The following is a 55886-nucleotide window of genomic DNA, read 5'->3' as shown; positions in this document are numbered from 1 at the left end:
AAGTATGTTCCTTGGGGTATACCGACGACCCCATAGTTTTTGGTCGTCATCTGCCCCAGTTTGCTCATCTCGAAGGCTCTTCGGCTCGAGGCTGCGACGATGATTTTGTGAGTCGCGACGCCTTTAGCCTCAGGTACCAAGGTTCGCACTGGCAAATAGTTCGTAGAGCAGGCAGCTCCCGTTTGCGTATTGATGGTTGCGAGCTTCGGAACGTCGCGGCTCTCACAGCTGAGCAGCTTCAGGGTGGTGTGGTTCTGACTGTCGCCGAGCGGATCGTCCTTCATTTAAGGCATCGAAGCTCCAAGGCTAGCGCCAGTACCATCCCTGAGCTCGCCGCGCTGCGTGGCGTAAGTCCAGCGATGCAACAATTGCGTGAAAGCACCGAAGCTGCAGCGAAAAGTAATGGCGATGTGTTGCTCATTGGTCCTACGGGTACCGGTAAAGAGCGCATCGCTGGCGCAATCCATACATTGAGTCGTCGATCAGGGCAGCCCTGGGTGGCTGTAAATATGGCGGCTATGCCCGTGGATTTGGCCAGTGCCAATCTTTTTGGGGCGGCAAAAGGCGCTTACACGGGGGCTGATGCGAACCGCCAAGGCTTCTTTCAGCAGGCCAACGGCGGCACTTTGTTCCTTGATGAGGTAGGAGATACGCCTCCGGTATTGCAGCCAATGTTACTAAGAGCACTTCAGGAGCGAGAGATTCAGGTGGTGGGCGGTAAGAGTGAGAGCGTTGCGCTGCGTGTGATTGCAGCGATGGAGCAAGATCCTGACCAGCTACGCGAAACTTTTCGCCCAGCGCTTCGCTATCGGCTCGGTGCCTATGAAGTGCATCTGCCTTGTCTTAAAGAGCGATCTGAGGATGTTGCATTGCTGGCTGCAGATTTTTTTAATGATCAAGCGGGCGAAGCAGGACTTAGCTGGGATGTTCAAAGTAGTGTCGCCGGTGTTACGGCCTGGGCCCGCTTGTTCGAACAGTTTTTACTTTACAGCTGGCCCGGGAATATCCGCGAGCTGCAACATGCAGTCGCTCAGATTAGTAGTGTATCGAGGGGTGAGCTGCGGGTTCCCAGCACTATTCGCGAGCGCTTGGGTCGCCCCCTAAGTCAGCTATCTGCACCTAAACCCGCACCTAAACCCGCAGCTCAAGTCGATCTTTCCGAGCCCGAGCCGACCCAGATAAGAGAGTCAGTCGCCCGTCGCTTGGACGAGGTGTCGGATGAGGAGTTTATGGAGGCTTGGCGCGGCGCTAAATATGAAGTCGCGGCTGTCGCGAAATACTTGGGTGTTTCCCGGCCCGCGGTTTATCGGCGCCTCAAGAGCTTGCGCGAATGTCGTCTGGCTGCTGATGTGCCTCTGGGTGAATTGCTCTCAGCTCTGGATGCCTGTCGTGGGGATCTCAGCTCAACCGCTGAGCGCCTGGCTGTGTCACGACGAGGTCTACAAACCCGTCTGCGCGCAAGCGGAGTAGCTGCCGCGAACCTATCAGGTGTTTTTGAGGGTTCGGATAGGGGCTGATCGGTGATCCGAGGCCTATCGCAGTATCGCGTACTGGGACGCTTAGGCCATGGTGGGCAGGGTGAGGTCTTTTTGGCTCTGGATACCCGACTCAAGCGCCGTGTCTGTATCAAGCTTTATCACCTGTCAGGGTCTATAGCCGCCCGCCGCCGAGCGGTTCTTGAAGCCAGACATTTGATGCTCGTAGAGAGCCCTCAAACTGTCACCATTTATGATGTCGTCAGCGCGGGAGACCGCCTCGCCCTCGTCTTTCAGTACGTTCCCGGATGTACTTTAGAAAGGCTGTTGGCGTCAGAGGGACGCCTTAGCCCGGCAAATGCGATGGTTGTACTCACAGATCTTGCCGCTGCGTTGGCCGCTTTGCGTCGATCAGGCCTTGTTCACGGCGATATCAAGCCCGCAAACGTGCTCATTGATACTCAGGGACGAACTGTTCTGGCGGATTTAGGCTCCTCACTCCTCGCGGGGGAGCAATGGTCGTCGTATAGCCACGAGTCACTTTCCCCGGAGCAGTCTAGAGGCGAGCCGGCGGTTTTGCTGAGCGATTTTTATGCCCTCGGATTACTTCTGTATCGCATGCTTTACGGAGAGCACCCGTTTTATGATGGGGGAGTTTTAGATTTACGACGTATGCGTGCGGGATTAGGGGCGGCTCCCGTGTTGACGGGACTGTCGCCTCGGGCAATGCAGTCAATTGAAACACTATTACGGTCTCTATTGTCGTCGCGCTTGGATGCTCGTCCTCAAAGCACGTTTGATCTTCGAGAGCAGTTGCGTGAAGTTAGGAGTCGGCTACCTGCGCCGAGCCTTGCAGAAATAGCGGAGCAAACGAAGTTACAAGAGCCGGTCATGGGTGTCGTAAATGTTCGGCTTCCCAGAAAACTGGTGCGTCTTCCTATCCTGCAGCAAGGCCAGGCCTGGATTTTATCGTATTGGTCCCGGGGTAGTTTAGGAGCACGCGGACTTATTGTTGCTGCAGGTTTGGCGCCGATAGCGCTTGCCACTCTTGCCTGGTTAGCCCCGGGACCTTGTCTCGCCCTCCCCATGCCCCAGATTAATATTGGGGCCAATGCGCGTATGACAGCAATGAATGAGCAGGATTTGCGTGTCCTGCTCAGCACTCTCGTCAAAGAGGCCTCTGAAGATATCGTGGTTCTTGGTGCTGGACCTGCCGATGATAGCTACTACACAGCAACGCCGGCTGGGCTGCATAACAGCTGCATAGCCCAGCAAAGCTTATCGCTGCGGGTTGATTGCGAGGCCGGCCGTTGCCTGCTCCAACTGCGAAGTGAAAAAGGAGCTTTGTCTCAAGAAGGGCAGCTGTCGGTCTCTCAAACGGCGTCAGCTTTACAGCTCAAGCAGTCGATTTCTCAGTTACTTCGCGAGCAGATGGGTTTTTTGCGGGGCTAGCGAGGGGCTAGCGAAGAGAGTGCAGGAGTGCGCGGTTGAGGGGCAGGTCTATACCCAGAGATTCAGCTCGTCGAAGTAGTTCACCGTTTAGAAACTCTACTTCGGTCAGGCGACCTGCCATCTTGTCTTGCAACATTGAGGAGTTGTTCTGCGCCGTGCTCTGGCAGACAGATACCACGGTGGCGAGCAAATCCTCTTCCTCGCTCCACAAACCCAGGGCGATAAGTGCGGGCTGCGTTTCTTCGCACAGTGCTTTCAGTTCAGGTTTGGCCACGCCACGGTCAAGGAGTTCGCCGTTGCGGCAAGTAAGTTCTGCGGTGAGCGGATTAATGATGCAGTTGATAGAAAACTTTACGGCGATTGCCTGTTCGATGTTTGACTCCCAGTGCCACGCCGAAAGATGTTGAAGGCTGTCGTTGAACCATTGGGGCGATGGGAGGCTCGACCCCGGTAGGCCCATGCGTGTTGTGCCGTTTGAAACAACCCGCACCCTGTCTGCCGAAACCCTGAAAGCCCCTGCAGTGCTAATCGCGCGGTGAATTGTATGGTTCGGAATACTGTTCTGCGCAGCTTTCTCGAAGCCCATTCCATTGGCCGTGCTGGCAACAATTGCGTTTTTAGTCAGATAGGGGAGCGCTAGTGCTAACGCGCTTTGCACTTGCCCCGCTTTCGTGGTGAGCAACAGCCGTTCGATACTGCCGTGAGCAAGCGTCTGCAGGGGCAGGGCCTCGAGATGCGTCTCAACATGCCCATCGATGATTATTTTCTCAACGGGCTCTTTATGGTGATGCAGCAATGTCGAGGGGAGTTCACATTGCTGCATGCGATGCGCAATAAGGCAGCCCATGGCACCCGCTCCGAAAATATGCCACTGACTCAAGATGAACTCCCTGCAGGCAGTAACTTAGCAAGGCGCTGCTTGGACGCTGTCGACTCTTGTGTGTTGCTTTTATGAGCGCTAAACCAGCAAGCCTCGATGCAGGCGTAGAGCAGGCTCTGAGCTTTAAAACGTCGTTCCTCTTCGGCGAAGGGTGGGCGCCCAAAGTACTGGACGAGAAGCTCTTCGGCGCTTTGATTGTCGAGTTCCGAGGCACAAACCGCCAGATCAAAGAGAGGGTCCCCTGGTGCAGCGTATTCCCAATCAAGAGCGTAAAGCCGACCTTTGCTGGAGATGCGGTTTGCTCTTAAGAGGTCGTTATGGCAGAACACAGGGGGTAGTGAAGACGCTTCCTCGATGCAATCCATAGCGTTATTGATCCTCGATTCACCGCGTTCTAACAGTCGTGCCAACTCGCTATCAGCGGAGGCAATGACGCGGTGCTGCCGCAGGGCCTCGGGCGAGGAGAGTCGTTCACCCTGAGTGGGAAGGGCGTGAATCCGGGTAAACAGCAAAGCCAGTTCGCCAGCAGTGCTGTGATGATCCTTAGCCCCGTCAATGTATTCCATGACAGTAATACCGCGCAGTGGATCGCTAAGGGACAGCTTTGGGCCAATGCCCGCGTCAGCAGCAAGCATTTGCGCTGTAACTTCTGTTTTTCTCTGGGTGGTATCGCGGATCCCGGTGATCGCTATACGCACGACCCATTGCCGCTCGGGACTCTCGATGAGTTGTAGAAAATGGTTGTGACCGCCCTTAAGTACAGCGCCCGGTGATGGCGGGCCCGACAGCTCAGGCGCCCAGCGAGCATAATCCTCGCAAACTTCGAGTACTAGCTGCTGGTTGCTTGCAGACGCACGCTCTGTCGCCACTGCTTCCATCCGATAATCGCCAGCACTGTGTAAACCACGTAGAGACCCGATGATGCCAGTAATCCCGCGTTCAGATATAGCCCTGCAGTTAAAAGATCAATTGCGATCCAGTATATCCAGGACTCGAGTTTCTTTTGGGCGACCATCCAGGTGGCGAGAACGCCAGCCCAGCTGCTTCCCGTATCCACGATGGCCTGCAAGTCGGTCATTGTGTTTCGCGCCAGTAGAGTGACGCCGCTCAGAAGAACAAGACTGGCGAGAATGGTCGCGTGGTATCGCCAGCCAACTTTGCTGACGGCGCGAGCGGTCTCTGAGCTGTCCCTGCCCCAGCGCCACCATCCCAGAGCTGCCATAAACAGATAAAAGACCTGAAGCAGCCCCTGCATCGGTAGGCCCGCATCCCAGAAAATCCCCATGAAGAGAGCGGAAGCCAAGCCGCCTGCTATCCAGCAACTGCGTTTTTCCCAAATGGCCAAAACAAGGTAGGCGAGTCCTAAAACGACCGCGATTCCTTCCAGGACTGTGCTCAAAGCTGCAGTTCCAGGCTAAGGCCCAGTTGCCTCGGATCGCCAAACTGTCGGTAGGCTTCGGTGACATAGCCCTTGCGTGGGTCGTTGCCAAAGCTGCCAAAGCCGCGAGTGAAGTAATCTTCGTTTGTGAGGTTGCGTCCCCAAAGGGCCACTTCCCAGTTTTCGCCTTGGTAGGCGACGCGTAGATGAATGAGACCGTAGGCTTCGGATTTGACATCGTGGCGGTCCGAAAAGAAGAAGCTGTCGCGACCTTCCCACTGCAGGTCGGTCTTCCAGTGCTCGCCTGGGCTCCACTGAAGGCCCGCAGCGAATTGGTAGCTTGGCGCGTGCGCTTGCTCCCGGTCTTCAAGATCGCGACCGTCGGCATTGATGTATTCATCGAAGCGCGCTCTTAGCAGGCCCGTGTTCAGATACATTTCGAAGTCATTGCTCAGCGCGGCACGCAGCTCCCACTCCAGTCCCAGGTTGTACCCGGCCGCCGCGTTATCCGTAAAATCGATGAAAGCTGTGCTGCCATCAGCACGGGGTATGACCACGGAGCCGCGTACCTGCTGATCACTGCGATCCATGTAGAAAATGGTGGCTGCGCTTTGCAGTCGGCCTTCGAAGAATTGACCTTTGTGACCGATCTCGAAATTGTACAGAAGCTCTTCGTCAAAGAAGCGTAGGTCAGAGAGGGATTCCGAGGTTCCCGCTTCGTCGGCGGGGAACGCGAGAATGCCTGCGTTCACGCCGCCCGCGCGATAGCCGCGGGAAACCGCAGCGTAGAACATGCCAAGACCCTCGCTTTCGTACTGAAGCGATAGCTTGCCTCCCCACAGGCTATTGTCCGGTTCGCTGCTCACTGCATTGGAATCGTCATATTGCATGGACCGATTCGCCAGTCGCAGCCCTCCACTGAGGGTCCAGTTCTGAGTCAATTCCAGATCTAGCTGGCCATAGGCGGCTTGAGTCTCTGCTTTGAAGCGACTGCGGAAATCTTCAGCAAGGTATGTGTACTCGCGACGCAGCGATTCATCATCGTTTAGCGCATAGATTCCGGCCGTCCAGTTTAGGTCCCCGATAGCCGTGGAGAGGGCTTCGGCGGAAGAGAGCCGAAGTTGAGCGCTGTAACTCTCTCGTTCTCTGAGATAACGATCAAAGGACGAATACTCCAGGTCAGGAGCGATTCCGACAAAACTCCAGTCTTCGTCATAGCTGTAGTCAGTATCAGAGATCGCGGCGCTGGCCATGACTTCCGTGAGAACGCGGTCCCCTGACCAGCGGTAATGGATGCCGAGGGCGTCGCTTTCCTGTCGATCGTTGCCAGGCATATCAGACAGTGTCGTGCGCGTATTATCGAGGGAGAAGGCGTCGTAGCCGTTATCAATTTCCACGTGCGATAGCGTGAGGTCAAACGTTTGCCGCTCGCTTGCTATCCACTGCAAACGTCCGCGATACACCGCTTCGTCTCGCTGATTGGTATCGCTTCTACCGAGAAAGCTATTGTCTATGAATCCATCGCTTCGATGCTCGAACGCAGCGATTCTAAAAAGCAGCGTGTCGTCTATGAGCGGCCCCGTGGCGCTTATACCGAGCTCCCGGCGTCCATAATCTCCCACCGTCGACTGCAGGCGAGCGGAGAATTCGGATTCTGGTGCCGCGCTGCGCATGTTGATCAAGCCCGCCAGCGCATTGGCGCCATGAAGGGTCCCCTGGGGTCCGCGAAGTACTTCTACCTGCTCGATATCAAAAAGGGTTGCTGCGCTTCCCAGCCCGCTAAAATCAATGCCATCAATCAAGAGCCCTACCGACGGATTAAGGGGGTCTACGAACTGACTTCGCTCACCGACTCCCCGTATCTGGTAGAAACGGGCTCGAGAGCTGCCCCCGGCTAGATTCACATTGGGAGCCAGTATCAAGAGGTTCTCGAGATGGATCGCATTGCGCTCCTGAATCTGCGCGGCGCCCACAATGCTGCTGCTCGTTGGTTGTAAGAGCCAGGGTGTGTTGCGAAGCTCTGCCGTTACGACAATCTCCTCAAGAGGAGGCGCCGACGGCGGTGCGTTCTCAGAAGATATACTTTGTGCGATAGCTGACCAAGGCACCGCCAGCATAATGCTTGAGAGTAAGATCCCCGTGATCGTCGAAGTGCCAAAACCATCGCGCCGATGCGTAAAATCCGCGCCGCAATCAGAAGCGCTGGGGCTCGATGGATACTCAATGCGTTGGGTGTGTGACGTTCGCTTTGATGTATGTGTCGCGTACGCCGCGTTTGACGTGCTTGGAGTGCTTGCTTGGCTCACGAATATTCCCTCGGGCGAGGGAACGGGCGGCTTTCGTCAGACTTGGACGGGTAAAAGCTGCAACCATCCCTACGCCGGTATTGCCCGGATCAGGTTCTAAGGGTTCGCTTTGGCACTCCACCGCGCCTATTTTTGGTCTACGGTGAAGGGCAGGCGTCTCAGGTCTTAACCACCCCTCGGTTTGTTTGATGGAGTATAGTGTGATTACTGTGGCTGGGCAAAGCTGCCACAGTTTTCAGTGACATGTAGGAGAGTGTTTTGGTCGACAATAAGAATAAGCAAAAGTGAGCGAAGTGAGCGAAGTGGGCGAAGAGAGCGGCAAACAGCCTGAGGTCACTGACATTGAAATGACCGAGCTACCGGTTGAGCCCGAGGATAGCAGCGATCTTGTTCAACTGTTGCATGTACATGTATTGCGACAGCTTAGACAGGCTCAGCGTAACCTGTTGGGTGTGAAAAGCCTTTCTTCCCTGGTGAAGTATCTCTTGGAGGATTTCCCCCAGGGGTTTGGCTCCGCTCAGGCCGAGTTGCGGCTCCATGACCCGGAGGAGCAGATAGCTCGGCTCCTGCCCATTAGCAAAATGTTCGGGTCATCTCTGTCACTTAAGTCAGACAACTATGCGCTCTACCAGCTATACCCCGATCTCCCAGACACATCGCTTATAGATCTTGACGATCGCAGAATGTTTAACATTTTGTCCGGTGCATCAAACGCGGCGGGCGCTATCATGATGCCGCTCTTTGATGGCGATCGCCTGGTGGGGAGCTACCATATTGCCCTCACCGAGACGATGACCGCCTATGGCGACCAGGAACGCGAGCTTTTTGCCATGCTAGGACAGCTGGTAGCGGCTGCGCTGCTGCGGGTTGTGGAGTACCAACGAGTTGATCAATTGACGCTGCTCAACCCGGTGACCGAGGTCGGCAACCTTCGCGCGTTTCGTCGAGATATGTTGCGAGAGATTTACTGGGCGCGGCGTGTAAACCATCCCATGACGCTTTTATATATTTCCCTCGATGAATTGGCAGATATCTGCAAGAGCTACGGAGAGGTGGCCTGCCATTTTGTGCAGCGTCGTGTTTCTCAGCGCCTGTGTTCTGAGTTGCGTGCGACCGACTACATCGCACACATATCAGCGACGCACTTTGCCGTGCTGCTGCCCGCCTGTAATGAGCCCCACGCCCATGATATTGGCGAGCGTATGCGACAGGATATCGACGATTTTGCGATCGATGACGGTCGGGGGGCAGTGCTTCACGTGTCTCTAAGCGTCGGGCTGGTCTGTTGGGAGCCGTCGAGGCATCCCGTGGAATCTAGTGAGCGCCTCGCTACCCAAATGGAATCCGAGGCTGAAGCGGCTATGCAGAAAGCTGAGCGCTCGGGTGGCAACCGAATTTCTGTAGCCCGCCTCGGTTTGTTGATGCTCTAGCCTATTGAGGGGCCGAACCGCGTCTTCAATGTTGAGACGTGCATCATTTTTTTGGTCCTGCCCGCCGCCGCACTGCATGGTAAGCTTGCGGGCTCAAAAATCACGTCTATCGAGAGGAAATCATGGCTGAACAGAAAGCCACTAATGTGCACTGGCACGAAGGCGACATCACACGCGATCATCGCGCAAAAATCCTGGGGCATCGAGGCGCAACTATCTGGTTTACGGGGCTTTCGGGTAGTGGCAAGAGCACCGTAGCGGTAGAGCTTGAGGGCGTGCTTCATGAGCATGGCGTGCTTGCTTATCGCTTGGATGGTGACAACGTTCGCATGGGAATCAACAAGAATTTAGGGTTCTCGGCGGAAGACCGCACGGAGAACATTCGCCGCATCGGCGAAGTCGCCAAGCTGTTTGCGGACAGCGGTATCATCGCGCTATCCAGTTTCATCAGCCCTTATGTAGCGGACCGTGATGCGGTTCGGGAGCTACATGCGGCAGCCGGGATCGACTTTATTGAAGTGTTCGTGGACTGCTCCCTTGAGGCTGCTGAGGGTCGTGATCCAAAGGGTCTTTACAAAAAGGCTCGCGCAGGCGAAATCAAAAACTTCACAGGGATTGATGACCCTTACGAAGCGCCCCCGTCTGCAGAAATCCACTTGCATTCGGATCAGCAAAGCCTTGACGAAGAAGTCGCCCAAATTTTGGGAGAGCTGCGAGAGCGCGGCATTATTGCTGCCTGAATCGACGCCATTAAAGCCGCACACAAAGGGATACACAGATGATTAAGCCCCACGGTTCAAAGGAACTGCGCCCCCTCTACGTTTACGACGAGAAAGCCCGCGCTGCGCTGGCTAGCGAAGCCGAGTCGCTGCCATCAATGCTTTTGAATTCCGCCGCCGCCGCCAATGCGGTCATGCTTGGAGCGGGGTACTTTAATCCGCTTACTGGTTACATGAGTCTGGGTGACGCGGTGTCCGTAGCCGACAATTTACAAACTGAGTCGGGGCTGTTTTGGCCTGTGCCCATTCTGAATGTCACGGACGATCCAAATGTCCAGGCGGGAATGCGCTTAGCCCTACGTGACCCCAATGTCGAAGGTAATCCTGTCCTGGCCGTCATGGATGTTGCGGCCGTGGAAGAAGCGAGCGACGATCAGCTCTCGCAGATAGCCCAAAAAGTTTTTCGGACGCTGGACCCTGAGCACCCTGGCGTTGCAACCTTCTTGAGCCTGGGCAAGCGCGTAGTGTCTGGGCCTATTCAGGTGCTGAACTATTCTTACTTCGCGTCGGAGTTTCCAGATACGTTCCGAACTGCGGTGGATATCCGTGCGGAGATAGCAGAACGCGGATGGGAGAAGGTCGTCGCTTTCCAGACTCGAAATCCAATGCATCGGGCGCACGAAGAGCTGTGCCGTATGGCAATGGAAGACCTTGAGGCGGATGGTATTTTAATCCACATGCTTCTCGGCAAGCTTAAGCCTGGTGACATTCCTGCCGAAGTAAGGGACGCCTCCATACGCAAGATGGTTGAGGTGTACTTCCCACCCAACACTGTGATGGTTACGGGCTATGGCTTCGACATGCTTTACGCAGGCCCTCGCGAGGCGGTACTGCATGCGGTATTCCGCCAGAACTGCGGTTGCACACACCTCATCGTGGGTCGCGATCATGCTGGCGTAGGTGATTACTACGGTGGCTTTGACGCACAAACAGTTTTTGATGAGGAAGTCCCGGACGGATCTCTGGAAATTGATATCTACCGAGCAGATCACACGGCTTACAGCCGCAAACTCGACAAGGTTGTGATGATGCGAGATGCCCCCGATCACAGTAAAGACGATTTTGTCCTGTTGTCAGGTACTGCAGTGCGGGAAATGCTGGGGCAGGGCATTGCGCCTCCTCCGGAATTTTCGCGACCTGAAGTGGCGAAAATTCTTATGGATTACTACCACAGCCAGCAGTAAGGCGGACCCAATATCTCTGGCGAGCCTGTAATATTAGTGTCACAATTTTGCCATTCAATGGCGCCTTTCTCGAGAGCGCTTCATGAGAGACCGCCATTGAGATCACACAACTGGTAAAGCTGGGAGCAGCAGTGACAACGCTTTGGCAGACACGGTTGGCAAGCTTCTCTTCCCAGGTGATTAATGGGGGAGCGGGTACGTTCCGCTATTTTTCCCAGCCGGCGGCATTTCTTCGTTTAAAGCAAGTTCTTGGCGTGCTCCTGTGCCTCTGGATATTCGGTTCCCTATGGATGGGGCTTTGGAGCTTTCTACCGGAGGCTCAGCCCCTCCCGGAGATCGAAGTCATAAATCCAGTATCCAGCGGTTCAGCTGTTCAAGCGCGTAGCTCTGTCGATATTGAGGCTCTTGTAGCTGCGCGCCTCTTCGGTGAGCCCGGTTCAACGGTAAGCGCGGAGACGCTCGCTGCTGCTACCGGTCGTGCGCCGGCCATGAACGAAGCAGAGGCGAGCACCGCTCTGGCGGGGATAGAGGATGGAGCCCCAGACACCCGACTTCCTTTACTGCTGCGGGGTGTGCTGGCTGCGTCCGAGGCCGGCCTTGGTCATGCTGTCTTAGAGCATCGGAAGTTGCAGGACCTTTATCAGGTGGGTGATGAATTACCCGTGAGTGGTGAAGTAGTTCTGGCAAAAGTGTTGTCCAATCTGGTGGTTTTAGATAACGGCGGTCGCTACGAGGTCTTACGTTTGTTTGAAGAGGTTGAGTTAATGGCATCTTTGCCTGATTCGACGACCGGTTCCGAAGTTGCTGAGCGCTCTCGGGCGACAGATGCGCCCCTGCGGAACGTAGAAGTGGATGCGTCAGCATCGGAGATCGCCACGGAGTATCGGGAGCGCCTCTATCAAGATCCCCAGTCCCTCGCTGAGGTGGTGCGCGTTGTTGCCGTTCGCGACGGCGATCAACTTCAGGGTTATCGGGTGAGCCCCGGGAGTGCTGCGGCCGAGTTTGCGGCTTTAGGATTTGAAACCGGAGATTTGGTGACGGCGGTAAATGGAATGTCACTGACCGACCCGGCAAACACAGTGAGACTTTATCAAGCCATGCGATCAGCAAGTGAAGCTAGCTTCGAACTACAGCGCAAAGGAGAGTCTGTGACGCTTAATGTCAGTCTTGGGACATCTGCCGGGAAGGGCGAGTCGTGATTCCTTCGTTGGTTTCCTGGTGGCGTAACGGATTCGGTGCTCTCGCTACGTTCCCCTTTCTTTGTGCCTTGATGGTAACGCCGGTCGTTGCGCAGGACTTTACTGTCAACCTGAAAGAGACCGATATACAAGAGCTCATAAAGTTCGTCTCCGAGGCTACCGACACGACAATAGTTGTTGATCCGTCGGTCAAGGGGAAAGTAAAGGTTGTTTCGTCCCGGCCAGTGAATGCCAGCGAGCTTTATGACCTCTTTCTGGCGATTCTTGACGTCCACGGTTACACGGCTGTGCGCTCTGGTGGCGTTGTCAGGGTGATTCAAAACAAGGATGCGCGATCGGCATCGGTGCCCGTTGCTGACGAGGCGGGGGTAGTTGGCTCCGTCAACGATGAATACGTAACGCAAGTTCTGCGCCTCGACAATATTTCTGCAGCAAAGCTGATCCCGGTGCTGCGTCCCCTTGTGCCCCAGCAGGCACACATGGCGGCTTATGCTCCCAGTAACGCAATCATCATTTCGGACTCGGCATCTAATATCAGTCGTATCCGCGGAATCATTGAGCGCATGGATCAATCGGCGGTGCAGGAAACCGATGTCATCGCGATGCGCTATGCGGTTGCTGAAGACGTAGTACGAATGCTCGAGAAGCTCAATGCCTCGGAAGCGAAGAACAATGGCGGGGAAGTTGATGTCTTGTTGGTTCCAGATAAACGCACCAACAGTGTTCTTGTAACGGGTGACGAATTGCAGCGGGCGCGAATTCGTAGCCTCATAGCCTATGTGGATACGCCGCTGGAGCAGACTGGTAACGTCAAGGTGATTTACCTTGAGTACGCACAAGCTTCGGCGATCGCTGAAGTTCTGACACGGGTAATGCAGAACATCAACAAACTCGATACGGGGGATGCAAAAGCGGCGCGCTCGTCCAGTAATACCGCGACTATTGAGGCCGACGAGGGCACAAACTCTCTGATTATTACCGCAGATGCCGATGAGATGCTCGCGCTGGAATCGGTGATCACGCGGCTGGATATCCGTCGGGCGCAGGTCTTGGTGGAAGCCATCATTGTCGAGCTAGAGGTTACTGATGGTCAGGATCTTGGCCTGCAATGGCTGTTTGCTAACGACAGTGGGTTCTATGGCAGCAATATCAATGCATCGGATAGCCGAGCGCGCAACATTGCCGGCGCGATTTTACCCTCTGATGGTGATAGTAGCAGTGGATCAACAACGGGCGATTTCGATGTAGGGAATCTCGCCGCGGCGTTAGCCGGGTCCGCTGGCCTCTCTCTTGGCTGGGGCGTGGTGGGTGAAGATCTGAGTATGACGGTTATCCTGAACGCCCTTGAAGAGCAGAGCAATGCAAATATCCTCTCCACTCCCAGTCTATTGACCCTGGATAACGAGGAAGCGTTTATAACCGTCGGACAGCAGGTGCCTTTTATCACCGGTTCCTTTACGAATACCGGCGGTAACAACGGCGCGCAGAACCCTTTTCAAACGATTGAGCGCGAGAATGTCGGCATTACCCTGACCGTTACCCCGCAGGTGAATGAGGGTGACTCCGTTGTGTTGGAGATAGAGCAGGAAGTGAACTCTCTCACGGGGGCCACTCTTGTGGCATCGGCAGCTGCGGCTGATTTAATTACCAACGAGCGAAAAATCCGTACCAAGGTTATGGCTGAGGACGGTCGGGTTGTGGTTCTCGGTGGGCTTATTAAAGACGACGTGCAAAGCACCGAGCAGCGGGTCCCGATTTTGGGTGATATACCCTATCTAGGCAGACTGTTTCGTAATGACGCGGTGTCCGTCAGTAAAACAAATCTGATGATCTTTATCAGGCCAACCATAATCCGGGATGATGCAGACATAGCCGGTGCAACGGCAATCAAGTATCGGCACATACGCGACCAGCAACGGGCGCAGCGAGAGCAGGGTTTGATGTTCTTCGGAGAGAGTGAAGTACCCGTGCTTCCTGACTGGGAGCAGCAGATTCTTCAGCTCGAGAAGATTCGCGAGGATCTACGGGCACCCGAGACTGGTCTGGAGCCTGCTATGGAGCCAGAGTCGCCGTGACCGAGGCGCAGCCGGCTTTGCTTGCTCTGGACCCTGCGGAAGTCTTGCCTGGCAAGCTGCCGTTTAGTTTTGCAAAGGCACATCGCGTCGTTATTGACCCCCAAGCTAGCCACCGTGTTTTACATACAGGGGCACTGAGCGCAGACGTACTGTTGGAACTTCGACGCCGTATCGGCGAAGCCCTAGAGCTTCAGATGCTCTCGCCTGCAGATTTTCAAAGCCAGCTTTCCAGAGCCTATCAGCGTGATAATAGCGAAGCCGTGCAGATGGCCGCAGACATCAGTTCTGATGTTGATCTCAGTCGGTTGGCAGAGGAAATCCCCGACGCCGGGGATCTCATGGATGCCGAAGACGATGCGCCGATCATTCGGCTGATCAACGCTATTCTCTCGGAGGCTGTCCGCGAGAAAGCGTCCGACGTTCACATCGAAACCTTCGAAGAAAAGCTCAGTATTCGCTATCGCATAGACGGAGTATTGTCCGAAGTGCTGTCGCCCAAACGGATGCTTGGGCCCTTGCTGGTTTCTCGGCTCAAGGTCATGGCACGGTTAGATATCGCGGAGCGGCGTATTCCTCAGGATGGGCGCATATCGGTGCGCATCGCTGGCCACGCAGTAGACATTCGCATGTCTACGATTCCCTCCGCCTACGGAGAGCGTGTCGTACTGCGGTTACTCGACAAGCAATCGGGACAATTGCACCTGAGCCAGTTGACGATGCCAGAGGCCGTCTATGCAGGCTTTAGAGGTGCGTTAAAAAGCCCTCACGGGATCATTCTTGTTACCGGCCCCACGGGATCGGGTAAGACGACGACTTTGTATGCGGGTCTGTCCGAAATTAACGATGCTGCCCGTAACATCATGACGATTGAAGATCCGGTGGAATACATGCTCCCGGGTATCGGCCAAACGCAGGTCAATACGAAGGTGGATATGACCTTCGCCCGCGGATTGCGCGCTATTCTCCGTCAGGATCCAGATGTGGTCATGGTGGGGGAGATTCGTGATCTGGAAACCGCAGAGATCGCGGTGCAAGCGTCTTTAACCGGGCACTTGGTGCTCTCTACCTTACACACGAATACCGCCATAGGTGCGGTGACACGTCTCCAGGACATGGGCGTTGAGTCATTTCTCTTGTCTTCCAGCCTGATAGCAGTGATGGCGCAGCGCCTGGTTCGTTTGCTCTGCCCCGACTGCCGACGGGGCGCTACCCCGACGCAAGGGGAGGCTCAGCTCCTGGGGATCGATCTTGATAAGGACCCCGATACTCAAATCTATCAGGCGGTGGGATGCCCTAGCTGCAATCACAGTGGCTACAAAAGGCGCAGTGCGATTTACGAGCTGATTGAGATAGACGAGCAGTTGCGCGCTCTTATTCACGATGGCGCCTCAGAGCAGGCGATCAGCGAGCAGGCCAGGTTGCACTCGGCGAGCATTCAGGAGGACGGCCGGCGACGAATTCTGGCAGGGGATACCAGTCTGCAGGAAGTGTTGCGTGTCACCTCTGTGGCTTGAGCTAGTTAGACGGTGACCGCATACCGTTATCGTGCTCTGGACCCCGCAGGAAAACTCATACGCGGGGTGCTCGAGGCAGATTCAGAGCGCCAGGTTCGAGTGCAGTTGCGCACCAAGGATCTTCGTCCTGTGGAAGTTCAAAGCGCTGCACGCGCAGATGCGGCGAACGGTAGTCTCAGGCAGCGCTTGCTCCCGACGCGAATCAAGGGCGCAGATCTTGCGCTCTTAACGCGGCAGCTCGCTACCCTGGTGCAGTCCAACTTGCCTCTTGCCGATTGCTTGCAAGCCGCCGCAGAGCAAACACGGCGCCCCCGTATCAAGGCCATGCTACTGCAGATTCGCTCTCGAGTAAGTGAGGGGCACACCTTGGCCTACGCTATGGCTGAGTTTCCCCTCGCATTTAATGAGATGTATCGCGCCATGGTAACAGCGGGTGAGCATGCGGGTTTTCTGGGGCCTGTGCTGGAACAGCTGGCAGATTATGCCGAGCGACGTCAGCACAGTGGCCAACAGTTGCGCATGGCGATGATCTATCCGTTTATCCTCCTGGGCGTGGCCGTTGCGGTGATTGTCGCACTCATGGTGTTTGTGGTGCCGGAGCTCATAGGTATTTTTTCCCAAAGCAATCGAGAGCTGCCGGGACTTACTGTGGCATTGATTGCCGCGAGTGACTTTTTTCGGTCCTACAGCCTTTGGTTATTTATTGGTCTGATCGCGGCGGTCATTGCTGTGCGACGCTTGCTGCGAGAGCCGAAGCGCCGTTTGCTCTGGCATAGATTTCTTTTGCGTGTGCCGGGTATTTCAGGATTGCTGATTGCACTGGATACCGCACGGTTTGCCTCTACATTGAGCATTCTTATGGCTAGTGGAGTTCCTTTACTGGAGGCCCTGCGTATCGCGGGTCAGGTGCTCGTCAATCTAGTGCTGCGCGCAGAGAGCGAGGATGTTGCGTTGCGAGTGCAGGAGGGCAGTAGTCTGAGTCGGGCTCTGGGGGAAGCGGGGCATTTTCCTCCGATGATGGTGCACATGGTCGCGAGCGGTGAAAGTAGTGGTTCATTGGAGGATATGCTCGAGCGATCGGCGAGCAACCAGGAGCGCGAACTGGAAATGACTTTGGGTACCGTGATGGGACTGTTTGAGCCGCTCATGGTGGTTTTTATGGGAGGCATGGTGTTGCTTATTGTTTTGGCGATCCTCCTTCCGATTTTTGATTTGAATACGATGGTGAGGTAAGTAATGCAGCGCAGAGTTGGTACGCGGGCACAAGCAGGGTTTTCCCTGGTGGAGATTCTTGTCGTTCTGGTGATCATGGGATTGTTGATTAGTATTGTTGCGCCCACGGTTCTCAACCGCGCTGATGATGCGCGGATTCAAAAGGCTCAGGCTGACTTTAAGGCCATCGAGACGGCGTTGAAGATTTATCGTCTCGACAATTACGTGTATCCGAGCACGGAGCAGGGGCTTGAGGCATTGGTTAGCGCCAGCGCCATAGACCCTGCCCCGCGCAACTTTAAAGACGGTGGATACCTCGCAGAGTTACCCCTCGATCCTTGGGGTAGGCCCTACCTCTATTTGAGTCCGGGAGAAAACGGAGAGGTTGATATCTATACGCTCGGCGCCGATGGTCTCTCCGGTGGTGAAGATCAGAATGCAGACATCGGTAACTGGAAGTCGGAGCAGAACTAATCCTATGAGTTTCGGCAGGGGGTTTAGCCTGATCGAAATGCTGGTGGTGCTGTTTGTAATAGTACTGATGACCAGTCTTGTGACTCTAAACGTGAATTCTGGTGCGAGTGATCGCGTTGTTCAAGAACGCTTGGACGCTCTCGTTTCAGTTGCCGAATACGCGCTCGATGAAGCGCAGTTTAGCGGTAGTGATTTTGGTGTCCTGTTTGCGAGCAGTGTGAGCGATCAGGGTGAGTCTATGATCACCGCGCATTGGCGTCAGCGCGTTCCTCAAGGTTGGCGAGAACCCCGGCTGTCTCAGGAGGTGTTTAGCGCCGTGGAGTTTCCTCCAGAGGCACGCTTACAGATTATTCTCGATGATGTGGAGCTCGTACCTGTGGCTTCAGATGCGGTGGACCCGCGCGCCGGCACAGCGCCACAGTGGCTCATGTCGGCCAGTGGCGAAACCCAGGTGGGCGAGTTGCTGGTGAGGAGTCGAGATGATGACGCTTTGCTCTGGCGTCTCGAGTGGGACTCCCTGGGCCAGTTCGAACAGTTTCGTGGCGAGGACGATGAGCCAATAAGTGGTTACGCCCTTGTCCCTTAGATTCGCAGATAGATCATCCGGTTTTACTTTGATCGAGGTCATGGTGGCTTTGGCTGTGGTGGCGCTGGCGGTGCCTGCGCTACTGTTTACTATGGATCAGCAAATCGACGGGACGGCCTACCTTAGAGATCGGTCTATCGCACAAGTTGTGGCGAGTAATCGGCTGGCTGAGTTGCGTTTGGCCCTTCGAGGAGGGCAGCAATCTCTGCGCGGCAGCAGCAGCGGAACTGAAGAGATGGCGGGGCGGGAATGGTATTGGCGAGTGCAAAGTCAGGGTACTGAGGTTCCTGATTTTTCCCGCGTTGAGGTCCAGGTGAGAGTGATAGAGGATAACGAGTCGCCAAGTCTCTATACCCTCGTCGCTTTTATTGCAGCTAGAAGCGACGCCGCCGCTAATGGATAGTAGCAAGCAGCGCGGGTTTACCCTTGTTGAAGTACTGATTGCTTTGGCGATCACGGCTTTCGTCGCGGCTGCGTCTTACAGCGGAATATCGTCGACCCTCACGGGAGCAGAACAGCTTCGAGCTGCCAGTGAGCGGACGCGGGATTTGAACCGCGCCCTTTCTTTGTTGAACCGAGACCTCAGGCAGTTTAGTAACCGCTCGGTCCGAGATGAATTTGGGGGGACTCAACCGGCGCTGTCTGGAGGACCCTTGGCGTTTTATCCTTTATCGCTGACGCGAGACGGTTGGTCGAACAGCCTCCAGCAGCGTCGAAGCGAGCTTCAGCGCGTGTTTTACTACATTGAAGATGACTCCCTTTGGCGCGCGTATTACACGGTGCTTGATCGTGCCGTTGACGCCGAGCCCCAGCGCTCTGAACTGCTGAAAGGCGTTAACGCTCTGGAACTGCGGTTCCTGGATTCGCTGGAAAACCTGCAGCTGGATCGAAATATGGTGGTAGATACTCGCTCTTGGCCTGAGAGTTGGGTCGCTGATCCCGGTGCAGCTTCGGCTGTACTGCAACCACCTGTGGCGTTGGAGCTGCGCCTCGATCTTGCAGACCTTGGGGAGGTGAGGCGTCTCTATGAACTGCCACCGCGCTGAGCCTCCGCAGTTAGGTTCCCAGGATGGCGTCGCGCTAGTCGTTGCTCTGCTTGTGTTCGCGATTTGCGCAAGCGTGCTGGTGGCACTGCAGAGGGACTTTGATCTCAGCTACCGGCGGGGATTGAACAGTTTTGTTACCGAGCAGAGTTTTTCGTATCTGCGCGGTGGTGAAGAACTGGCTGCTTTGGCGCTTACCCTAGATTACGATGCCGACTTGGCGGGCGAGAGTCCCCGTGACGACCTCAACGAGATATGGGCGCAGCAGGCGACGCCCTATGCGCTTGACGAAGGGGGCTGGATGTTTGGAAGCCTCGAAGACCTTCAGGGCCGATTTAACCTGAATAGTCTCGGTGCGCCGCCATCGTCTGCGGCTGTGGTTTATTCACCCGCGCAGCAAGTGTTTATTCGATTGCTTCAGGCTCTGGGTTCTCCTGAAGTCGATGAGTTCACCGCCGCGGCTATTGCGGATGCTGTTGCTGATTGGATCGATGCCGATGACGAACCTCGACTCAACGGCGCCGAAAGTGCTTTCTATGTATCCCTTGAGCCATCTTACCGGCCGGCAAATCGACCGATGGTCAGTGTGAGCGAGTTGCAAGCTATCCAAGGAATGACTCCTGAGCTCTATCGAGCCCTGCGGCCTTTGGTGACGGTATGGCCTCAGGTGCCCTCGGGTATCAACATACACACGGCACCATTACCCGTGCTTCGCGCGTTGAATACGAATGGTAATCTGCGGCCGTTGTCACTCAGCGATGGGGAGTCCATTGTGCAGATCCGTGAGGATGCGGGTTTCGCGAACCTGGATTCGTTTTTGCAGCAGGAGGTTTTTTCCGGAGGAGAAGCTTCATCTTTCGCGACGCTTTTGACCGAATCCTCGTCTTACTTTCTTCTCGCTTCGCGCGTAGAGATTGCCGACCGTGAACAGCGTATGTACAGTGTCTTACGTCGCCAAGCCCGTGAAGTTGACGTGCTGCAAAGAATTAACGCAAGTCTTTACGATATGCCTAACCCTCCCGCTGAGAGCCTTCCGTGAGCGAAAATTTGAGCGTAATTTATCTTCGTGACGGAGACCTTCATTGGTTGGACGCCGGTGTGACGTACGCTTTAGCCAATGAAGTTTCAGGCGCTTTCGAGCGGCTCTGTCAGAGCCTGGGAGAGCGTGATCACGGGATTGTTTTCGCGGCTCCGGGATCTGAGGTAAGGCTGCTGGAGTTGACGGTAACGCCAGAAGAAAAAAAGCATCTGAATGCTTCCTTGCCGTTTATGCTCGAGGAATCCCTGACCGACAATATCGAAGATGTGCACTTTGCCCGCAAGGCTATCGATAAAGAACAGTATGCGATTGCGATGGTTGATAAATCGTCTATGCAACTGTGGGAGGGGCAGCTCGAAGCACTCCTCGCGCCGCTACCCTGGATACCGGAGCCCTTGCTATTGCCCTGGACCAACTCCGAATGGACGATGGTGATCGAAGCGGAGACCACTGTGCTCCGCTACGGTCGCAATGCGGGAACACGGATTGAGAACACTTTGCTGCCGACGTTAGTCAGTGCGCTGCTGCAAGAGGCCTCTCCTGATCGTGTCATTGTTTATGGTGATCAGGAATCTGTAGATTCAGTGCTGTTAGCACCTTTGCAAGCGGTGGAGGTGCAATGGCGAACAGGCGGTCTCCCTCAGGCGCTAATGCTTAGCGATCGCAGTGAATCGGCTTTGAATCTTCTCCAGGGAGAGTTCGCGCCGCAGTTACCTTATGCTCGCTGGTGGGGACAATGGCGGAAGATCGCGGCTTTGTTCTTTGTGGCACTAGGTATCCACCTGATTTCGGGGTGGTTGGACCTGCAAAGGATGGAGCGTGAGAACCTGGTCCTTCGCACAGAGATTGAATCGATTTATCGAGGTGTTAATCCGCGAGGGGCTATTGTTGATGCTGAGAAACAGCTACGACGCCAGCTTGATGGCTTACGTGGTGGGACTGCTGGTGGAAGTTTTACAGGTTTGCTTGCTCCGGTTGGAGCTTCACTGTCGAGCCAGGACGAGACGCTGCTCGCCAGTCTCAGTTACAGCCAGCGAAATGCGGAGTTGCGCCTAAATCTATTGGCTGCAGACTTTGCTGATGTTGAGTCTTTGCGTGGATCCTTGGAGCAGGCAGGCTACAGTGCGACTCTGGAGAGCTCCTCCCGCAGTGGCGATCGCGTACGGGCTCGCTTGCGTGTAGGAGAGCGGCCATGAAGGCTTGGTTTGAGCGTTACACCCTTCGCGAGCAGATTGCGCTTCTGGTGATGGCGTTTTCAGTCACAGCCTACCTCTTGGCGGTCTTTGTTGTTTTGCCCCTTGGGCAAGCTCGGGCGGATTTGTCGGCAAGAAACACCGCTACTGCAGAAGCGCTTCTTCGTGTGGATGCGATGGCGACAGAAATTCGCGCCTTGAAGAACTCTCAGGGTAGTAAGAGCGGATCTCGATCAACTAATCTCAGCGCCTCAGTGAATCAAAGTGCCAGTCGTTATGCCTTGCGGGTGAGTCGCCTTCAACCGAACAGTCAGGGCTCAGTTCAGCTACGCTTCGAATCAGCGAATCTGGAAGCGCTACTGCGCTGGATTTATGAACTGGAGACAGTTCAGGGCTTGAGAATCGATGACCTCTCTCTGAGCCAAACAAGTAGCGCTGGTGTCGTGAGTGCAACGTTGCGTGTAGCGACCGCCGCATGAGGCTTTATTTCTGGTTGCCTCTGTTCGTCGTTATGGCAGTCCTGCTTATTACCGCGAGTTTGCGGATGCCTGCACGGTTACTACCACTCTTTTTGAACGAGCAGCAAGTGCAGCTTTCTGGGATTAGCGGGACCATCGGTCACGGCACTGCGGTTCGAGCTCGCGTACAAACCCCGGGAGGGTATCTGCACCTAGGGAAGCTCAACTGGACCCTGGATCCCCTGAGCGTATTGAGCTTGTCTCCCAAAGTAAATCTTCGAAGTGTCTGGGGCGATCAACGGGGAACCTTGGATCTGCGTATAGAGGGAGAAGCCCTTGCTATTCAAAACCTTGATGTGAGAGTTGATGCTGCGCTTCTGAAGCGGGTGTTGCCAATAGAGCTGAGTGGCCGTTTGGAGCTACTTTTTGAGGAGCTTTTAGTGACTCGCAGAGATGTGCTGGCAGCCGACGGTCGTTTGGTCTGGCAAAGCGCTGCCTGGCTATCTCCTCAAGGCGTTCGTGTTTTGGGGAGTTATGTCGCGACGATTGCCAGCCCCGCGCCGCGGCAGCTTGTTGCAGACATTGTTACTTTGAGCGGGCCGGTTGTAGCTGCCGGAGAGGTTGATCTCGATCGGGAGCGCTTTAACATCGACTTGTTTATCGAAAGCTCGGCACAAGCTCTTGATGCAGACCTGGCTCAGGCACTTTCTCTCATTGCCAGTCCGGAAGAAAATGGCTACCGTCTGCGCCTTGATGGAGAGGTCGCACGAGGCTCCTAAAGCCTGACCTTTGATTTTGAATACGAACCCTTTTACCCGGAGACACAAGCACCATGAGTGAACAGTCCTTTCGTAAGTTTGAATGCATCGTCTGTGGCTTGATATACGATGAAGCTGAGGGCTGGCCCGATGACGGTATTCCCGCGGGCACCCTCTGGGAAGATGTTCCCGAAGATTGGTTGTGCCCCGACTGCGGTGTCGGCAAAGAAGACTTCGAGCAAATCTGAACGATGAATATGGCGGCGGCAGAGCAAGCGACGAACCTCGCTTGCTTGCGTGAGGAACTTGCGGCTCGTGGCGTTGATGCGTTCTGTGTCCCGCGTGCCGATGAATATCTCGGCGAGTACATACCGGCACATAACGAGCGGTTACAGTGGTTAACGGGCTTTACGGGGTCCGCTGGTATGGCTGTAGTGATGGCTACAGATGCGGCAATTTTTACTGATGGGCGCTACACGGTACAGGTGAGGCGTCAGGTCGACGGTGAGCAATACCAGTACCGCCGCTTGATCGAAGAGCCTCCTTTGTTGTGGCTGAAAGAGACTTTGGCCTCGGGCAGCAAAGTTCTTATTGATCCACGTCTGTGTACGCTCGACTGGTACCAACAAGCGCAGCAAATTCTGGGTGAGGCCGATATTGAGATAGTGCTTAGCACTGACAATCCCATCGACCACTGCTGGACGACGCGTCCCGAACCCCTTATTGCAGAGGCTTTGCTCCTTGCGGAGTCATTTACCGGGGAGCACAGTTTCCAAAAGCGAGAGCGCCTGGGGAAGTCGATTGCGGAGCGGGGCGCTAACGCGGCTCTGATATTTGCTCCGGATTCAGTAAGCTGGCTTTTGAATGTTAGGGGGAGAGACGTACCGCGCTTGCCGGTGCTGCTCAGCTGCGCCGTGCTTGAAGCGAATGGCGATGTTCATCTTCTGGTCGACGAGAAACGGGTTCCCGAGGGTTTTCACGAACATACGGGCCCTGGCGTATCAGTGGTCTCCGAGGCTGACGCGGCGGGACTCTTGGAGAGCTTTGCTGGCAAAGTGGTGTTGGCTGACCCGTTGACCGCAAACGCCTGGTCCCAGCTGAGTCTTGAGCGAGGGGGAGCGACGCTGTTAGCGGGAGAAGATCCCGTGCTCCTGCCAAAAGCTTGCAAGAATGATGTGGAAATTGCGGGAGCTCTGGAGGCGCACCGTCGGGATGCTGTGGCAGAGATTCGTTTTCTGGCGTGGCTGGATAGTGAGCTTGCGCAAGGGCGTTACCACGACGAAGCCATGGTTTCAGATCGTTTGGGGGCGTTTCGCGCAGAAGGCGAGTATTTTCACGAGCTGTCTTTTGACTCTATTTCTGCATCTGCTGCGAATGGCGCTATGTGTCACTACAACCATTTGGACAATACACCGGCGCAACTGATCCCTGACAGCCTGTACCTGGTCGATAGTGGCGGTCAGTATTCCGATGGCACGACCGATATCACCCGAACTATCGCCACGGGAACGCCTACCCAGGAAATGCGTGAGTTGTTCACGTTGGTGCTTAAGGGGCATATCGCGCTGGATAGCGCGCGCTTTCCTGCAGGCACAACCGGAACGCATCTCGATGCTCTTGCGAGACAGTTTTTGTGGCAGACAGGAAGAGACTACGATCATGGCACCGGCCATGGCGTGGGTGCTTTCCTTAGTGTTCACGAAGGGCCCCAGAGGATCGCCAAGGCCTGGAACGCAACGGCTCTCGCGCCGGGCATGATCGTAAGTAATGAACCAGGATATTACCGCGATGGTGCTTTTGGGATTCGTTGTGAGAACCTCTGCGTTGTCCGCGAGGCGAACACCAGCGCGGGTGAGGTGCCCATGCTGGAGTTTCTTGCGCTGACTCTCGTGCCTTTTGATCAGCGTTTGATCGATAGCGCGTTATTGAACGCTTCAGAACGATCCTGGATAGATGCTTATCACTCCAGGGTTCGGGAAGAGATTCTTGAGCGGTTGGAGCATTCTGAGGACCGCGAGTGGTTGATTGCCGCCACACGCCCACTTTCCTAATCCCTTCCAGCACCTTCGGCTGAAGCGCATGACGCTTTTGTGTAGACTGCGGAACTGATCCTAGTTCGGAGTTTGATTATGGCGGCTGCCGGCGGTGCACACTCGCACTGGACCTCTCGCTTTGCATTTCTTATGGCCTCAGTGGGATTCGCTGTTGGTCTTGGCAACATTTGGCGTTTTCCCTATGTGACTGGAGAAAACGGTGGTGCCGCATTTGTTCTTATCTATCTCGGATGTGCGTTCCTGATTGGCGTACCTATCCTTATGGCTGAGCTAATGATTGGTCGTAGGGGCGATGCTGCTCCTCCCATTGCTATGGCTAACGTTGCCAGGGAGAGCGAACGCAGCACTCAATGGCGTTGGGTAGGGGGCATGGGACTGCTCGCGGCTTTCACTATCGAGATTGTGTATTCCGTCGTTGTGGGCTGGGTTCTGTGGTATCTGTTTAAAGCTATTACTACGGGGTTTGCTGATGTGGATGCGGTAAATGCCGAGGCTCAGTTTACCGCCGTTCTGGCGGACAACGCAGGCATGCTGTTTTGGACCCTGGCGGGACTGGCGATTACCGGATTCATTATTTTCGCCGGTGTCAAAAATGGCATTGAACGCGCTGTAACGATCATGATGCCGTTGATGTTTGCGCTTCTTGTAGTGCTTGCCGGATACAACTTTTTCGCCGGAGGGTTCGGGGAGGCGGTGGCCTGGTTGTTTACACCGGACTTCAGCAAAGTGACCTTTGCCACGGTACTGGCTGCTATAGGTCAGGCGTTTTTCTCCATTGGAGTAGCAATGGGGGGCATGATGACTTACGGCTCCTATTTGCCGCGCAGCATCTCCATCAGTCAGTCGGTCTTCATTATTGTGATTGCCGACACTGCAGTAGCCTTGCTCGCGGGTTTGGTGATTTTTCCCGCGGTATTCAATTATGGATTGGATCCTGCGGCGGGCGCTGGCCTGATCTTTCAGACGCTACCAGTGGCTTTTGCGCAAATGCCCGGGGGTTATATCTTTGCGGTGCTTTTCTTCCTCATGCTCTCAGTAGCGGGGATCACCTCAATGGTAGGGCTCGTCGAGTCGGTCAACGCCTGGATCGAAGAGCACTACGGTGTGTCCAGACATAAGAGCGCGATGATCGTAGTGGGCTCTGTGGCGGTTTTAAGCATATTGAGCATTTTGTCCTACAACATGCTCGACGAGCTGCGTATAGGCGAGAGAAATTTCAATAGTGTGATGGATTACTTCTCCAACCAGATTCTGCTGCCGCTCGGAGGTTTGCTCATCGCAATTTTTGCGGGCTGGTTTATGCGCAGAGAACACTCTCAAGAAGAATTTGTGACTCTGAGCGCAACAGGATACGCGATATGGCATTTTCTGATCCGCTACCTGGTGCCGCCGGCGCTACTGGTTATTTTTGTTTTAGGCGTTACTGAGTAAACGCGAGGACTTACGATGTTAGCGATGCTGAGTGATCTGCTTTGGAGCAAGGTGCTTGTGGTAATGCTGGTGGGCATCGGCTTGTACTTCACGGTTGCATCGCGTTTTGTGCAGTTCCGCTACTTTGGAAAAATGTTCTCGGTTTTGGGCTCCGCCCTGCACCACGAAAAGGGGCATGTCAGTTCTTTTCAGGCATTGGTGGTGAGTGTTGCCGGCCGAGTCGGTGGCGGTAACATTGCCGGTGTGGCCGTAGCAATTACTCTCGGAGGGCCCGGCGCGGTCTTCTGGATGTGGGTTATTGGACTCATGGGTATGGCTACGAGCTTCTTCGAATGCTCTCTGGCTCAGCTTTACAAACGCTATGAACCCGACGGCACGTTTCGCGGCGGGCCTGCGTACTACCTCACTCGAGGTATCAACCAGCGCGGCTTGGCGATTGTCTATTCGCTGCTTTTGTTGATTACCTTCGGTTTTGGATTTAATGCAGTGCAGTCCTATGTGGTAGCTACCTCACTGGATGTGTCCTTCGGTGTGCCAACCTGGGTTAGCGGTTTGGCGCTGGTGGTGTTTCTTGGATTCGTTTTTATTGGAGGGATTCAGCGAATCGCCGCAGTTTCCGAGATTGTTGTGCCCGTGATGGCGGTCAGCTACTTCGCATGCGCAGTGCTTGTTATCGGATTGAATATTCAGGAGGTGCCTGCTGCCTTCGCGAATATCATAAGCAGTGCCTTTGGTTTGGATTCGGCGCTTGGTGGCGGTATTGGTGTTGCGATTATGCAGGGTGTTAAACGAGGGCTCTTCAGCAACGAGGCGGGTTTGGGTAGTGCGCCAAATGTCGCTGCCGTCGCCTTTGTTCCTCATCCTGCGAACCAGGGCATTGTGCAGGCCTTCAGTGTTTTTATCGATACCTTGGTCATGTGTAGCTGCACCGCGTTAATCATCTTGCTGTCGGATGTCTACCAGCCGGGTGCTGTGGGTGTGTCCGGTGTGGCCCTGACTCAGAATGCGCTCGCTGAGCATCTGGGACCTTGGGGCGGTAGTTTTGTGAGTATCGCTCTGGTGATGTTTGCTTTCAGCTCGATTATGTACAACTACTATCTCGGTGAAAACGCGCTGAATTATTTCAGTGAAGACAATCGCACGCTGTTCACAGTGTTTCGGGTGATGGTACTGGGATTGGTTTTCTGGGGCGCGGCACAAGACCTTGGCACCGTGTTCGGATTTGCGGACCTCACTATGGGACTGCTTGGCGTCGTAAACCTTATCGGATTGCTGTGGATGTCTAAGCTGGCACTGCGCTTGTTAAAGGACTACGACGATCAGCTCGCCCAGGGTAAGTCCCCGCGCCTCCATGCGGATGACTTCGCCGATCTGGATATCGATCGAAGAGCCTGGCCAGATTAAATACGTTTAGAGCACGGGCGACATGAGTCGCGCAGCCGCCGTCGCCAGAGGGAACCAAATTGGTTTTCGTGTGAGTTCTTCGGCGGTTACAAGCCTGGAGTGATCGAAGTCTTTTAGCAGCATATGTTCAACTTCGTCGCAGAAGATTTCGTCGTGAACAAGCGCGGTGATTTCAAAATTCAAACGAAAAGAGCGATTGTCGAAATTCGCTGTACCTACCCCCGCCAACTCTCTGTCCAACAGTAAAACTTTTTGATGCATGAATGCTGGTTCGTAACGGTAAACGGCCACGCCGGCGGGAAGCAGCTCCCGCGTGAAAGACCAGTTAGCAAGGCCCACTACGGGCCCATCAGCGTTGTCGGGAATCATCACCCGCACGTCCACACCGCGCAGCGCGGCAAGCTGGAGTGCCGCGATAATGCCCCGGTCCGGGACGAAGTAAGGGCTGGCTATCCAGATACGATCCCGAGCCTGGGTTATGACCTGATGAAACATCAGACCCGCCTCATCGAACTCGCTTGCTGGGTCCGAGGGGAACAAAAGAACTGAGCTGTTTCCCGGTGCCTCGCGATCGGTCTCCCAGTTCAAATCCAGCTGTTCTCGTCGGGCCCATAACCAGTCTGTAGCAAAAGTGAGCTCGGCTCCGATTACCGCCGGACCATGGATTTTCAGGTGCGTGTCCCGCCAGGGGCCTCGCTCGCTATCTTCGCCCAGGTACTCAATGCCGACATTGTGCCCACCTATCCACGCACGGATACCATCAACGACAACCACTTTTCGGTGATTGCGAAAGTTGAGTTGAAACCGATTTCGTCGTCCCTGGGTGGTATTGAACGCGGCGAGTTGTACTCCTGCATCCTGTAATTGCTGATAGAGGGGACTTTTAGCGAAACTACGAGAGCCGACCTCGTCATAGAGTAAGTGCACCGCCAGGCCTTCCCGCGCCTTCTTAGCGAGGACTTTACCCAGTCGTCTTCCGAGAGCGTCGTCGCGCAGTATGTAGAATTGAAAGAGAATGTAGCGCCTTGCGCGCTGAAGGCCGGCTTCTATGCTGTCGAAGGTGGCGTAGCCGTCCACCAGCAGCTCTACCGCGTTTCCGCGAACCGTAGGGAGTCTGGCTAGGCGGTGAAGGCTACGGTAAAAGGCAGCCGAAGCATCACTCGCCTGAAAGTCGAACAATTCGTTCCGCGGCACTTTTAAGCGTGCCTCGGCTTGAGATTCAATCTGGGCACGCTCCTCGAGGTAGCCGTCAAATTTGTTTCGGCCAAACACCAGGTAAAGAGGCACGCTGAGGTAGGGGAGTGTCAATAGTGACACGACCCAGGCGATGGAACCTTGCGCGGTGCGTGCCTGCAGAATTGCATCAATAGCACTGGCGATGGCCAGCAGGTACACCGCGGCGAGAACAACAGCGATTATTTCGGGACTGTATTGAAGCTCCATTGCAGCCAATTACGTCTCTGGCATATCTTCATCCGACAAGGATTCTGTGATGGCCGTATCGGCGTCATTCGAAGGGAGGGGCGACTCGCCGGGAATAAACTGGATCACCGCTATTACTAACAGGAAAACACCCAGTAGTAGCCATTTCAATCCGCTGTGCAAACTTTGGCCCTCTCGTCTAGATTCCCTGACACACCTAGGTTATCACGCACAGGGCGCGAGTCTAGTTAAGCCCTGAGGTATAATTTCTACCTCTTCGATATTCGGTTTTAACGGTATGTTTACACCCACTTATGCTCGAATAACCGAGCGACTTGCTGCCGAAGGCAGTGACGTTTGGGCCGTGCACGATCGTGCTCTGGAGATGCAGCGTAATGGCGAAGACGTCATTCTACTCTCGGTTGGCGATCCCGACTTTCGTACGCCAGAACCGATCATTGATAATGCCGTCAGCCACTTACGCGTGGGGCGCACGCACTATTCACCGTCTCTTGGTGAAATCAAACTTCGTCGGGCGGTTGCTGATCTTGAAACGCAAACCTCGCCTTATCCTTGCAGTGCGGAGGAGGTCGCTATTTTTCCGGGAGCAACATCGGCAATTTACGCGGTGCTGTCTTGCCTGTTGAATCCCGGCGACGAAATTGTTGTGCCAGAGCCAATGTACGTTGGCTACACCCCTATTTTTCAGGGGCTGGATTTGCAACTGCGTACGGTCCCTCTAGATGTACAGAATGAGTTCGCATTGGATGTGGAGGCTGTTAAGTCGACGCTGACTGAGCGTACGCGAGTACTGTTTCTCAACACTCCGGGTAACCCCACGGGCGCCATCATTCCCGCAGCTGATATTCGAGAGTTGGCCAATCATTGTAGAGAGCGCAATATTTGGCTGGTTTGTGACGAGGTTTACTCGATGTTTTGCTACGAGGGGAAACACGTTTCAGCCAGGGCCAGTGCGGAGTCCCTAGATAACATCGTCATGATTGATGGATTGTCCAAGTCCCATGCTATGAGTGGCTGGCGCATCGGCTGGGTTGTCGCGCCCCCGACACTTGTGCAGCGTCTTGGTGAGTATGCGGGAGCCACGCTTTTTGGTAGCCCACAGTTTATTCAGGACGCGAGTGCCTTCGCCCTGGAGAACGATCAGCAATACGTTCGCGAGATGCGCGATGAATATCTGCGGAGACGGGACTACGTTCTCGAAAAATTGAAGAAAGTAAAAAATATTCGCTGCAGTAGACCCCATGCGGGCATGTTCATAATGGCCGATGTTTCTGCCACGGGTTTGGACGGTAAGCAGTTCGCAGAGCAGTTACTAACGGAGCAGGGCGTGTCGGTTATCCCTGGAGACGCCTTCGGTCCCTCCGCAGCTAACTTCGTCCGCATGGGCCTTGCGCAAAATCATTCGGTACTTAAGCGAGCCTGTAAACGCATCAAGCTGTTTTGCGCGGCTTGTTGATTCGTCGACGCCTTGGTGATCCGGCTACTGCGACTCCGTGAGCACGACATCGAGATTAACTTCGTCGTCTCCCCGGCGGGCTCGCACCGAAATAGTATCTCCCGCCTTGTGGCTTTCCATGAGAGTTAGATAGTCATCGTGGCTGTCGATAGTCTGTCCATCGATCGCGACGATAACATCTCCGAGTCTGAGGTCCCCTCGGGAGCTACGCGAAACGCCACGCAAACCCGCTTCCGCTGCAGGTAAGCCCGGGAAAACACGAACCACGGGCATGCCCTTGATGCCGTAACGGCGACGCCAGCGATCGCTGGCCAACTCGATACCCATAATGGGGCGAAGAATGCGGCCGTAACTAATCAGCTGCGGTACGACTTCGCGCACGGTGTTCACCGGAATCGCAAAACCAATGCCAGCACTCGCGCCGCTAGGACTGTAGATCGCGGTGTTGACCCCAATCAGTTGTCCCAGAGAATTCAGTAGAGGGCCGCCTGAGTTGCCTGGATTGATAGCGGCATCCGTTTGCACTACTCCGCGTATTTGCCGGCCACTTGGCGCACGTATTTCTCTACCAAGGGCGCTCACTACGCCGGTTGTCAGCGTTGTATCCAAACCAAAGGGGTTCCCGATAGCGAGAACTTTTCTACCCACGGAGAGCTCCGTAGAGTCGCCCAACGGTAGGGTAGTCAGATCTGAAGGAGGCTCTAGCAGTCGAAGTACGGCGAGGTCTTTTTCCGGAGCGCTCCCAATCAGCTCTGCCAGATAACTGTTGCCATCTTGCAAGGTGACCTTCATTCGATTTGCGTCGGCTACCACGTGATAGTTAGTCACAATCAGGCCGCTATCATGCCAGACAAATCCTGAGCCTGACCCCTTGGGAATTTCCATCACATCCATAGAAAACCGGCTGCGACGGCGAAGTGTCGTGGTGGTGACATAAACGACAGCTGGACTCGCCTTACTGAAAATCTCCGTGCTGTTCGCCTCGTCCTCCGTCGCAAAGCTGAGATAGTCTCTAGCTTCTTCGGTAAAGGCTGTGCCCGCACCCAGGAGCAGAAGGGGAACGAGGCCTTTCGCTAAAGCCCGGGCAAGCCACTGACCACACATACGAAAAGACACTCGTCCCAGCATGCAACTCAGCCCTCTGCCGATGCCTTAAAAGCAGCCATAAAGCTGCGAATGCGTTTCGCATTAGCGCCCAGGTCACTAACGCCCACGCGAGAAACCGAGCGCAGATCAAGGAGGCTGCCTTCGGCATTCGTCTGCACTCGAATCACCACATCGTCTTTAAATTGCATGATCGCGGTGGTGTCCACGGCTTCAATGTAACCTGCATTTGCGTCTTCGCGGACTATCTCCCACCCAAGATCTCGGGCGGTCGTAAGCGCGAGATTGTAGCTGCTCGCGTAAGACCGAGGGCTTTCGAGGGTCTGGAGGTCCGGATAGGCAGCAAGCTGCTGCTCTATGACTTCTTCGGTTAGCTCCAGAGGGTTACTGTTGTCTCCACGAAGACGCAGTACTTCTTCAAAAACGGGGGGGTCTACAAGATCGGTAGCGATGTCGTGAATGGGAGGCACGTCCCTGGCCTGCGTGGCCATAACTAGCAATGCGGCGCCAGGCAGAGCGGGAAGAGCGCGTTTAAGTATGGTCATTCGCTCGCCGCGCCAGCGTGGCAACAGGCTCTGCACCGCCATAAATGCAAGCACCAAGGCACTGAGCAGGCCTGCGATAGCATAGAGGAGAAGGCCTTGTTGCCAGTTGCCGCTGCGCACCACTAGTACAGAAATAGCCAGAGTGGCCAGAAAGAACCAGGCGATGTAGCCAGGCCAGCGTATCCACGCGCTAGGGGTTTCACTCATGATTCTTGCCTCTTAGATTTTATCGCTGTGAGAGTATTTAGGCGGCGCTACGCAGCGCCGCAATCCGCTGGTCCAGTGGCGGGTGGGAACTAAACAATGCCTTGAACCCTTGTTTGGTCGTTTCGCTGATACCAAAAGCGGTGAGCTCGCCGGGAAGGTCCTGCACGGTATCCTGGTTGCCACGGAGACGTTCCAGTGCGGCAATCATGTCACCACGACCCGCTAAGTTGGCGCCCGCCGCATCAGCGCGAAACTCTCTCCACCTTGAGAATTTGAATACGATGATGCTCGCAAGAATTCCGAGAACAATCTCGGCGACGATCGATACGACGAAATAGCCGATTCCGTAGCCTCGTTCGGTTTTGAAAACAACCCTGTCAACGGTGTGGCCGATTATTCGAGCGAGAAACATTACGAAGGTGTTCACTACACCCTGTATCAGCGTGAGCGTCACCATGTCGCCATTCGCCACGTGACCTATCTCATGGCCGATTACAGCGCGTATCTCGTTTGCTGGGAAGCGCTTTAACATCCCAGCGCTGATGGCCACTAAGGCGGCGTTTTTGTTCCATCCGGTGGCAAAGGCATTCGGCGCTTCGGAGGGAAATATCCCCACCTCTGGCATTCCGATTCCCGCCTCTTGGGAGAGCTCTGCCACGGTGTCCACAAGCCATTGCTCGTCGCGGTTACGGGGCGATTCAATGATGTAGGTACCCGTGCCACGTTTGGCCATCCACTTGGATAGAAACAGCGAGATCAGTGATCCGCCCATGCCGAAGAGTCCGCAAAAGACCAGCAACGCTTTGAGATTCAGGTCTACGCCGTTTGCCGCGAGAATGCCCTCAAAACCCAGCATGGTGAAGACCGTGCCGACCAAAATGAGTACAGCGAAGTTGGTGGCGAGAAATAACAGAATGCGCATGTCTAAGTACCTGTATCGAACCTATCGGCGAACCGGAGGCCAGCGCCCCGACATTCCTGGTTCGGGGTTTCGTGACCTACAGCACAAGACATTGGGGTCAGTCCCAAAGTTTCAAGGTGGCTCTGGGCGCCATTCCTTCAAGCTTGGCAATCTGACGCAGCGTACATGATCAATCAGACCGCGGCACTGCGGGGAGGTTCCTGTGTATCGGCGTTGTCTCCCTCGCCAGTTTCGCCTGTCTCGTCCGGCGAGTCTTCTTCATTGGCGGCGGCCAGCGCAGCCTCTGCCGCTTTCTCGGCTGCCTTTTCCGCAGCCTTTTCAGCCGCTTTGTCTGCAAGAGTCGGAGTCAGGTGCGTACTCGCATCGATAACGGGTTCTTTCTTTTCGTCTACGTCGCACTCCAGCACTTCACCGCGGAGATCTATGTCCTTGGCGCTCAGTTCTACCAGCTGGTTAACAGCTTCATCACGGTGTTTGGTCTTGAGCACCCGTTGGGGTTCTCTTCCATCAACCCACTCTCCCGCTCGCGTCCAAAACTGACCTAACTGATTCTGAATGACGAAAACTGCTTCACTCATCTTGCTGTGTTTCCTTTATCTAAGATGGTTATATCCAAGCTGACTATGTATTTTGAGCAGATTAGTTGTGTTTCAGCTCTTTGTAAGCAAGTCCTTGGCCTGGTTAATCTTGGCGGCGAGATAATCGGAGCCGCCACGGTCGGGATGCAGTTTCTGCATCAGCTTGCGGTGCGCGTCGACAATGGCCGTTTCGTCAGCGTCATCGCCAAGGCCCAACACCTCCAGGGCTTCTTTGCGGCTCATATCACCCGATGCCGTCTGTTCTTGAGCGCTATCTTCTTGCGCTGTGTACTGAAAGCGTTGCTCTAGGTAACCGTCAAGGAGCTGCACGGACTCCGTGTCGTTATTCTCGCAATATTGTCGAAGAGAATCGAGCTGTTCCCGGTCCATTTCATCCAGCAGCCAATCTTTTTGTGGCCCTTCCAGAACTTCGCCCGACAATGCGCCGCTTTCATGGTCCAGATGCATACGCAGTATTCGCGTTGTCACTGTTGATTTTTGACTGGAGGCGGTCGTCTGAGACCTTAAAGAGGAGAGCATGGGAAAGAGGCGAATCAAAAGCGGTAGCGACTGCCGAGCCGCCACCAGCAAGCCCGTAATTGCCGCGCCAACCCAATGCATCTTGCCGGCTAGCGTCAACAATATGACCACCACCACGGCCACACCAACGCCGAGCTTGAAGTATTCACCGCGCCTCTGGTGAGGTGGCATGGCAGCGACTCGGCGTAAAAGAATATAAACAACCGCGCCAATCGCGAGTAATAGAATCAGTCTGGGCATAGAAGTCCTGTTGACTATAAATCTAGCGTTTTAACTGCTCTAGCAGGCGCTGAGCGCCCGCCGTAGGCCTGTTTTCCAGGGCTTTTCGTCCCCCGGCGGCGTAGCGAGCCACTGCCCCCAACAAATCTCGAAGACGTTGCGCACTGCTCTGATCAAAGTGCTCATAGGCTCCGCCGCTCACCCGGGCCATGGTCTCGAAGCACTGCTTCACCGCGGGATCATACCCTTCCTGGAACAGGAACAGCGGTAGGGACTGTAAGCGACACTTGCCTGCTAAATCCTGAAGTACAGCGACATTCTCTTCTACAGCATCTCCTATAAACACTAGCGCGTTTACCTTTGTGGTGCTTTGCTGCTTCAGCGCAGCCTGCAGTAGTCTCCCAATCTGCGTTCGACCGGCCGCACACTGCACGCGACTCATCCTCTGGGCGAGAGCGGAGGCGTCACTTTGCCATGTATCCAGATGCAGCTCGCCGATACCTCGATAGTACGCGAGCTGTATCGATAGAGAGGCAAGATCATTTGTCACCTGAAACATGCTGGCCTGAAGCTCGCAGGCGAGATCCCAGGTCGCTTGCCGACTGGCTGTTGCATCGATGGCGAAGAGCAGCCGCGATTGCCCGGCACTAAAGCGCTGGACGTTCTTCGCACGCTCTAAAAACGCGCGGACGTCGCCGGAGCTAGCTTGCTTAGCGGGAGTGCGGGGCATCGTTGAAGTGAACCGACATGATGCGAGAATGGTATACCCTTGGACACAAGGCTCCAAGCACGTCCAGAGACGCTGCAACCATGCCTGTTTTGCCAGCTGTGTTACTGACTGTTATGCCAACTGTTATTCCAACTGTTATGCCAACTGTTATGCCAACTACGGAGATTCCACGTGAAGTTGTTTGATTTGCGAAAAAAACACGCCATACCCAGTGCGGAGAATGCATTGCCAGGCCGTGAGACGCCTGTTCAGGTCGCTGAGCAGCATCACGTGCTGGGTACCCCCTTGCGTGGTCCTTTTCCACCAGAGATGCAGCAGGCTGTATTCGGTATGGGGTGCTTTTGGGGTGTTGAGCGCGTGTTCTGGCAGTTGGAGGGCGTATTCACGACTGCCGTGGGCTATGCAGGGGGACATACACCGAACCCTGGCTACGAGGAAGTCTGCTCGGGACGCACCGGACACACCGAAGCCGTTCTGGTAGTTTTCGACCCGGAAAAACTCAGCTTTGACGAATTGTTGCGAAGCTTCTGGGAAGGTCACAACCCCACCCAGGGAATGCGCCAGGGAAATGATATGGGTACCCAGTACCGATCAGCGGTCTATGCCGCGGATCCAGCGCAGTTAAATGCTGCACAAGAAAGCATGACGGCGTTTCAGCGCGAACTCGCCGCTGCGGGATACGGGGATATCACCACCGAGATCGAGATGGCCGGGCCTTTTTACTACGCCGAGGACTATCACCAGCAATATCTCAGCAAGAACCCCGCTGGTTACTGCGGCTTGGGTGGCACCGGTGTGACCTGTCCTATCGGACTAGGCGTTGCGGGAACCGCCTAAGGCGTGGCCCTGAGGGGCTAGTAGTCTTCGTCTGGCTCGACGACCTCCAACTGCTCCATGAGAGCAATGGCTACCTCGAGGAAGTCTGAGTCGGTGATGATGCCTACGAGATTCCCGTATCGGGTGACTGGTAAGCAGCCAAGGCGTTGTTTTCTCAAAAATCCGGCGACAGCTCGAAGCTCCGCATCCTCGCTGACGGTTTGTACCGGTGAGGTCATGACCGCTGACAGTGCAACGTAACTTTCCTTGCCAGAGGTTCTGAGGTCTTCGTGGACAAGCCGGGAATCGCTCGCAGCTAGTACGTCGCGATGAGATACAAGCCCAATCACGTTGCCGTCTTTAGCCACGATGGGGACGTGGCGGATATGGTGTTCCCGCATCAGGGAAGCCGCCTCGAGAAGGCTGTTGTCGGGTCCCAGGGTGTAGGGTTGGGCGGTCATTATTTCTGCAACACTTAGCATGTCCCGTCCTCGCTTTGTTTGACGCGTAAGTGTTAAAGAGTTCAGGGGGCGCAGTCATTGATCTTCGTCAAGGATCAGCGTTTTCCCTTAACAAGCTTTCCGCAGCGTTACGCGTGCTCGCCCGTAAGATGCCGCCCCAAGGCGCAGTGCAGAGCCGTCTCGACACGCAGCATACGTGGCCCCAGGCTTACGCTTCTCGCCCCTGCTTGTTCTATGAGGCTTCGTTCGAAGGGAATAAAGCCTCCCTCGGGTCCTATCACCAAGAGGCTGGGTGTTGCCGGTGATTCCGGATAGCTATCGCTGGCGCCAAGGTCCGCCAGAAGTGCATCGCGGCCCTTGCAAAGCTCCGGGAGCGTATCTTCGGCAAAGGGTCGAAAGCGTTTGTGCAGTGCAACCGTGGGTAGCCGTGTATCCATGGATTGCTCAAGGCCTGACACGAAGGCCTCTTGCAAGGCGTGGTCTTGCAGGAGAGGGCTTTGCCAGTAACTTTTTTCGACGCGGAAGCTGTTGATAAGATGGAGATGCTTGACCCCCGTCTCGGCAATACCGCGCAGAATCCTTCTGAGCATTTTGGGCCGCGGCAGGGCCATTACTACTGTTAAGGCTAAAGGTGGGGGGGGCGCGCGGTCTAAGCTGACGTCGATAAGAGCAGCTGTGTCGTTGATTTCTATCACCGTTCCTTCGCCGATATTGCCGTTTAAAACGCCGACGCGAACGCTGTCTCCCGATTGCAGCTTCAGAATATCGTTGAGATGACCCAAACGGCGACCACTTAGTTGCAACTGGTTTTTGGCGTCCAACTCATCGGGTCCAACGATCAGTAGGTTCACAGTGCTTAGTCGATCCAGAGGTCGTATTCATCGGCACGGGAAACCGTGCCCCGCACCCAATCTCCGGGATTGAAATCTGACGCCCCCGGGATATGCACTCGGCCATCGATCTCCGGTGCATCGGCGCTGGAGCGACCTACAGCACCATTTTTATCGACGCTGTCTATAAGTACCTCAATGTCGCGCCCAACTTTGTTTTGAAGGCGCCGTGTACTGATTGCTTGCTGACGCAGCATGAATCTCTCGTAGCGTTCCTGCTTTAGTTCTTCAGGAACGGGATCTGCAAGCTCGTTGGCGGCGGCGCCTGTTACTGGTGAGTACTGAAAGCACCCAACGCGATCCAATTGCGCTTCGTCGAGAAAGCTCAACAATTCTTCAAACTCCGCATCGGTCTCGCCGGGAAAACCTACGATAAAGGTGCTGCGCAGAGTTATGTCGGGGCACTGTTGTCGCCAATTCTGGATGCGCCCGAGCACTTTCTCGGTGGCAGCGGGACGCCGCATGCGCTTAAGCACGGCGTGGCTTGCATGTTGAAAAGGTATATCGAGATAGGGAAGAATTTTTCCCTCGGCCATCAGGGGTATCACTTTATCAACATGAGGGTAGGGGTAGACGTAGTGAAGTCTGACCCAAACACCCAGCTCGCCCAACGCGGTACACAGACTCTCCATCCGGGTAGACAACGGTCGGCCCTGCCAGAATCCGGTTCGATACTTTACATCCACCCCATAAGCGCTGGTGTCCTGGGATATCACCAGTAACTCTCGCACACCGGAGCGAACGAGCGCCTCGGCCTCATCCATGACGTCGCCGATGGGTCGGCTGACAAGATCACCACGCATGGAAGGGATGATGCAAAAGCTGCAGCGATGATTGCAGCCCTCAGAGATTTTTAGATAGGCATAGTGGCGCGGCGTGAGTCGCACTGTCGATGCGGGGATCAAATCGGTAAACACGTCTTTTGGTGGCGGTGCCGGTACGAACTCGTGTACCGCTGTCACCACTTCTTCGTAGGCCGCCGGTCCGGTTACCGATAAGACCTTGGGGTGCTCGGCGCGGATTCGTTCAGCGTCGGCACCTTTGCCCATACAGCCGGTCACGATTACGCGTCCATTTTCGGCGATCGCTTCGCCAATGGCCGCGAGAGACTCTTCTTTCGCGCTATCAATAAAACCACAGGTGTTGACGACTACTAGCTCGGCATCGTCATAGCTACCAACGATATCGTAGCCGTCCAATTTGAGCTGCGACAATATGCGCTCAGAGTCCACCAGGGCCTTAGGGCAACCCAGGCTCACAAATCCAACAGTGCTGTTCTTACCGGCAACATCAGCGGAGTCAGCTCCGCTGTTCATGCCGGGGATAGGATCAGATTCAGAAGACATAAAATTAGTCGATTGGTAAAAGCGCGAAGGGTAGCATGGTCCGTCGAGCGTCGAGAATGGAGAGTGAGTCATGACAGTGTTGGTAGAGAGAGTCGGGCGAGTTTTGAAGGTGCTCATCGACCGCCCTGAGAATCGTAATGCCGTGAACGGACCAACAGCTTCCCTGTTGGCGCGGGCTTTTCGAGATTTTGATCAAGACGACTCTTTAGATGTGGCTATTTTGCAGGGCAGCGGGGAGACTTTTTGCGCCGGGGCCGACCTCAAAGCCGTGGCGAGCGGTGAGAATATGAACCGTATGCAGGCTTACGGAGAGGGTCCTATGGGGCCTTCGCGCATGCAGCTCAGTAAGCCTGTGATCGCCGCGATCGAGGGGCATGCAGTCGCTGGAGGATTGGAGTTGGCACTGTGGTGTGATCTAAGAGTTGCAGACCCGGATGCGGTCTTTGGCGTATTTTGTCGTCGTTGGGGAGTTCCCTTGGTTGATGGAGGCACTGTGCGCCTTCCCCGACTTATCGGTCAATCTCGGGCGATGGATATGATACTCACTGGACGCCCCGTGGGAGCCCGTGAAGCGCTGGAGATGGGGCTTGTGAACCGCGTATCAGCGCCCGGCGAGGTTGCTAGCGAAGCCCTAGCGCTCGCCGAGCAGCTGGCAGCTTTTCCGCAAGCCTGCATGCGCGCTGATCGGGCGAGTGCTCTGGCTCAGTGGTCTCTGACCGAGCAGTCAGCACTAGCGCATGAGTACGCGGCGGGTGAGGCGGTGGTACAAAGCGGGGAAACTCGCCGAGGCGCTGAGCGTTTTAGCGATGGCCTTGGCCGTCACGGAGACTTTCGAGAAATTTGATGGATCTCCAGACAGCCGGGCTGGTTGGCCTCGTGCTCAGAGTTTTAGACGACCCACGGGGCTGTGGGTTCTTACCAGAAGCTCTTTTCGTAGCAGCGCCATGAGCGACAGGCAGTCATCACGATTGAGGAATTCACCTACCCGGACAGTTTCTTCATTGCCGTGAACCGATAGCCCAGGTCCCTCCCAGGGATGCTTCTCGGGAGTAATTGCGAGAGCGACTTGATCTCTCGCAAACCGCCAACGGCGCTTCGGTGCGTAATGTCCCTTATCAATGGATACCATGCTCTCATCGAGAGTGATGACGTGGCGATACTCCAGCTTCCAGTTGACGTAATACAGAGCAGCCGCAAGAGCCAGAAGCTCTGCGCCAGCGAAAGGCAAAATAGGCCACGCACCGAGCGCGGTAAATCCGATAGCTGCTCCGAGGGAAGGTACAGACACCGCAAGAAGCGCAAGTTTATTGTTGCGCCAGCTCGACGAATGATTGGGCTTTGCAATGATTACCAACGAAGCGTCGCTGCGGCTGCTGCTGACCACCAAGCTTAATCCTTCTATTATGCGGTCTGGTTTATGCGACCTGGCTTGTGCACTGAATTTTCAGTGCGAAAGTATAGTGCACCTTGCTGGGCGTACCCACAAAGTTCGAGGAGAGGTTGATGCACCTGAGAGTAGTACGCGGTTCTTGTTTTAGGAGATCAGGTTTATGACAGGGTTCCTCAGTGTCGCAGAGGCACAAGGCTTTGCAGGCGTGATCATCGATTGCAGATTTTCTCTCGCCGATTCTGATGAGGGTCGCAGGGGCTATGACCAGGGCCACATACCCGGAGCCCTTTATCTGGATCTTGCAAAGGATATGTCTGCGCCAGTGCACACCCACGGCGGGAGGCACCCACTACCGTTAACCCAGACGTTTGCGCAGAAGCTAGCGAACCTGGGAGTTGATCAGAGTACTGAAGTCCTGCTCTATGATGACTCGCGCTTTGTATTTGCTTCGCGATGTTGGTGGATGATGCGCGCTCTGGGTTATCGGGAGCCGGTGTTTCTGAATGGTGGGTACCAAGCGTGGTTGAGCCAGGGTGCTGACACGGAGGTGGCTACGCCCACTCCAGACCCCGCCGCGCCGATGGAAGTTTCGACTCAGTGGCCGGGCTGTTGTGATCGAGATGAGCTTCTGGATTTACAAGGACAGTCAGCGGTTGTGGTGGATGCGCGTGAGGCGCAGCGTTATCGCGGAGAGCATGAGCCTATTGATCCTGTGGCGGGGCATATTCCCGGTGCAATGAACCTTCCCTGGCAGAGTTTTAGTGATGAGCACGGAGAATTTCTTGAAGACGCCGCTTTACGAGAGTGTTGGGGCGATACGCTGGAGGCCACACCGCTGGTGGTGTATTGCGGATCGGGCGTCTCGGCCTGCGTCAATGTCTTATCTCTAGCCGTACTTGGTAGAGATGACGTCTGGCTCTACGGCGGTAGCTGGAGTGATTGGTGCAGCTATCTGTAGATGTGCTCTCTGAGCTACCGACGATAAAGTTGTATGGCTACGGTGGACGGTTCGGATTAGCCTTTAAAAAGGCGCCGGGCAGTGACCCACTAATTTTCGCCCGGTAACCGGATGGGGGAATGCGATTCGCGATGCATGAAGCATCAGTCGCGGCGCACTACCCAGAATGGCGGGAGGGGCGTACATGTCACAGCCCAGAATAGGGTGTCCCATTTCCCGGCAGTGGATGCGCAGCTGATGCGTGCGCCCCGTCGCTGGCTGTAACTCGAGATAACTGTTTCCATTCTCACGTTTCAGAACTTTGAAATAAGTAAGCGATTTTTTCCCCGTTTCAGCACAAATTTTTTGCAGAGGCCTGTTTTCCCAATCTCGCGCAATAGGCAGGTCGATCTTGCCTTCATCATCCGCGACATTCCCGGCGACCCAGGCTCTATACTGCTTGTCTACGGACCGTTCCTGAAACAGCCGAGACAGTGCTGCCTGAGATGGCTTCCCCCGGGCAACTATCATGATCCCAGAGGTATCGAGATCTAGCCGATGGACTACCAGCGCATCGGGGTAGCGTTCTTGCAGTCGTGTGATCATGCAGTCGTGATTCAGCGGGTGGCGACCCGGTACCGAGAGCAGTAGATCCGGCTTGCGGATCAGTAGAAGCGACTCGTCGGCATAGATGACTTTGACTGCCTCAGCGCTGTGAGGAACGATGTAGGGTGGCAGCTCCAGATCGTCTGGCGAGTCGGGAGGTATGGGCGTACTCACGAGCCAGCAAGCACTGCCCGATAAGCCTGAACCGCTGCGGGCGTGCCTATGCGCAAAGCATCGACGGTAAGCGCATGCCCTATTGATACCTCCAGCAATCCCGGCAATTCCCTGAAGATCGGCAGGTTGTCGAGGTTCAGGTCATGGCCGGCGTTGACGCCCAGCCCGGCGTCGAGGGCGGCCTCTGCGGTGTCGCGAAAGCGCCCGTAACACTGATCAACGTCCTTGCCCTTAGCGACGGCGACGGCAAAGGACTCCGTGTAAAGCTCAATGCGGTCAGCACCGATTTGCGCGGCGATGGTCATTTGCTCTGGCACGGGGTCCATAAAAAGGCTGCTGCGAACACCAAGAGATCGTAGCTCTGTGAGCAAAGGTTCTAACTCTTCTGCCTGACGAAGGAGATCAAAGCCGTGGTCGGAGGTGAGTTGGTCGTCGCCGTCGGGCACTAGAGTGCACTGAGTGGGACGCAGTTCTCTCACGAGTTCCATGAAGCCCGGGTAATCGCTAACACCACTTCGATCGCTGGCTCTCGGGCCAGCGAAGGGGTTCCCCTCGATATTGAATTCGACTTCAAGCATCGAGGCTAAATCCCGACAGTCGTCGGCTCGGATATGCCGTTGATCCGGGCGAGGGTGCACGGTAATCCCATCGGCGCCTGCCTCGATGCACATTTTGGCGTGCTCAGGAATGTCGGGAATCGTGGTGTCTCTGGAGTTCCTGATCAGTGCAATTTTGTTGAGATTGACGGATAGGGCAATCACAGCAGACTCTTGCGCTCAATCTTGGTGATGATAACGGCGTCGATGGGAACATTACCGTGAGGGCCGATAGCCTGCACTGGAGAAGTACTGATGTAGTCCACGGTGCTCATGCCATCGATAACCTCACCGAAAACGGTGTAGCCGGGAGCGCCCGGTTGCCAGTCCAGGCGCAGATTGGTGCGTTGGTTAATAAAAAACTGCGCGGTAGCTGAATCGGGGTCAGAAGTCCGCGCCATTGCTAAAGTGCCTCGGACATTGTGCAGGCGGTTTTTCGATTCGTTTATGACAGGTTCCCCAACTGGCTTCTCCACCATGTCTGGGGTGAGGCCTCCGCCCTGAATCATAAAGTTGGGTATGACGCGGTGGAAAATAGTGCCGTCATAAAAACCATCGTCAACGTAAGCCAGGAAGTTCTCGACCGCCAGGGGTGCTTTATCCCTGAACAAGCGCACGCTGATGGCGCCGACATTGGTGGTGATCGTCACCTGTGGGTTGGGGAGAGGCGTTTCAGAGGATGATTGCGCCACAGACACAGACGCCAAAACACTGAGGAAAAAGCCTGCCAAGGCCACGGGAATAAAACGGGTACTCGCGATCATCTTTGTCTCCTGGGCGATGTGCGCCGGAAATGTTGTTTTAGGCCCAGCTGGAACTGCTTTTGCGCTTGGGCCACAAGCGCGGCACGACCAAGGTAATAATCACGCCGAGGAGCACAGCAAAGGCTCCATCCATGAATGCACTGCTCCGTACGCGATCCTGCAGGCGTTGATTGTCTGCTTCCAGCGTATCCAGTGTTGTACGCATGGTTGCCGAGTCCTCTACCAGTCGCCGATTGTTCTCTGCGGTCTCCACAGCGCTGCCGGAAATCTGGCGTAGCTGGGCCAGCTCTTCACTAACCTGTTGGAGGTCGGCGTTACTCTTTGCCAACTGGGTGCCCACATCGCTCTGCTGTGCCTGTAGTTCACTGAGACGGCTGCGCAGCTCAGCGGATTCCTGCTGAGCCTCTTCCAGTTGACGGACTACCGCGGGCAAGCGCACCTGTGCGGGTGGTTCAGTGGAAAGATACTCGGCCTGAACCCAGCCTTCGGTGCCGCGAGATGTAGCGACCTCCGCCCAGTTGCCATCGGTGGAGCGACGTTTTTCGGTTAGCTCTGTTCCCGGAATGAGTTTTCCAATCCAGCGGTAGTTTGAGCCTGGGCCTGCATGGAGGACCACGAAAACCTCGTCACTGATGTAACGGGATTCCTGGGCATAGGCGGCAGGGCCCACGCTTGGCAATAGGGGGCCTGCACTCAGCAACAGAATGAGCAGAAGTCGGATCACGGATACTCCTTGTTTATTTGTATCAATACACATCGCGTTGACTAGGGGATGACGATTTTGAAAGGTTTGACTTCAACCTCGGCGAATACGCCGGAGGTGCTGTAGGGATCTTCGTCCGCCCAGCGTTTGGCATCCTCAAGAGAGGGGAACTCTGCAATGATCAGGCTGCCGGTAAACCCTGCCTCACCGGGATCTTCAGTGTCGATCGCGGGGTGGGGGCCACCGACGAGTACTCGACCCTGATTCGCCAGCTCCTGAACACGGGCAAGGTGCTGTTCACGAACCTTCATTCGCAATGGCAGACTGTTGGGGACATCGGTCCCAAAAATCGCGTAGTACATCGTGTTTGTCTTAGCCTCTAATCATTCGCTATCAGTATTCACTGCGGTTTCATCTGCTTGCAGATGCGGACTTACCATTACCGCGGTAAGTATCGTAAGCAGCAGCGTAAACCCTATGGAAGAATACAGTTTGTAACTTACCCACGTTGCCTCGCTGTAGCCATACGCCACGTAAAGATTCAGTGCTCCAACGATCAAAAAGTTACTGATCCAGAGCAGGTTAAGCTTGGACCACACCTTTTTTGGAAGTTCCAGTTGTGATCCCAGGGTGCGCTCGAGCAAATTCCGCTCTCCGATAAAGTGAAACAGGCCAAAAGCGATAGCGAGCGCCCAGTTAAAGATGGTGGGCTTCCATTGAATAAACGTCTGATCACGGAGAATCAACGTCGCCCCGCCAAAAATACCTACCGCAAGAAAAGTCCAAAGACCGCGTTTGTCCCAGTAGCCACTCGTTATCCGCGAGATCAGAACCTGCAGGGCTGTAGCACTGATCAGTACCGCTGTGGCACTGAAAATTCCATCAAACTCATATTGCCAGCCCGCCACGCTGAGGGTTTCCCCATCGAGCTGATAGACAACAAAGAACAGTGCTATGGGAATAAATTCGAGGAGTTGTTTCATGCCAATCGCCAGAATGGTCTGCAGTGCTAGAATGCCGCGCAGTCCTAAAGGGGCCGCATTGTAAAACAATTCACAGAGTCGCGCGGGGCGGACTTCCATGAGTCAGTTCTTCCAGATACATCCGGATAATCCCCAGGTTCGCCTGGTACGTCAGGCTGCCGATATTGTCCGCGGTGGGGGCGTGATCGTTTATCCAACGGATTCGGCCTACGCGCTGGGTTGTCACATTGGGGACAAGGCGGCTTTGGATCGTATTCGTCGTATTCGCAAGCTCGATGACCGGCATAATTTTACGCTGGTCTGTCGCGATCTGTCCGAGATAGCGACGTATGCACGTGTAGATAACGCGGTGTACCGGTTATTGAAGCAGCACACGCCGGGTCCCTATACCTTTATCCTGCGCGCAACCACCGAAGTACCCAGACGCCTTATGCAGGCAAAACGTAAGACTATTGGGCTCCGCGTGCCGGATAATGCCATCACCCAAGCGCTTCTGGGTGACCTTGGCGAGCCCTTAATGAGCGTGTCGCTGATTATGCCTGGCGATGAGCTGCCGCTCATTGATCCCTACGAGATCCGCGAAATCCTCGAACATGAGGTGGATTTGGTGCTCGATGGCGGCTACTGCGGTATGGAGGCAACGACGGTAGTAGATCTGGCCGATGAGGAGCCTATGGTGCTGCGTGCGGGAAAGGGCGATCCAGCGCCCTTTGAGGCTCCCTGAGGTATACTGGCGACACTTTGTATTGGTGCTGCTGTGACTAACGAAAATCAAGACTTGATGCCTTCAAGCTCCTCATTGCTGGGGCCGGAATTGCCGACTCAGTCAGAAATGCCGTTTGCTGTGGTTATGGGTAAAGCCGTGACTGAGCTTCCCAAGGATTTGTATATTCCACCGCAGGCGCTTGAGGTGTTTTTGGAGGCTTTTGAAGGACCTCTGGATCTTCTGCTGTACCTAATCCGGCGCCAAAATCTCGATATTCTCGAAATCGACGTCTCACGAATCACAGAGCAGTACATGCATTACGTGGACCTCATGGATGCTATGCAGTTCGAGCTTGCCGCCGAATACCTGCTCATGGCGGCTATGCTGGCCGAGATCAAGTCGCGCATGTTGCTACCGCGAGCGACCACTGAAGAAGAGGACGAAGAAGATCCTCGCGCCCAGCTCATACGTCGCCTCCAGGAGTACGAGCGCTTTAAGAAAGCTGCGGAAGAGATCGAGGATCTCCCCCGCATGGAGCGAGACACTTGGGTAGCCAGTGCCGCGCCACCTCCTGTTGAGCAGGAGCGTCCTGCGCCTGACGTCGACATGCGTGAGCTCTTGCTGGTGCTATCTGATGTTCTGAAGCGCGCGCAGATGTACGAGAGTCATCAGGTGCAGAGGGAAGCTTTATCAACCCGGGAACGTATGTCTCAGGTTTTGGACAAGCTACAGGGTAAGCAGTTTGTGCCCTTTGTTTCTTTGTTCTCCGCTGAAGAAGGCAAGTTGGGGGTTGTGGTGACGTTTTTGGCAATCATGGAACTCATAAAGGAATCTTTGGTTGAGATTGTTCAGACAGAAAGTTTTGGCCCGATACACGTTAAGGGGCGTGCCGAATGAGTGAGAGCACTGGACTTGTGCAGATTATCGAAGCGGCTTTGCTCGCCGCAGGGAAGCCGTTAACGGTGGCCCAACTGGGTGCGTTGTTCGAGGAACATGAGCGTCCGGCAAACGAAGATATCCGTGCCGCCCTGGAAGAGGTTCGGGAGCGCTGCGAGGGCCGCGGTTTTGAGCTGGTAGATGTGGCCAGCGGTTTCCGTTTTCAGGTACGTGAGCAAATGAGTCCTTGGGTGAGTCGGCTCTGGCAGGAACGTCCCCAGAAGTATTCTCGTGCACTTTTAGAAACATTGGCATTGGTCGCTTATCGTCAACCCATTACCCGGGGAGAGATCGAAGAGATTCGCGGAGTAGCGGTCAGCACAAATATTATTCGTACCCTCCATGAGCGGGACTGGATTCGCGTAGTCGGTCATCGTGACGTCCCTGGGCGACCCGCGATGTATGCGACTACGCGAGATTTTCTTGACTACTTTAATCTCAAGAGCCTCGATCAGCTTCCTGCGCTGGCAGATATTCGTGATCTCGAAACCTTGAATGCCGAATTGGGCTTTAGCGAACCGCTGCCCGAGGCTGCCAACGGTGAATCTTCAGACAATCAGGAAGAGGGCGCTGAAGAAGAGGGCATAGAGAGTGATACCACAGAGCAGGGTGAATCCCCCGAAGCTGAGGGAGTAGCTGTAGCTCTTGAAGACGTGGTGGATGCTGCGGATGTTTCTCAATCCGTTGAAGCCTTAGACCAAGAGGCCGTCGATGCGGCTGACGCGTCGCAGCTCGTGGACGATGGTTCGGAGATTCCTGTGGCCGACACCCGCGAGCAGGCGAACCATGGCCAAGGCTGACAAGACCGAGGCCAAAGCGGTCGACAGCGCCCCAAAAGACGGCGAGAAGCTGCAAAAGGTGCTTGCTCGCTCGGGGCTGGGGTCTCGTCGTGAGATGGAGCGCTGGATAGAACAGGAGCGCGTCACCATCGACGGCAAGTCAGCGCGATTGGGAGATCGTGTCGTTGCAACGCAGCGTATCGAAGTTGATGGTCGACCGCTGGTCGCTAGCGATGGTGAAAAAACGCGTTGCCTGCTATACCACAAGCCCACCGGAGAGGTGTGCTCGCGCAAGGATCCGGAGGGTCGACGCACCGTGTTCGAGCGCTTGCCCAAGGTTAAGTCCGGGCGTTGGATATCGATAGGGCGTCTTGATTACAACACCTCGGGTCTTCTGCTATTTACCACCGATGGCGAGCTGGCCAACGCCTTGATGCATCCCAGTGCCAATATTGAACGAGAATATATGGTGCGCGTGATGGGAGACGTCACAGAGGAGAGCATAAAAGCGATGCTCGAGGGTGTCATGCTCGAAGACGGTGTCGCACGCTTTACGGATATCCAGTCCGGCGGTGGAGACGGTATCAACAGCTGGTACTACGTAGTGCTCATGGAAGGTCGGAATCGTGAGGTCCGTCGCCTCTGGGAGTCCCAAGGTTTGACCGTGTCCCGTTTGAAGCGCGTGCGCTACGGAGATCTTTTCGTGCCCTCGAAGGTCAAAAAAGGACAATGGCAGGAGCTTGCTCCCAACGAGATCAATGGTTTGTATCGCATGGCAGGCATGCAGACTAAAGATGTAGAACCACCGTCCAGAGACGATCGCAGCAAGCACAAGCGCATGGAAGGAAAACGTGGTTCTGTTCGCGGCAAGAAGCGCGAACGAGATGATGGCCGCAGCCGTGATGACCGCAAGGACAAAGGCTCTAAATCGCGCAAGCCCCGATCGGCAAAATCTGACTCCGTAAAGAACAAGCGACGTACACGCGCCTAGTTGGCTTTTGCAGCTGTTTATCAGGCGCCAAGCACATTTCAGCGCTATTGCGCGTTAAAACTACACCCGCTTCTTTCTCCACTCACGTCATCCATCAAGTACAAGTAGCTGCGCATGATTGCGTCGGGAGAGGGGTTAGTGCCGGGCTCCTCGGCAGGATAGGCTGCGCGGCGCATAGCGGTGTTGGTTGCCCCTGGGTTGATGCAATTGACGCGGATGTCACTGGTGTTTTCAGTTTCGCTGGCCAAAACCTGCATCATCCCCTCCGTCGCAAATTTAGAGACTGCGTAGGCGCCCCAATAGGCTTTTCCTGTGCGTCCGACTCCCGAGGTGGTAAAGACCACCGACGCGCTAGGAGCTTGGCGTAACAGGGGCATGAAGCTCTTGGCCATGAGAAATTGACTGTTTACATTGAGCTGCATCACGTCTCTCCAGTCATTCCAGGCAGACTGCTCTATGGCGCGACGCTGGCCCAGGATGCTGGCGTTCAACAGTAGGCCGTCGAGTCTGCCGAGCTGTTCCTCAACAACGTCTGCCAGGGCGATAAACGGTTCTTCAGCGGCCTGGGAGAGGTCGAAGGGGATAGCTGCGGGTTGAGGGCCTCCAGAGGCTTCAATTTCGTCGTAGACCTTCTCGAGCTTCTCTACGTTTCTGGCCACCAGCACGACTGTTGCCCCGTGAGCGGCGAAGCTGAGCGCAGCACTGCGGCCAATGCCGTCGCTGGCGCCGGTGATCACGATCGTCTTTCCGGCCAGGGCTTTGTCCGAGGGCGTGTAGTCCTCCGGGATCGTAATCCCTGTCAATGTGTCTTCAGGCATAGGCCAACTCCGATTCAGGGAAGAGGAGTCCACCAAGCTCTTCACTTTGCGCTGCGATAACATCTGCGTCCCAGCGGCTAGCACTGTCTCCATCTTCGATGTAGCCGTAAGCGGCGGCTATGGTATACATGCCCGCACGTTTTCCCGCTTCGATGTCGCGCAGGTGATCTCCAAGGTAAACAGCGTCTTTGGTCTCGCAAAGCAGCTCTTTACAAACCTTATGGAGGCTTTCTGGGTGTGGTTTAGCATGCGTGACGTCATCGGGACAGACCACGCTCCCCGGGCTCAAGGCGAGTTTTTTCAGGAGTGGGACGGTGTACTCCCGTGGCTTGTTTGTGGCAATGCCCCAGGCTATGCCTCTGTTTGCAAGCTGCTCTAATAAGTTATCAACGCCGGGATATAGTGTGGCGTGACTGCCGAGTATGGCCGCATAGAGATCCAGTAGACGCTGCCTGAAACGCTCAAAGCGTGAATCCTCTTCGCTGATGTCCAGCGCCAGCTTTACCAGAGCTCGAGATCCGTTGGATACCTGCGAACGAATCCGTTGCGCATCCATTGGCTGGTGTCCGCATTCCTCGCGCAGCTGCTGTACCACCGGGATGAAGTCGTCCGCGGTGTCTACTAAGGTGCCATCCAGATCAAAGATGACTGCACGCAATCGCGCACCAGGGTGCATCATGCCGCTTTGCTCGCGTGGACCATGAAATTAACTGACACGTCGTTAGGGTTGAGTCGATAACGCTTGCTTAGGGGGTTGTAAGTCAGGCCTGTCATGCTTTCCAGCTGAAGGTCCGCATTGCGAAGCCACTGAGCGAGCTCCGACGGTCGAATGAACTTCTCGTACTCATGCGTGCCTGCGGGGAGCATACGCAAAATATGCTCTGCACCCACGATGGCGAACAAAAAAGCTTTTGGGTTGCGATTGATTGTGGAGAAGTAGAGGTTGCCTCCCGGCTTTGTCAGGTCAGCGCAGGCCTGAATGACCGCTCCGGGGTCGGGCACGTGTTCGAGCATCTCCAGGCAACAGACTACGTCGAAGTGCTCGGGTTGCTCGACGGCGAACTCCTCGGCGGTGATCCGCTGATAGTGAACATCAACCCCGGATTCGAGCTGATGGAGCCGCGCTACCGATAGAGGTCCTTCGCCCATATCTATGCCCGTGACTTCCGCCCCCCGAAGCGCCATAGATTCCGCGAGGATGCCTCCTCCGCAACCCACATCCAGAAGGCGTTGGCCGACTACAGGGGAGTGACTGTCAATCCAGTTGGCACGCAGTGGATTGATTTCGTGAAGGGGTCGAAATTCCCCGTCCATATCCCACCAGCGCGCAGCAAGAGCCTCAAATTTGGCTATCTCTGCGTCATCTACGTTAAGGTTTTGGGTGATCGTCATAGTCGATTGGCGTCCAGTTGTCCGTTCATTGTGAGCTGATCTTCTGTCTCCAGTGCTTAGCTCGCGCCAGCGTGTCATCCAGATCGATGGTGAGAAGCTTGCGGTCGCGCATAAGCGCCTCTCCCGCAACCCAGCTGTGGGTAACTTCTCCGCCCGTGCAGGCGTACACGATTTGCGACAGGGGATTATAGAGCGGCTGCGTCGCGGGTGCAGACAGATCCACCGCGATCAGGTCCGCCTGTTTGCCCGGCGCAATGCTGCCAATCTCCTTATCAAGGCCGAGAGCCTTGGCCGCACCTAAGGTGGCCATGTGCAGAACCTGTTGTGCAGGCAGGACCGTAGGATCATTTGCTGTGAGTTTTGCGAGTAAAGCGGCCGTATGCATCTCGTTGAACATATTGAGATCGTTGTTGCTGGCGGCGCCATCAGTGCCTAGTCCGACATTAACGCCTGCGGCTTTCAGGTCGTTTACGGGGCAGGTGCCTGAGGCAAGCTTCATGTTTGACTGGGGGCAGTGGATTACCTGCGCTCCGGTTTCTGCAAGATTGGCGATGTCTTGTTTTCCGATGGACGTCATATGCACGCATTGGGTGCGGGGGCCGAGAAGTCCCATCCGCCGCAGACTGTCGATCGGTCGCTCACCCGTTGCTTCAACGGCGCTGAGCACCTCCCCTGCGGTCTCATGGAGGTGAATGTGTACCCCCATGTCTAACTCCGCTGCGTAAAGCGCGACCTTTTCTAAAGTGGGTACGGAAACGGTATACGGCGAATGAGGGCCAAATGCGATCTGCATTCGATCCATGTTCTTGCACTCATCCCGGAGGGCTAGAGATTTGCTGATGTAGTCGTCAGCACCTTCGCCCCAAGCCGTGGGAAACTCAAATATCGGCGTTGCAAGCTGAGCACGCATGCCGCTTTTAGCACACAGTGACGCTACAACTTCTGGGAAAAAATACATATCGCTGAAAGTGGTAGTACCGGAAAGAAGCATCTCGGCCATGGCCAAAGAGGTTCCGTCACGCACGAACTCTTCACTGACATGGGCGGTCTCCGCCGGCCAGATGTGGTCTTCGAGCCACGGCATCAAAGGCAGATCGTCGGCGAAGCCTCTCAGAAGGCTCATGGCAGCATGTCCATGCGCGTTGACTAGCCCGGGGAGCACCGCATGATTCGGAAGCTCGATTCGCTTAACGCCCAGATCGTCCGGCAGGGCGTCTAGCGGCAGTACAGCCTTAATTTTACTGCTCTGTACCAGAATGGCGTGATCCGTGAGGACATCGTCGCCCGGTTCCATAGGGATGATCCAGTCCGGCTGGATAATGAAGTCTGCCGTAAGAGAGGACGGATTCATGCAATTGGTCTCGGGTGTGAAAGAGCTGTGGTGAAGGCGCCGTTGCCCGGATTATAGCGCGCTCGGGGTTGGCTGCTGCCGTCTGTTTTGCCCCTTCCTTGTTCAGTGCTGAATCCGTTGCGGGGCATAGCTTTGAGGTGCTTCAAAAAGGTATACTCGCTGGCTGTTTTTGAGCGCTGACCGCTTAGCTTCGAAGCCTCACAAAACACCACCGACCGAATACCACTTCAAGGCGATTTATGGGTGAATTAGCGAGAGAAATCTCTCCCGTCACGATTGAGGACGAGCTTAAGCAGTCCTACCTCGATTATGCGATGAGTGTCATTGTCGGGCGTGCGCTGCCGGACGTGCGGGACGGCTTGAAACCCGTGCACCGTCGCGTTCTGTTTGCGATGAACGAGTTGAACAACGACTGGAATAAGCCCTACAAAAAATCGGCGCGCGTCGTTGGTGATGTGATTGGTAAATATCACCCGCACGGTGATTCAGCGGTCTATGACACTATCGTACGTATGGCGCAGCCATTTTCGATGCGCTACACCCTCGTAGACGGACAGGGCAATTTTGGTTCAGTGGACGGCGATTCAGCCGCCGCCATGCGCTACACCGAAATCCGGATGTCGAAGATCGCTCATGCTTTGCTGTCCGATCTCGACAAAGACACTGTCGATTTTGTAGACAACTATGACGGCACAGAGCGGATTCCGGCGGTGCTACCGACGCGGGTCCCCAATCTTCTGGTAAACGGTTCCGCGGGTATCGCTGTGGGCATGGCGACCAACATACCACCGCATAACCTGCGGGAAGTGGTTAATGCCTGTCTGGCGCTGATTAATGATTCTGAGATCACTATTGATGATCTTATGCGTTACCTGCCGGGCCCTGATTTTCCGACGGGCGCGATCATTAATGGGCGTGCAGGGATTGTGCAGGCCTATCGCACGGGACGGGGTCGAATCTACGTTCGCGCAAAAGCGGAGGTCATCACCAATGAAAAGACCGGCCGTGACACTATTATCGTTCACGAGATTCCCTACCAGTTAAATAAGGCCCGCCTTATTGAGCGTATCGCCGAGCTGGTAAAAGAGAAGAAGCTTGAAGGTATCAGTGAGCTTCGTGATGAGTCCGATAAGGATGGTCTGCGCGTGGTTATTGAGCTACGCAAGGGCGAAATAGGGGATGTCGTACTCAACAATCTCTACGCTCAGACGTCGTTGCAGAACGTCTTTGGGATCAACATGGTTGCCCTGGTTGATGGGCAGCCGCGCGTCCTTAACCTGAAAGAGATTCTTGAGGCGTTTTTACGCCACCGTCGAGAGGTCGTGACGCGGCGCACCTTGTACCTCCTGCGCAAAGCGCGCGAGCGGGGTCATGTACTGGAAGGTTTGGCCATTGCTCTGGCAAATATCGACAAGGTGATCGAGCTGGTGAAGGCTTCGCCCAGTCCCGCCGAGGCTCGGGAGAGCCTGCTTGCCGAGCGTTGGATGCCCGGTGAGGTTACCAGCATGCTTGAGCGCGCTGGCGCTGAAGCATGCCGTCCGGATGAGCTGGAGGCCTTCTATGGATTGCACGATGGTCAGTATCGACTTTCGCCGACTCAAGCGCAGGCTATTCTTGATCTCCGACTGCATCGTTTGACGGGGCTGGAGCACGAGAAGTTGCTCAAAGAGTATCAGGACAAGCTTGTTGAGATTGCGGATCTTCTCGACATCCTCCAGGACTCTGAGCGTTTGTTGGCGGTTATCAGAGAAGAGCTGGAAGAAATCGCTACGGAATTTGGCGATGAGCGGCGCACGGAAATTCGCGACTCTCAGGAAGATCTCACTGCGGAAGATCTCATTACGCCAGAGGATCGCGTGGTAACGCTCTCGCATGGCGGCTATGCAAAGACACAGCCTTTGGCTGAGTACCAGGTGCAGCGTCGTGGCGGCATGGGTAAAGCTGCGCTGTCCGTGAAGGACGAGGATTTTGTTGAGCATCTGCTCATTGCTAATACGCACGACACCCTGCTGTGCTTCAGTAACTTCGGCAAGGTGTACTGGATAAAGGTGTATCAGATTCCCGTGGCCGGACGAACCTCAAGAGGTCGCCCCATGGTCAATCTCCTGCAGTTGGATGAAGGCGAGCGGGTCACCTCTATATTGCCTCTCGAAGAACATTCGGACGACCGGTTTATTTTCATGGCCACGGCAAATGGTTATGTGAAGAAGACTGATCTTGCGAGCTTCGCACCGCGCTCTGCGGGACTTAGAGCCATCGTTCTGGGCGATGATGACGTGCTTGTAGGCACGGCTATTACTGATGGCGATCAGGACGTGATGCTGTTCTCCAGTGAGGGTAAAGCCACTCGTTTCTCCGAGAGTGCGGTGAGACCGATGGGTCGCGCCAGTCGCGGCGTGAGAGGTATCAACCTCGCTGATGGTCACCACATGATTTCGCTTCTAGTGCCGGATGCCAGCGGCACGGTGTTGACCGTGAGTGAAAATGGTTACGGAAAGCGCACAACCGTGGATGATTTTCCCACCAAGGGACGTGGCGGTAAGGGTGTGATTGCCATGGCTAGCTCCGAGCGCAACGGTCGCTTGGTCGGTGCCCTGCAGGTGTTCAGTGGAGATGAGCTCATGCTGATCTCTAATCAGGGAACCCTTGTGCGCACCCAGTGTGACCAGGTGTCACAACTTGGCAGAAACACCCAGGGTGTTCGCATCATTCGAACCAAAGAAGGAGAAACTCTGGTTCAGGTGGAGCGAATAGTCGATAGTGGGGAAGAGGACGAGTCCGCGGTCGTGGCTGCAAGTGCGCCGACTGACGCACCCTCCGAAACCCCCATAGACAGCGACGCAGAGGCGGGCAGCGGTAGCGAAGGTGGTGAAGGCTGATGACGCGGCCTTTTAATTTTTGTGCCGGCCCTGCGGTTCTTCCCGAGGCGGTACTCGAACGCGCGGCGCAGGAAATGCTCGATTGGCACGGCACCGGCATGTCCTTTATGGAGATGAGCCATCGCTCCAGTGAAGTCGTCGCCACGGTAGAGGCCGCAGAGGCATCACTTAGGCGTTTGCTGGGTATCAGTGACGAATTTGCGGTGCTGTTCGCGCAGGGTGGAGCGTCTTCCCAGTTTGCTGCCGTGCCTCTTAATCTTGGAGGAGGGGGTAAGCCTTTTTCCTACGTCAACACCGGCCAGTGGTCTGCCAAAGCTATGGCTGAGGCCAAGCGCTATGGTGAGGTAGTAGAGGTGGCGGCTGCTTGTAAGGAGCTGCCGCGCGCTATTCCGGAGCAGGACGCATGGTTGAGCGCCGACGATGCCGCCTACTTACACTTTACCCCCAACGAAACCATCGACGGCATAGAGTTTCACTGGATGCCTGAGAGTAAGGCGCCCATTGTTGCTGACATGTCCTCTACATTGCTGTCGAGGCCCATTGCTGTTGATGACTTTGACGTCATTTATGCAGGTGCGCAGAAGAATATTGGCCCCGCGGGCCTGGTGATACTGATTGTGCGGCGTGAGCTTTACGGGCGCACGCATAGCAGCTGCCCCTCCATGATGAACTGGGAGGTGACTGACAAGGCGGGTTCGATGCTCAATACGCCTCCTACCTACTCTATTTATCTGGCCGGTCTGGTTTTCGAGTGGCTGGAGTCACAGGGTGGCTTGGCTGCGATGGCAGAGCGAAATCGCAAGAAAGCGACGAGCCTCTATGCTGCTATCGATGGCAGTGAGTTCTACGGAAATCCCGTGGCGGTGGCTGACCGCTCCTGGATGAATGTGCCCTTTACCCTGGCTGATGCTGAGCTTGACAAGGTTTTCTTGACCAAAGCCGACGCAGCAGGCCTTCTGAACTTGAAAGGGCATCGATCCGTTGGCGGAATGCGCGCCAGTATTTACAACGCGATTCCCCAGGCCGCGGTAGACGCGCTTATTGAGTTCATGCAGGACTTCGAGCGCGAGCACGCTTAGAAGCCTCTGACCAATTATGCCCGGTTCATTTCCAGTTGCTGCGTTATCGAGTTTTGCTCTGGTCCACCGTGCTAGCCAACGATATCCCGGAGCTTAGGGGCTATGACCGACTCACCTAACGATACCCACAAAGACGGCTCGCCTGTCGAAGGGCAAAGCTCTGGCAGTGAAACAAGCGATGCTCGCGACCTCGAACAAGTGCGTGCTGATATCGATGCGGT

The 55886-nt window shown here is 55.3% G+C and carries 57 protein-coding genes and 1 riboswitch (1 of these 58 running past the window's edge); of the genes, 31 read left to right on the top strand and 26 right to left on the bottom strand.

The annotated features are described in order from the left end of the window. Together AB8B76_RS00285 and AB8B76_RS00280 are read left to right on the top strand one after the other, a co-directional pair. Positions 1-1517 carry the 3' portion of a sigma 54-interacting transcriptional regulator gene (locus tag AB8B76_RS00285; protein ID WP_405268546.1) on the top strand. It extends 142 nt beyond the left edge of the window, so the window shows 1517 of its 1659 coding nt (coding positions 143-1659); its start codon lies off the left edge, out of view; the stop codon is at positions 1515-1517. A gap of 3 nt (positions 1518-1520) precedes the next feature. Next, positions 1521-2927, top strand: coding sequence for a serine/threonine protein kinase (locus AB8B76_RS00280; RefSeq protein WP_405268543.1), 1407 nt, complete (start codon positions 1521-1523; stop codon positions 2925-2927). A gap of 7 nt (positions 2928-2934) precedes the next feature. On the opposite strand, the gene AB8B76_RS00275 is transcribed toward AB8B76_RS00280, so the two are convergent. From AB8B76_RS00275 to AB8B76_RS00260, 4 genes are read right to left on the bottom strand one after another with little or no spacing between them, the layout of a single operon-like run. Further along, positions 2935-3807, bottom strand: a complete 873-nt coding sequence (locus AB8B76_RS00275; protein WP_405268540.1) for a 2-dehydropantoate 2-reductase — start codon at positions 3805-3807, stop codon at positions 2935-2937. Beyond that, positions 3804-4685 carry a choline/ethanolamine kinase family protein gene (locus AB8B76_RS00270; RefSeq protein WP_405268537.1) on the bottom strand — a complete coding sequence of 294 codons (882 nt, stop codon included), beginning with the start codon at positions 4683-4685 and terminating at the stop codon, positions 3804-3806. Before AB8B76_RS00270 ends, AB8B76_RS00275 begins: the two co-directional genes overlap by 4 nt. After that, positions 4637-5206: a nicotinamide riboside transporter PnuC gene (pnuC, locus tag AB8B76_RS00265; protein ID WP_405268535.1), complete on the bottom strand. Its 570-nt coding sequence runs from the start codon at positions 5204-5206 to the stop codon at positions 4637-4639. The genes AB8B76_RS00270 and pnuC overlap by 49 nt, the downstream gene beginning before the upstream one ends. Then, a complete protein-coding gene (locus AB8B76_RS00260) occupies positions 5203-7491 on the bottom strand; it encodes a TonB-dependent receptor (RefSeq protein WP_405268532.1) in 2289 nt (762 codons plus the stop codon). The genes pnuC and AB8B76_RS00260 overlap by 4 nt, the downstream gene beginning before the upstream one ends. 49 nt (positions 7492-7540) lie before the next feature. Next, positions 7541-7678, bottom strand: a riboswitch (TPP riboswitch). 97 nt (positions 7679-7775) lie between these two features. Between AB8B76_RS00260 and AB8B76_RS00255 the strand changes: the two genes are divergently transcribed. From AB8B76_RS00255 to AB8B76_RS00165, 19 genes are all read left to right on the top strand, one after another. Then, positions 7776-8921 (top strand): GGDEF domain-containing protein, encoded by a 1146-nt coding sequence (locus AB8B76_RS00255; protein WP_405268529.1) that lies wholly within the window; start codon positions 7776-7778, stop codon positions 8919-8921. Between the two features lie 122 nt (positions 8922-9043). Then, positions 9044-9661: an adenylyl-sulfate kinase gene (gene cysC / locus AB8B76_RS00250; RefSeq protein WP_405268526.1), complete on the top strand. Its 618-nt coding sequence runs from the start codon at positions 9044-9046 to the stop codon at positions 9659-9661. Positions 9662-9699: 38 nt separating this feature from the next. Next, a complete protein-coding gene (sat, locus tag AB8B76_RS00245) occupies positions 9700-10884 on the top strand; it encodes a sulfate adenylyltransferase (protein WP_405268524.1) in 1185 nt (394 codons plus the stop codon). Positions 10885-11015: 131 nt separating this feature from the next. Continuing rightward, positions 11016-12083, top strand: coding sequence for a type II secretion system protein GspC (gene gspC / locus AB8B76_RS00240; protein WP_405268521.1), 1068 nt, complete (start codon positions 11016-11018; stop codon positions 12081-12083). Further along, a complete protein-coding gene (gspD, locus tag AB8B76_RS00235; protein ID WP_405268579.1) occupies positions 12083-14158 on the top strand; it encodes a type II secretion system secretin GspD in 2076 nt (691 codons plus the stop codon). The genes gspC and gspD overlap by 1 nt, the downstream gene beginning before the upstream one ends. Beyond that, the gene (gspE, locus tag AB8B76_RS00230) at positions 14155-15672 is read left to right on the top strand and encodes a type II secretion system ATPase GspE (RefSeq protein ID WP_405268518.1); all 1518 of its coding nucleotides are present in this window, start codon (positions 14155-14157) and stop codon (positions 15670-15672) included. Before gspD ends, gspE begins: the two co-directional genes overlap by 4 nt. 12 nt (positions 15673-15684) lie before the next feature. After that, on the top strand, positions 15685-16905 hold the full coding sequence (gene gspF / locus AB8B76_RS00225; RefSeq protein WP_405268514.1) for a type II secretion system inner membrane protein GspF: 1221 nt from the start codon (positions 15685-15687) through the stop codon (positions 16903-16905). 3 nt (positions 16906-16908) lie between these two features. Then, on the top strand, positions 16909-17358 hold the full coding sequence (gene gspG / locus AB8B76_RS00220; RefSeq protein ID WP_405268511.1) for a type II secretion system major pseudopilin GspG: 450 nt from the start codon (positions 16909-16911) through the stop codon (positions 17356-17358). Positions 17359-17362: 4 nt separating this feature from the next. Beyond that, positions 17363-17944, top strand: a complete 582-nt coding sequence (locus tag AB8B76_RS00215; protein WP_405268508.1) for a Tfp pilus assembly protein FimT/FimU — start codon at positions 17363-17365, stop codon at positions 17942-17944. Next, positions 17934-18347 (top strand): type II secretion system minor pseudopilin GspI, encoded by a 414-nt coding sequence (gene gspI / locus AB8B76_RS00210; protein ID WP_405268505.1) that lies wholly within the window; start codon positions 17934-17936, stop codon positions 18345-18347. Before AB8B76_RS00215 ends, gspI begins: the two co-directional genes overlap by 11 nt. Next, complete coding sequence (gene gspJ / locus AB8B76_RS00205; RefSeq protein WP_405268502.1) at positions 18340-18990, top strand: type II secretion system minor pseudopilin GspJ; 651 nt, start codon at positions 18340-18342, stop codon at positions 18988-18990. The genes gspI and gspJ overlap by 8 nt, the downstream gene beginning before the upstream one ends. Further along, the gene (gspK, locus tag AB8B76_RS00200; protein ID WP_405268499.1) at positions 18971-20026 is read left to right on the top strand and encodes a type II secretion system minor pseudopilin GspK; all 1056 of its coding nucleotides are present in this window, start codon (positions 18971-18973) and stop codon (positions 20024-20026) included. The genes gspJ and gspK overlap by 20 nt, the downstream gene beginning before the upstream one ends. Next, positions 20023-21222, top strand: coding sequence for a type II secretion system protein GspL (gene gspL / locus AB8B76_RS00195; RefSeq protein WP_405268496.1), 1200 nt, complete (start codon positions 20023-20025; stop codon positions 21220-21222). Before gspK ends, gspL begins: the two co-directional genes overlap by 4 nt. Continuing rightward, on the top strand, positions 21219-21698 hold the full coding sequence (gene gspM / locus AB8B76_RS00190; protein WP_405268493.1) for a type II secretion system protein GspM: 480 nt from the start codon (positions 21219-21221) through the stop codon (positions 21696-21698). Before gspL ends, gspM begins: the two co-directional genes overlap by 4 nt. Next, positions 21695-22456 carry a type II secretion system protein N gene (gene gspN, locus AB8B76_RS00185; RefSeq protein WP_405268490.1) on the top strand — a complete coding sequence of 254 codons (762 nt, stop codon included), beginning with the start codon at positions 21695-21697 and terminating at the stop codon, positions 22454-22456. Before gspM ends, gspN begins: the two co-directional genes overlap by 4 nt. A gap of 53 nt (positions 22457-22509) precedes the next feature. Then, positions 22510-22683: a rubredoxin gene (locus tag AB8B76_RS00180; RefSeq protein WP_405268487.1), complete on the top strand. Its 174-nt coding sequence runs from the start codon at positions 22510-22512 to the stop codon at positions 22681-22683. 3 nt (positions 22684-22686) lie between these two features. Then, a complete protein-coding gene (locus AB8B76_RS00175) occupies positions 22687-24486 on the top strand; it encodes an aminopeptidase P family protein (protein ID WP_405268484.1) in 1800 nt (599 codons plus the stop codon). 78 nt (positions 24487-24564) lie between these two features. Beyond that, on the top strand, positions 24565-25920 hold the full coding sequence (locus AB8B76_RS00170) for a sodium-dependent transporter (RefSeq protein ID WP_405268481.1): 1356 nt from the start codon (positions 24565-24567) through the stop codon (positions 25918-25920). A 15-nt stretch (positions 25921-25935) separates the two neighbouring features. Further along, positions 25936-27324 (top strand): alanine/glycine:cation symporter family protein, encoded by a 1389-nt coding sequence (locus tag AB8B76_RS00165; RefSeq protein ID WP_405268478.1) that lies wholly within the window; start codon positions 25936-25938, stop codon positions 27322-27324. Between the two features lie 6 nt (positions 27325-27330). Here the strand turns inward: AB8B76_RS00165 and cls are convergent, their stop codons facing one another. Together cls and AB8B76_RS00155 are read right to left on the bottom strand one after the other, a co-directional pair. After that, the gene (cls, locus tag AB8B76_RS00160; protein ID WP_405268576.1) at positions 27331-28767 is read right to left on the bottom strand and encodes a cardiolipin synthase; all 1437 of its coding nucleotides are present in this window, start codon (positions 28765-28767) and stop codon (positions 27331-27333) included. Positions 28768-28776: 9 nt separating this feature from the next. Next, entirely contained in the window at positions 28777-28917 is a 141-nt protein-coding gene (locus AB8B76_RS00155; protein WP_405268475.1) for a hypothetical protein, read from the bottom strand. Positions 28918-29044: 127 nt separating this feature from the next. On the opposite strand from AB8B76_RS00155, the gene AB8B76_RS00150 reads away from it, so the two are divergent. Continuing rightward, positions 29045-30223 (top strand): pyridoxal phosphate-dependent aminotransferase, encoded by a 1179-nt coding sequence (locus AB8B76_RS00150; protein ID WP_405268473.1) that lies wholly within the window; start codon positions 29045-29047, stop codon positions 30221-30223. A gap of 24 nt (positions 30224-30247) precedes the next feature. Here AB8B76_RS00150 and AB8B76_RS00145 read toward each other — a convergent pair whose 3' ends face one another. The 6 genes from AB8B76_RS00145 to AB8B76_RS00120 all read right to left on the bottom strand — a co-directional run bounded on the left by AB8B76_RS00145 (position 30248) and on the right by AB8B76_RS00120 (position 35068). Next, positions 30248-31351, bottom strand: coding sequence for a S1C family serine protease (locus AB8B76_RS00145; protein ID WP_405268470.1), 1104 nt, complete (start codon positions 31349-31351; stop codon positions 30248-30250). Between the two features lie 5 nt (positions 31352-31356). Further along, positions 31357-32079 carry a DUF1499 domain-containing protein gene (locus AB8B76_RS00140; protein ID WP_405268467.1) on the bottom strand — a complete coding sequence of 241 codons (723 nt, stop codon included), beginning with the start codon at positions 32077-32079 and terminating at the stop codon, positions 31357-31359. 37 nt (positions 32080-32116) lie between these two features. Beyond that, positions 32117-33001, bottom strand: coding sequence for a protease HtpX (htpX, locus tag AB8B76_RS00135; protein WP_405268464.1), 885 nt, complete (start codon positions 32999-33001; stop codon positions 32117-32119). A gap of 173 nt (positions 33002-33174) precedes the next feature. Then, the gene (locus tag AB8B76_RS00130; RefSeq protein WP_405268461.1) at positions 33175-33579 is read right to left on the bottom strand and encodes a hypothetical protein; all 405 of its coding nucleotides are present in this window, start codon (positions 33577-33579) and stop codon (positions 33175-33177) included. 72 nt (positions 33580-33651) lie between these two features. After that, a complete protein-coding gene (locus AB8B76_RS00125) occupies positions 33652-34359 on the bottom strand; it encodes a molecular chaperone DnaJ (protein ID WP_405268459.1) in 708 nt (235 codons plus the stop codon). Between the two features lie 22 nt (positions 34360-34381). Continuing rightward, positions 34382-35068, bottom strand: a complete 687-nt coding sequence (locus AB8B76_RS00120; RefSeq protein WP_405268456.1) for a hypothetical protein — start codon at positions 35066-35068, stop codon at positions 34382-34384. A gap of 171 nt (positions 35069-35239) precedes the next feature. Here AB8B76_RS00120 and msrA point away from each other — a divergent pair, with 171 nt between their 5' ends. Continuing rightward, the gene (msrA, locus tag AB8B76_RS00115) at positions 35240-35905 is read left to right on the top strand and encodes a peptide-methionine (S)-S-oxide reductase MsrA (RefSeq protein ID WP_405268453.1); all 666 of its coding nucleotides are present in this window, start codon (positions 35240-35242) and stop codon (positions 35903-35905) included. A 17-nt stretch (positions 35906-35922) separates the two neighbouring features. Here the strand turns inward: msrA and AB8B76_RS00110 are convergent, their stop codons facing one another. The 3 genes from AB8B76_RS00110 to rimO form a co-directional block, all read right to left on the bottom strand. Continuing rightward, on the bottom strand, positions 35923-36366 hold the full coding sequence (locus AB8B76_RS00110; RefSeq protein ID WP_405268451.1) for a CBS domain-containing protein: 444 nt from the start codon (positions 36364-36366) through the stop codon (positions 35923-35925). A 107-nt stretch (positions 36367-36473) separates the two neighbouring features. Continuing rightward, positions 36474-37196: a 16S rRNA (uracil(1498)-N(3))-methyltransferase gene (locus tag AB8B76_RS00105; RefSeq protein WP_405268448.1), complete on the bottom strand. Its 723-nt coding sequence runs from the start codon at positions 37194-37196 to the stop codon at positions 36474-36476. Between the two features lie 5 nt (positions 37197-37201). Then, positions 37202-38551: a 30S ribosomal protein S12 methylthiotransferase RimO gene (gene rimO / locus AB8B76_RS00100; RefSeq protein ID WP_405268573.1), complete on the bottom strand. Its 1350-nt coding sequence runs from the start codon at positions 38549-38551 to the stop codon at positions 37202-37204. A 100-nt stretch (positions 38552-38651) separates the two neighbouring features. Between rimO and AB8B76_RS00095 the strand changes: the two genes are divergently transcribed. Then, the gene (locus AB8B76_RS00095) at positions 38652-39425 is read left to right on the top strand and encodes a crotonase/enoyl-CoA hydratase family protein (RefSeq protein WP_405268445.1); all 774 of its coding nucleotides are present in this window, start codon (positions 38652-38654) and stop codon (positions 39423-39425) included. A 36-nt stretch (positions 39426-39461) separates the two neighbouring features. On the opposite strand, the gene AB8B76_RS00090 is transcribed toward AB8B76_RS00095, so the two are convergent. Then, the gene (locus AB8B76_RS00090; protein WP_405268442.1) at positions 39462-39965 is read right to left on the bottom strand and encodes a DUF2244 domain-containing protein; all 504 of its coding nucleotides are present in this window, start codon (positions 39963-39965) and stop codon (positions 39462-39464) included. 166 nt (positions 39966-40131) lie between these two features. On the opposite strand from AB8B76_RS00090, the gene AB8B76_RS00085 reads away from it, so the two are divergent. After that, complete coding sequence (locus tag AB8B76_RS00085; RefSeq protein ID WP_405268439.1) at positions 40132-40929, top strand: sulfurtransferase; 798 nt, start codon at positions 40132-40134, stop codon at positions 40927-40929. A 63-nt stretch (positions 40930-40992) separates the two neighbouring features. On the opposite strand, the gene AB8B76_RS00080 is transcribed toward AB8B76_RS00085, so the two are convergent. The 6 genes from AB8B76_RS00080 to AB8B76_RS00055 are packed head-to-tail and all read right to left on the bottom strand — an operon-like array spanning position 40993 to position 44833. Then, complete coding sequence (locus AB8B76_RS00080) at positions 40993-41688, bottom strand: RluA family pseudouridine synthase (RefSeq protein ID WP_405268436.1); 696 nt, start codon at positions 41686-41688, stop codon at positions 40993-40995. Then, on the bottom strand, positions 41685-42449 hold the full coding sequence (locus tag AB8B76_RS00075) for a pyridoxine 5'-phosphate synthase (protein ID WP_405268433.1): 765 nt from the start codon (positions 42447-42449) through the stop codon (positions 41685-41687). The genes AB8B76_RS00080 and AB8B76_RS00075 overlap by 4 nt, the downstream gene beginning before the upstream one ends. After that, positions 42446-43048, bottom strand: coding sequence for a peptidylprolyl isomerase (locus AB8B76_RS00070; RefSeq protein ID WP_405268430.1), 603 nt, complete (start codon positions 43046-43048; stop codon positions 42446-42448). Before AB8B76_RS00070 ends, AB8B76_RS00075 begins: the two co-directional genes overlap by 4 nt. 37 nt (positions 43049-43085) lie before the next feature. After that, positions 43086-43772: a TIGR04211 family SH3 domain-containing protein gene (locus AB8B76_RS00065; RefSeq protein ID WP_405268427.1), complete on the bottom strand. Its 687-nt coding sequence runs from the start codon at positions 43770-43772 to the stop codon at positions 43086-43088. A 41-nt stretch (positions 43773-43813) separates the two neighbouring features. Continuing rightward, entirely contained in the window at positions 43814-44113 is a 300-nt protein-coding gene (locus AB8B76_RS00060) for a YciI family protein (protein ID WP_405268424.1), read from the bottom strand. 21 nt (positions 44114-44134) lie between these two features. Further along, positions 44135-44833 (bottom strand): inner membrane-spanning protein YciB, encoded by a 699-nt coding sequence (locus AB8B76_RS00055; protein WP_405268421.1) that lies wholly within the window; start codon positions 44831-44833, stop codon positions 44135-44137. On the opposite strand from AB8B76_RS00055, the gene AB8B76_RS00050 reads away from it, so the two are divergent. Genes AB8B76_RS00050 through rluB form a run of 4 tightly spaced genes read left to right on the top strand, consistent with a single transcriptional unit; the run spans position 44832 to position 48146 of the window. Further along, positions 44832-45458, top strand: coding sequence for an L-threonylcarbamoyladenylate synthase (locus AB8B76_RS00050; protein WP_405268418.1), 627 nt, complete (start codon positions 44832-44834; stop codon positions 45456-45458). The genes AB8B76_RS00055 and AB8B76_RS00050 overlap by 2 nt on opposite strands. Positions 45459-45515: 57 nt before the next feature. Then, positions 45516-46337: a segregation and condensation protein A gene (locus AB8B76_RS00045; protein WP_405268570.1), complete on the top strand. Its 822-nt coding sequence runs from the start codon at positions 45516-45518 to the stop codon at positions 46335-46337. Then, a complete protein-coding gene (gene scpB, locus AB8B76_RS00040; RefSeq protein ID WP_405268415.1) occupies positions 46334-47176 on the top strand; it encodes an SMC-Scp complex subunit ScpB in 843 nt (280 codons plus the stop codon). The genes AB8B76_RS00045 and scpB overlap by 4 nt, the downstream gene beginning before the upstream one ends. Then, positions 47163-48146, top strand: coding sequence for a 23S rRNA pseudouridine(2605) synthase RluB (gene rluB / locus AB8B76_RS00035; RefSeq protein WP_405268412.1), 984 nt, complete (start codon positions 47163-47165; stop codon positions 48144-48146). Before scpB ends, rluB begins: the two co-directional genes overlap by 14 nt. Positions 48147-48190: 44 nt before the next feature. Here the strand turns inward: rluB and AB8B76_RS00030 are convergent, their stop codons facing one another. Genes AB8B76_RS00030 through AB8B76_RS00015 form a run of 4 tightly spaced genes read right to left on the bottom strand, consistent with a single transcriptional unit; the run spans position 48191 to position 51707 of the window. Then, on the bottom strand, positions 48191-48964 hold the full coding sequence (locus AB8B76_RS00030; protein WP_405268410.1) for a YciK family oxidoreductase: 774 nt from the start codon (positions 48962-48964) through the stop codon (positions 48191-48193). Then, positions 48957-49643 (bottom strand): HAD family hydrolase, encoded by a 687-nt coding sequence (locus tag AB8B76_RS00025; protein WP_405268407.1) that lies wholly within the window; start codon positions 49641-49643, stop codon positions 48957-48959. Before AB8B76_RS00025 ends, AB8B76_RS00030 begins: the two co-directional genes overlap by 8 nt. After that, positions 49640-50356, bottom strand: coding sequence for a bifunctional 2-polyprenyl-6-hydroxyphenol methylase/3-demethylubiquinol 3-O-methyltransferase UbiG (gene ubiG / locus AB8B76_RS00020; protein WP_405268404.1), 717 nt, complete (start codon positions 50354-50356; stop codon positions 49640-49642). Before ubiG ends, AB8B76_RS00025 begins: the two co-directional genes overlap by 4 nt. 25 nt (positions 50357-50381) lie before the next feature. After that, the gene (locus AB8B76_RS00015; RefSeq protein WP_405268401.1) at positions 50382-51707 is read right to left on the bottom strand and encodes a TRZ/ATZ family hydrolase; all 1326 of its coding nucleotides are present in this window, start codon (positions 51705-51707) and stop codon (positions 50382-50384) included. 239 nt (positions 51708-51946) lie between these two features. Between AB8B76_RS00015 and gyrA the strand changes: the two genes are divergently transcribed. Next, the gene (gyrA, locus tag AB8B76_RS00010; RefSeq protein WP_405268398.1) at positions 51947-54586 is read left to right on the top strand and encodes a DNA gyrase subunit A; all 2640 of its coding nucleotides are present in this window, start codon (positions 51947-51949) and stop codon (positions 54584-54586) included. After that, positions 54586-55665: a 3-phosphoserine/phosphohydroxythreonine transaminase gene (serC, locus tag AB8B76_RS00005; RefSeq protein WP_405268395.1), complete on the top strand. Its 1080-nt coding sequence runs from the start codon at positions 54586-54588 to the stop codon at positions 55663-55665. The genes gyrA and serC overlap by 1 nt, the downstream gene beginning before the upstream one ends. Positions 55666-55886: the final 221 nt, after the last annotated feature.

This window comes from Congregibacter sp. (assembly GCF_045107095.1).
GTDB lineage: Bacteria > Pseudomonadota > Gammaproteobacteria > Pseudomonadales > Halieaceae > Congregibacter.
This window is presented reverse-complemented; position numbering and strand designations above follow the sequence as displayed.

What these genes read in the sequence shown, in the direction of transcription:
- AB8B76_RS00215 (WP_405268508.1), top strand. Translation starts at nt 17,363, where the DNA reads ATGAGTTTCGGCAGGGGGTTTAGCCTGATCGAAATGCTGGTGGTGCTG.
- AB8B76_RS00045 (WP_405268570.1), top strand. Translation starts at nt 45,516, where the DNA reads ATGCCTTCAAGCTCCTCATTGCTGGGGCCGGAATTGCCGACTCAGTCA.
- gspN (WP_405268490.1), top strand. Translation starts at nt 21,695, where the DNA reads ATGAGGCTTTATTTCTGGTTGCCTCTGTTCGTCGTTATGGCAGTCCTG.
- AB8B76_RS00110 (WP_405268451.1), bottom strand. Translation starts at nt 36,366, where the DNA reads ATGCTAAGTGTTGCAGAAATAATGACCGCCCAACCCTACACCCTGGGA.
- htpX (WP_405268464.1), bottom strand. Translation starts at nt 33,001, where the DNA reads ATGCGCATTCTGTTATTTCTCGCCACCAACTTCGCTGTACTCATTTTG.
- scpB (WP_405268415.1), top strand. Translation starts at nt 46,334, where the DNA reads ATGAGTGAGAGCACTGGACTTGTGCAGATTATCGAAGCGGCTTTGCTC.
- gspK (WP_405268499.1), top strand. Translation starts at nt 18,971, where the DNA reads ATGAACTGCCACCGCGCTGAGCCTCCGCAGTTAGGTTCCCAGGATGGC.
- AB8B76_RS00025 (WP_405268407.1), bottom strand. Translation starts at nt 49,643, where the DNA reads ATGATGCACCCTGGTGCGCGATTGCGTGCAGTCATCTTTGATCTGGAT.
- AB8B76_RS00180 (WP_405268487.1), top strand. Translation starts at nt 22,510, where the DNA reads ATGAGTGAACAGTCCTTTCGTAAGTTTGAATGCATCGTCTGTGGCTTG.
- AB8B76_RS00055 (WP_405268421.1), bottom strand. Translation starts at nt 44,833, where the DNA reads ATGGAAGTCCGCCCCGCGCGACTCTGTGAATTGTTTTACAATGCGGCC.
- gspG (WP_405268511.1), top strand. Translation starts at nt 16,909, where the DNA reads ATGCAGCGCAGAGTTGGTACGCGGGCACAAGCAGGGTTTTCCCTGGTG.
- gspM (WP_405268493.1), top strand. Translation starts at nt 21,219, where the DNA reads ATGAAGGCTTGGTTTGAGCGTTACACCCTTCGCGAGCAGATTGCGCTT.
- AB8B76_RS00015 (WP_405268401.1), bottom strand. Translation starts at nt 51,707, where the DNA reads ATGAATCCGTCCTCTCTTACGGCAGACTTCATTATCCAGCCGGACTGG.
- AB8B76_RS00150 (WP_405268473.1), top strand. Translation starts at nt 29,045, where the DNA reads ATGTTTACACCCACTTATGCTCGAATAACCGAGCGACTTGCTGCCGAA.
- AB8B76_RS00140 (WP_405268467.1), bottom strand. Translation starts at nt 32,079, where the DNA reads ATGAGTGAAACCCCTAGCGCGTGGATACGCTGGCCTGGCTACATCGCC.
- cls (WP_405268576.1), bottom strand. Translation starts at nt 28,767, where the DNA reads ATGGAGCTTCAATACAGTCCCGAAATAATCGCTGTTGTTCTCGCCGCG.
- AB8B76_RS00070 (WP_405268430.1), bottom strand. Translation starts at nt 43,048, where the DNA reads ATGATCGCGAGTACCCGTTTTATTCCCGTGGCCTTGGCAGGCTTTTTC.
- AB8B76_RS00085 (WP_405268439.1), top strand. Translation starts at nt 40,132, where the DNA reads ATGACAGGGTTCCTCAGTGTCGCAGAGGCACAAGGCTTTGCAGGCGTG.
- sat (WP_405268524.1), top strand. Translation starts at nt 9,700, where the DNA reads ATGATTAAGCCCCACGGTTCAAAGGAACTGCGCCCCCTCTACGTTTAC.
- AB8B76_RS00120 (WP_405268456.1), bottom strand. Translation starts at nt 35,068, where the DNA reads ATGCCCCGCACTCCCGCTAAGCAAGCTAGCTCCGGCGACGTCCGCGCG.
- AB8B76_RS00270 (WP_405268537.1), bottom strand. Translation starts at nt 4,685, where the DNA reads ATGGAAGCAGTGGCGACAGAGCGTGCGTCTGCAAGCAACCAGCAGCTA.
- AB8B76_RS00030 (WP_405268410.1), bottom strand. Translation starts at nt 48,964, where the DNA reads ATGCCTGAAGACACATTGACAGGGATTACGATCCCGGAGGACTACACG.
- AB8B76_RS00125 (WP_405268459.1), bottom strand. Translation starts at nt 34,359, where the DNA reads ATGCCCAGACTGATTCTATTACTCGCGATTGGCGCGGTTGTTTATATT.
- AB8B76_RS00050 (WP_405268418.1), top strand. Translation starts at nt 44,832, where the DNA reads ATGAGTCAGTTCTTCCAGATACATCCGGATAATCCCCAGGTTCGCCTG.
- AB8B76_RS00145 (WP_405268470.1), bottom strand. Translation starts at nt 31,351, where the DNA reads ATGCTGGGACGAGTGTCTTTTCGTATGTGTGGTCAGTGGCTTGCCCGG.
- rimO (WP_405268573.1), bottom strand. Translation starts at nt 38,551, where the DNA reads ATGAACAGCGGAGCTGACTCCGCTGATGTTGCCGGTAAGAACAGCACT.
- cysC (WP_405268526.1), top strand. Translation starts at nt 9,044, where the DNA reads ATGGCTGAACAGAAAGCCACTAATGTGCACTGGCACGAAGGCGACATC.
- AB8B76_RS00095 (WP_405268445.1), top strand. Translation starts at nt 38,652, where the DNA reads ATGACAGTGTTGGTAGAGAGAGTCGGGCGAGTTTTGAAGGTGCTCATC.
- serC (WP_405268395.1), top strand. Translation starts at nt 54,586, where the DNA reads ATGACGCGGCCTTTTAATTTTTGTGCCGGCCCTGCGGTTCTTCCCGAG.
- AB8B76_RS00175 (WP_405268484.1), top strand. Translation starts at nt 22,687, where the DNA reads ATGAATATGGCGGCGGCAGAGCAAGCGACGAACCTCGCTTGCTTGCGT.
- AB8B76_RS00130 (WP_405268461.1), bottom strand. Translation starts at nt 33,579, where the DNA reads ATGAGTGAAGCAGTTTTCGTCATTCAGAATCAGTTAGGTCAGTTTTGG.
- rluB (WP_405268412.1), top strand. Translation starts at nt 47,163, where the DNA reads ATGGCCAAGGCTGACAAGACCGAGGCCAAAGCGGTCGACAGCGCCCCA.
- AB8B76_RS00165 (WP_405268478.1), top strand. Translation starts at nt 25,936, where the DNA reads ATGTTAGCGATGCTGAGTGATCTGCTTTGGAGCAAGGTGCTTGTGGTA.
- AB8B76_RS00060 (WP_405268424.1), bottom strand. Translation starts at nt 44,113, where the DNA reads ATGTACTACGCGATTTTTGGGACCGATGTCCCCAACAGTCTGCCATTG.
- AB8B76_RS00170 (WP_405268481.1), top strand. Translation starts at nt 24,565, where the DNA reads ATGGCGGCTGCCGGCGGTGCACACTCGCACTGGACCTCTCGCTTTGCA.
- gspJ (WP_405268502.1), top strand. Translation starts at nt 18,340, where the DNA reads ATGGATAGTAGCAAGCAGCGCGGGTTTACCCTTGTTGAAGTACTGATT.
- ubiG (WP_405268404.1), bottom strand. Translation starts at nt 50,356, where the DNA reads ATGACGATCACCCAAAACCTTAACGTAGATGACGCAGAGATAGCCAAA.
- gyrA (WP_405268398.1), top strand. Translation starts at nt 51,947, where the DNA reads ATGGGTGAATTAGCGAGAGAAATCTCTCCCGTCACGATTGAGGACGAG.